Genomic DNA, 56,507 nt, shown 5'->3' on the forward strand with positions numbered 1-56,507 from the left:
AGGCCGAGCGTGTCGGTGACGACGGCGTAGCCGGCGGCGGTGGTGAAGCCGGACATGCCGATGGCGACTCCGGCCAGGACCACAGGTCGTCGGATGGACGCCGCGCCGAACAGAACGGCCAACCCGACTCGGACTCCCCGGTCCGGTTGCGCGACCGGCGGCGGCGTGCGGGTCAGGCGCAGCGCCGCGAAGCCGGCTGCGGCGAGGGCCGGCAGGCCGGCGGCGAGCAGGGCGACCAGGTGGCCGCCCTGCCAGGTGTACAGGCCGGCACCGGCCAACGGGGCCACCAGCTTGACGCCTTCCTGGGCACTGGAGCGCCATCCGTTCACCCGTCCGAGCTGGACCGGCGACAGAGCCGCCGGCAGCAGCGCGCTCTCGCCTGCGTCGACCAGGACGTACGCGATGCCGTAGACCGTGGCCACGCAGAACAGCAGCCACACCTGGCCGGGGCCACGGACCGCCAGCAGGCTGGGCAGGGTGGCGGCGAGGGTCAGGTTGGCCGCGATGACGAGCGGGCGCCGGGGCAGCCGGTCGACGAGCACGCCGAGCCACGGGCCGCCGAGGGTGGGGGCGTACCCGCAGAGGCCGGCGAGCGCGGCCAGGCCGGGGGAGCCGGTGAGGTCGAGGATCCAGATGCCGGTGACCAGGGCCATCGCGCTGCCGCCGAGGCCGGACAGCAGGGATACCGCCACGAACAGGATCGCGTTGCGCCGCACGAGCCCTCCGGAATTGAGTCAGAGTGGCTCACAGCGTCCTGTCTTGAGTCGCACGAAGGCAATAGTTGGGCTCGACGTCAACGTTGCATTGACAGCGCCTCGGCGAGGCGGCGGGTGATGGCGTGTACCGGGGTGGGCAGTCCGGAATCGGCGGCCGGCAGGTCGGCACGGATCCGGGCGGCCAGGTCGTACAGGGCACCCGGCTCGGCCTCCAGCGCGAGCACGGTGGTGCGGCGGGTCAGCGCGGCCCGGGGAAAGCGGCTGTCCCAGCGACGGTCGGCGTCGATCCAGCGCCGCAGGTCGGTGAGGAGGCCGCGCAGTGCTGCCACCTCGGCCGGCCAGCGCCTGTCGGAGTCGGTCCGGCGGGCCGTACGCGCGGCGGCCAGGCGCTGGCGGCGCTGTTCGGCGGCCTGGCGACTGCCCAGCCCGAGGGCTTCGGCGACCTGGTTCCAGGTGGCGCCGGCCTGCCGGGCCCGGTCGATGAGATCGAGTTCGGTTTCGTCGAGCCGGTCCCGGGCGGACGGGATGTCGGCGAGTTGATCGAGCGGGTCGAGCACCCGTCAACGCTACATTGACACCTCGGTCCGGCCTGGCTCGCTCAAGCGGCGGCGGACTGGCGGCGGGAGTGGTCCGTCGACCAGGTCGGCCGGGCGGTCGGGTCCGCCCAGGTGTCGTCCCGGCTGGCAGCAGGAGCTGTCGTCTCGTCGGCCGTACCGCCCTGGGCGAGGTTGAGCGCCCGCTGGGCCTGCTGCCACGGTTCGCACGGCCAGTTCTGACCGGCGCACAGCAGGTGGGTGCAGCCACCGTCCTCGCCCGGCGCGTGCGCGTCGGCGACGTCCAGGGCGAGCCGCCACAACAACGGGTCGGTGACCCCGGCGGGGCGGTCGGTTGTGTGGTGGTGCCGGTCGATGGCGTTCTCGGACACGCGTGATCCCCCTCGTTGTCGAGCCTCACGCTCTTGATCTCCAGTCTGCACGCAGGTCAAACACGAGTTCCGGGACCGTCGGGCGGGGTGGGCGCGGTCACCGGGGGCGGGGCCGCCGATGATTGACAGATCCCTATCTGCGGGCGAAGGATGTCGGCATCTCGATCACTCCTACGACCCGGATGCGCGACGCTGCGTAATCGGCGATGCGGGCAGCGTCGACCGCCGAGCGCGTCGCCGTGACTGCCCCGCAGGCTGGGGCGGCCCGGCCGGTCCGCGCTGAACCCGCTGCCTCCGTGCCGCGCGCCGAGAAGAGGGGCGACCGCCTCATGTCCAAGGTCCGTACGGGCTTGCGCTGGCGACCCCAGCTGCCCGCCGCCACCGCGCTGGCCGCCTTCGCGGCCGTGCTGCTGTTGGTCAATCCCGCTGCGGCGATCGTGCCGCAGGCCGCCGCGCCGGTGACCGCGCCCGCCGACCTCGGCCGGCTCGCCGACGAGCGGGCCAGCGTGGTCGAGGTGATCCTGGCCGACAACGCCGAACTGGACGCTCTGGTGGCCACCGGCGTCGACCTCGACCATCACATCACCCACACCGGTGACGGCATCGTCGTGCACGCCGTGGTGACCGGCAACGAGGTCGCCACGCTGACCCGGGCCGGCTACACCTTCGGCAAGGTGCTGCACACTCCGGAGGACGCGGCGCAGCGGGTGGCCGAGCGGGAGGCCACCATCGCCGCCCACCTGGCCGAGAACCGGGAGTACGCGGCAGCGGCCGACTTCTCGGCCCGGTCCACGGTCTCCGACGTCAAAATCATCCGGGCGGACTACTACACCTCCGGTGACACGCAGGTGCTCTCGGTCGAGGCGAAGTGGGCGCAGGGGCAGACCGACGCCAGCCCGTTGACCGTCGAGCGGGACAGCGGGCCGGGCACCGAGATCGGCTCCGGCGGCACCCAGACCATCTCCCGGTTCGTCGACGCCGGTGTCTACCTCTACCACCGGGGCGCGGCGCAGGTGACCAGTCGCCCGGCGTACGTGCGGATCACCAGTCCGAGCGGTGACATGGCGGTGGCCAAGGTCAACGAGTGGCTGCCCATTCCGCCGAAGGACCCCGAGGGACCGGGCTACATGAAGGACTTCGTGGCCAGCTACCTGACCCCCACCGAGCTGTACGACCGGATCAAGGCCCTGTCCGCGCAGTACCCGAAGATCTCGGAGATCGTCGAGTTGCCGTACCGGACCAACGGCTACCGGCGTAAGGCGCAGGCCGTGCTCGGCACCGCCAACGACAGCCGGGTCGCGGTCGACTCGCTGGCCTGGGGCCACCAGGGCGGCAACGACATCTCCGTCGAGCTCGCCGATCCCGGCGTCGCCGACGCACCCTTGGCGGTGACCGTCACCGGCACCCAGGTCAGCGTCGACCTCGCCACCGACGGCAGCGGCACCGTCACCAGCACCGCCGAGCAGGTCGTCGCCGCGCTCAATGCGCAGGCGGGGACGCTGCTGACCGCGTACACCTATCGGGGCAGCCCGGGCACCGGCGTGGTCGCGCCGGTCGCGCGCACCGCGCTCTCCGACGGCCTCGCCGCGCCGGCGTCGGTCTCCCGCGACCCGCACCCGGTGTACGCCATCCGCATCGGCAAGCACCGCGACGGCTCCCGGCTCGGGGTGCTCGCGTACGCCCAGGAACACGCCCGGGAGTGGGTGCCGCCGCTGGTCACCATCGAGACCGCCGAGCGGCTGCTGCGCAACTACGCGCACGACCGCAAGACCCGCGACCTGGTGGACAACCTCGACATCTGGATCGCTCCGTCGATCAACCCGGACGGCGGGCACTACTCCTTCTACGACTTCAACTCCCAGCGCAAGAACATGACAAACCACTGCGCCGCGGAGGCGCCGGCGGACTTCCTCGGCCGCAACTCGTGGGGCGTGGACAACAACCGCAACTACACCGAGTACAGCCTGTTCGACGGCTACGCGGGCGCGTCGACCAGCTGCACCAGCGGCACGTACGCCGGGCCGAGCGAACTGTCGGAGCCGGAGAACCGCAACGTCGACTGGCTGGCGTCCCGGCCGAACATCACGTTCTCGATGAACCTGCACTCGTCGGGTAACTACTTCATGTGGTCGCCCGGCTCGTACGCGGTCCCCGGCCGGGTCTCCGCGCCGCGACCGACGCTGGCCGAGGAGTCGCTGTTCTGGGGCGCATCGTCGCGGATCCTGACCGCCATCAAGCGGCACCGCAACCTGGCGGTCACCCCGGCGCGGACCGGCCCGATCGCCGACGTGCTGTACTCGGCGGCCGGCAACTCCGGTGACATGCTCTGGTACAAGTACGGCATCTACGCCTGGAACTTCGAGGTCGGCACCTCGTTCCAGCCAGCTTGGCAGGAGGCGCACGCCGAGACGATGGAGTTCGCCAACGGCCTGACCGAGATGCTGCGGGTGGCCCGGGACTTCGACACGGACCGGAAGCGGCCGAGAAGCTCGCTGTCGGTGAGCGCGAGCGCCACCCCGGGCATGGTGGACGTGACCTTCTCCACCAGCGAACCGGCGGCGGTGTTCTACACCCTGGACCGGAGCCGGCCCACCTACGCCTCCACGCTCTACGGCTCGGCCGGCATCCGGGAGGGCGGTGAGACGCTGACCATCCCCGTCGGTACGACAGTGCACTGGTTCTCCGTCGACGCGGCCGGCAACGTGGAGCGCAACTACAAGCCCGACGGTCGGGGCAACAACCACAACAAGCAGAAGGTCAAGGCGCCGAAGCGCTGACCGGACGCCTCGGCGAGCCGTGGGTGCCGCGGAGATCTGCCGGCACCCACGGCTTGACCTTGACAGAGTGACAAGGTCTTCACTGTGTCGAGGAGGTGATCCGGATGAGCAGGCCCCGGGAGGCCACGGACACGGTGCGGATTCTGCGCGGACTGTCGAGCGACAGCTCGTCGGTGCGGCTGCGGGCGGCGATGGCGGCCGGTACGGCTCCCGACCCCGGCTTCGTCGACACGCTCGTGGAGCGCTGCGCGGTCGAGCCCGAGTTCTCCGTACGCGAGATGCTCACCTGGGCTCTCATCCGGCACCCGGCCGAACTGACCGTGCCCCGCCTCGTCGCGGAACTTCGCTCGGAAACCGCCCAGGCCCGCAGCCAGGCGCTGCACACGCTGTCCAAGATCGGAGACCGGCGGGCGTGGCCGGCGATCACCCGGGCGTTGCTGACCGACGCCGACGACGAGGTGGCCCGCAGCGCCTGGCGGGCGGCGGTGGTGCTGGTACCTCAAGGTGGCGAGCCAGCCCTGGCCGAGGTGCTGGCGACCCAGCTCGGGCGCGGCGGGCGGGAGACGCAGTTGAGCCTCAGCCGGGCGCTGATCGCGCTCGGGGAGGTGATCATGCCGATCCTGCGGGCCGCCGCACGCGATGCCGACCCAGGGGTACGTCAGCACGCGATCGCCACGGAACGTCTGCTCGACGACCCGGACGCCGGCTTCGCATTCGCGATCGAGGAGGCGAAGCGCGTGGTGGCCCTCGGCGAGAACGATCGGAAGCGGTGACCGGCGGTGTTGATCGGTGAGGTGGCGCGACGGTCCGGCGTCAGTGCCCGCATGCTCCGGCATTACGAGTCGCTCGGTCTGGTCGAGCCGACGGGCCGCAGCGGGGCCGGCTACCGGGAGTACTCCAGCGACGACATCCGCCGGATCTTCCACATCGAGAGCCTGCGGTCGTTGGGGCTGTCGCTGCGGGAGGCCCGGCGGGCGCTTGACGAGCCCGGCTTCACCCCGGCACAGCTCGTCGAGGATCTGATCCAGCAGACCCGGGAGCGGATCGCGGCGCAGACGGAGCTGCTCACCCGCCTGCGTCGGATCGGGGCCGCGCAACCCGCCGACTGGGCGGACGTGCTCCAGGTCGTCGCCCTGCTCCAGGCCCTCGGCTCGGAGAACGCCGGGCGACGCCAACGCGCGGCCCTGTCCTCGACCGGCGAGGCGGCGGTGCCGGTGGAGGCACTGGTCGAGGCGGTACTGAGCGAGTCGGACCCGAACGTCGCCGGTGCCCTTCGCTGGGCGCTGGCGCAGTCGGCCGACGGCGCCGCCGCGCTGCTGGCAGCGGGGCTCGACGAACCCGACCCAGAGGTACGCAAACGCGCCGTCAAGTCCCTCGCCGAGATCCCGGACGACGACGCGACCGCGCTGCTGCGGGACGCCCTCGCCAACCCCGACCTCGTCGTCCGCAGGTATGCGGCACTCGCGCTCGGGGCACGGGGCGTGGCCGAGGCGATCCCGACCCTGATCGAGATGGTCGTCGAGGAGACGAACGAGGCCGACGCAGCCGACGCACTGACTGCGCTGGCCGGTGAGCCCGCGCTCGCGGAACAGATCGCCGGCCGCCTGGTCGCGCGCCTCGGCAGCGACGGCGTCGCCTCACCCGTACGTAGTCGGCTGACGCAGGCGCTCGCCGACATTCCCGGGAGCGCTGCCGCCCGCGCCCTCGGCGAGCTGTCCCAGGACGCGGACCGCACCGTCGCGCTCACCGCCAGTTACGTGCTCAGGCTGCGCGCCGGGCGATAGCCGGGCCCGGTCCCATCGGGGGCCGCCGACCGCCATGATGAGACGGTGAAAATCCTGTCCATCCAGTCCTCGGTCGCCTATGGTCACGTCGGCAACTCGGCGGCGGTGTTCCCGTTGCAGCGGCTCGGCCACGAGGTCTGGCCGGTGCTGACCGTGCACTTCTCCAACCACACCGGCTACGGCGCGTGGCGCGGCCCGCTGCTGGCCCCCGCCGACGTCGCCGAGGTGATCGCCGGCATCGCCGACCGTGGTGTGCTCGGCGACGCCGACGCGGTGCTCTCGGGCTACCAGGGGGATCCGGCGATGGGCGCGGTGATCCTCGACGCGGTGACCCTGGTGAAGACCGCCAACCCGGACGCCCTCTACTGCTGCGACCCGGTGATGGGCGACGTCGGCCGGGGCATGTTCGTCCGGCCCGGCATCCCGGAGTACCTGCGCGACGTGGTGGTGCCGCGCGCGGACATCGTCACCCCCAACCAGTTCGAGCTGGAGTTCCTCGCCGGCCGACCGACGAACACGGTCGACGACCTGCTGGCCGCCGTCGACGCGGTACGCGCCACCGGGCCCCGGCACGTCCTGGTGACCAGCGTGCTGCACGGCGACCTGCCGGCGGACACGCTGGAGGTGGTGGCCGTCTCGGACGCCGGTGCCTGGGCGGTGACCACCCCGCTGCTGCCCATCAACCCCAACGGTGGTGGCGACGTCACCGCCGCCCTGTACCTGGCGCACCTGTCCACGACGGGTTCGCCGGCCACGGCGCTGGAACGCACCACCGCATCGATCTTCGCGGTGCTGGAGGCCACCCTGGCAGCCGGCACCCGGGAACTTCAGCTGATCGCCGCCCAGTCGGCGATCGCCGATCCGCCGGCCCGATTTCCCGCCCGCCGGCTGCGGTAGCCAACCGCGGCGGCGCTCGGGCGCGGCCGGAGACGAGTCGCTGCTGCCCCCTGCGGGCGTCCCGGGCCGAGGGGAATCGGGCAGGTTGAGCAGGCGGCGGCACCCCAATTGACCATCTAAACTGCGTCAGCTCCTCCCACCGGGGCAGACGAACCGCGTCCCCCGGGTCCGGATGGACACAGTGGATGGAGAGCGAGCCCCTGGGTGCCAGGGTCGTAGCGCAGTCGAAGAGGAGGCCGAATGGCCGTGATGTCGGTCGAGTCGGAGTTGTTGCTGCTGCTTGGCAGGCAACATGTCGCGGACCCGCAGCTGGCTCGCGTGCGCGAGATCCTTGCCCAGGACGCGCCGGGGCTGGACTGGGGGCAGTTCGCCGCTCAGGCGGCGCGCCACCGCGTCGCCGCTCTCGTAGGTTGGCACGGGTGGCGCTTCCTGACCGACAAGACGGTGACCGGTCTCGACCCCGCCGTCATGATGCTGCTGTACGCCACCTACCGCGACACCCGGCGGACCAACGAGGTCATGTTGCGCGAGATCCAGGCGATCAGCGACGCCGCCGTCACGCAGGGCGTCACCGTCCTGCTGCGCAAGGGCGGCCATCTGGCCTTCTCGGCATACCAGGAGCCGGGCCTGCGGCCGATGGGCGACCTGGACGTCCTCGTCGTCCGAGAGCAGGCGCCGGCACTTGTCGAGGTGCTTGAGCAGCTGGGCTATGTGGAGGGCCACCCGTCGGTGAACGGGATCGTCCCGCTCAGCAAGCGGGAGCGTGCCTTCTGGCGTCTTTACGGCAGCGACCTGCCCAAGTTGAACAAGCTGACCGGTGAGATCGACTGCCCGATCGTCAGCGTCGACGTCAACGTGTCGCTGGCCCTGCCGGGCAAGGGCTACGACGTCCCGGTCAGCGCCGTCGTGGCACACGCCCAGCACCACCGGTACGGTGCTGCCTCGTTCCTCGTGCCGTCCGCCGAGGACGCGGTCGTCGATCTGGCCGCCCACATCTACAAGACGTCGACGACCCTCAGGTTCATGACCCGTGGCGGCAAGCATCGCCGGCTGATCAAGTATGTGGACATCGCCGAGTTGGTGCGTTCGGCCGGTCCGGACTTCTCGTGGGACCTGCTGCTCGCACGCGTCGACGAGTACCGCGTCGCTGAGCCCGTGTACTACGGGCTCGCCCACCTCAACATGCTCTTTCCGGACACCGTCGCGGCGGACACCCTCGCGGCGCTCCGGCAGCGATGCAGCGCGCCGGACCAACTGCTCACCCAGTACGGCCAGTGGGATCTGGCCGAGCCTCGGGTGTGGCAGCAGGACTTCCTCAGCCGGTTCTTCGACCCGGCCACCGACCGTGAACTGCCCGCCTCGAAGTCGCTCGTCTGAAAGCGGGACGGAGGCGCCTGAGCACACCGGCTCAGGCGCCTCCTACCGACTAGTCGTCACTGGCAGGCGTTGGGGCCGCCGACGATGTCGTCCAGCTCCTCGTCAGCCATCTCGCGGATGTCGACGGCCTCGAACTCGACCTCGGTCATGTGGTTTCACCCCCTTCCAGGGTCGCCGATTGGCGTGTTCCTCCACCACGGCGGTCGATCCAGGAGTAGGAGGTGGAAGTGGTCGATTTCCACCGGTAGCTCCAGAGCGGATCGATGACACCGATGGAGCGTGGAGGCCACAGGATATCTCCGAAATGTCGGCAAAGACGCCGTCCGATGGTGTTCAACCAACAGCCGGTGGCGGTCGTCATCGTGACTCCAGGTCGGCCTTGACCGCCCGTAGGAATGCCGCCGCCGACCGGCCGTTGATAAACCGATGGTCGTATGCGAGACCGAGATGGAAATACTCGCTTGTCGTGACGGATCCGTCGCCCTGAAGTGTCAACTCACGCTGCATCGAGGCAAGCGACAACGCGCAGGTGTGCTCCGGGAAGATGAGCGGCTGCGCGTGGACGATGTCGGCGTCCGTGTGGATCGTGAGCGCGATGTTGGATCCGGTTAGATCCGCTTCGGCGAACCCGCCACGTACCGCGGCATGCCGGAACCGCAGCAGATCGGCCGCGATGTCCCGCAGCGGTCGGGTGTCGGCGTCGGCGACGACCGGCAGGTAGAGGCCCGTCCCGACGTCGATCGTGACACCGACGTGGGCACCGGGCTGTACGGTCGCCGCCTCGTCGTCCACCGGACGTGCGAAACACAGGGGGAACTCGGCCCGCCGCGCCGCGATCGCTTCGACGACAAGCTCCGCAACGCCGAGGTAGCCGATGGACGCCGCCTGCTCACGCAGGCGTCGTCCGAGCCGGTCGGCGACAACCTTCGCCACGGTGTAGGCGGCGGGGATCTCCCGGTGTGCGGCGGACACGGTGCGGGCGATCCGTCGCTGGGCGGGTGTGATGGTCACCCGGTCGGCCGCGTCCGGCGCCGGCTGCCCGGCGACGAGCCGTTCGATGTCCGACCGGGAGACGACCTGCTTACCGATCGAACGTATCGCCGCGTCGGTGAGGCCATGTCGGGCCATGAGCTGCCGAGCCGGTTCGGTGACGGTGAACGCGACCGGATCGGTGCCGGCGGCCACCGATCGGGCACCGGGAGCATCGGTGTCCGCCCGCGACCGCTGCGGATGGTCGCCTCCGGCGACGGTGGCGACCAACTGCCCGGGGCGGCAGGTGGCGGGTGCGTCCAACCGGTGCCACAGCATTCCGGCGACGTCCGTGACCAGTTCGTGTGCTGCCTTGGACGTCTCCACGAGAGCCACCGCGGTCCCCACGCCGACCGGTGCGCCGTCCCCGACCAGCCATTCGAGGAGCGTGTACTCGTCGTCGGTCGCATTGAGCCGGGGCAGGCGGAGGTCACCCACGGGCCACCGCCGTCACCGTGGCGCGGATATCGTCGGCCTGCACCAGCACCGCACGCTCCAGATGAGCGGCGGCAGGGATGGTGCCCGACGGCGCGTGGAGCAGTCGGACGGGCCCGGACAGCAGGTGCCACATCCGCTGGTGGATGGCTTGGGCGACCTCGGCTCCCCAAACCCCGCCGGCCACCGCGTCCTCGACGACCACCACCCGCCGCGCCCGGCCGACGAGCGGGGCCAGCGGTGCCGGGTCGAACGGGTAGAGCCGGGACGGCACCACCGCCCGCACCGCTGTCTCGTCACCGAGATAGGCGTCGCGCATCGCACCGAGGACCCGGTCGGTGAGGCCGCCCGGCGCGATCACGACGACGTCGACCGGATCCACGTCGCGAATGCCCAGCACCGCGAAGTCGCAGGAGCCACCGATCAACTCACGGTGGAACATCTCGTCGCCGGTGGCTGCGCCGAACCGCCGCCGGCCGTAGAGCACCTTGTCCTCGAAGTACAGCGCGGGAGCGGCGGAGTCGAGGATCTGGGCGAGTGTCGCGTACCCGTCGTGCACCGGGCTCATCTCGTACAGGGCGAGATTGGGGATCCCCAGGAAATGCTTCTGGAGGCTCTGGCTGTGGGTGGGACCGTAGCCTCGGTTGCCGCCGGTCGGGCAGCGGATCACCAGTGGCATCCGCACCTGCTCGCCGTACATGCTGACCACCTTGCCGGCGAGATTCGCGATCTGGTCGAAGCACAGGGTGGCGAAGTCGGAGAACATGATCTCCACCACCGCTTCCCGGCCCCGCAGGGCCAGGCCCACCGCGAAACCGACGATCGCCTGCTCGCTGATCGGCGTGGTGAGTACCCGGTCGGGATGCTCGGTGGAGAGCCGCCGGGTGACACCGAAGGCTCCGCCGTACGGGTCGGCCACGTCCGCACCGATCAGGTAGAGATCCGGCCGCCTCGTGAGCAGGGCGGCCAGCGCACGGTTGAGGTGCGCACCGACCCGCTCCGTGCGCCGGTCATCCATGACCGGCACCGATCAGCGGCCGGGCCAGTACCTCGTCGACCACGTCGCGGATCCTGGCGGTCGCGACGGCGTCGAGCCGGTCGACCTGCTCGGGAAAGGCCGCGCGGCACCGTGCGTACCAGTCGCGTCCGGCGACGGCGTCGAGCTGCGCCGGGGTACGGGTGTCGTCGCCCTTGCTGTGCGGTCCCAGCCGTACCGTCTCGAACTCGACCACCAGCGGGGCGCCGTCGTGGCGGACCTCGGCGACGAGCGGCGCGAGGGTGGTCCGTATGCGGTGAACGTCGACATCGACCAGCTTGACGTGCCGGATGCCGAACCCGGCGCAGCGCCCGGCGACGGTCCCGGCCATCTGGGCGTGGGTCGGAGTGGACTGGGCGATCCCGTTGTGCTCCACGATGACGACCAGCGGTGCCCGCCAGAGCGCGGCGAGGTTGAGCGCCTCGTACACCACGCCCTGCCCCCAGGTGCCGTCGCCGATGTAGGCGACCGAGACCGCCCCTGCGCCGGTGCGACGCAGGTCGAAGGCGGCACCCGCCGCGACGGGTACCAGCTGCCCCTGGATCCCCGTGGAGATGAAACCGGCCCGGCGGATGTGCTGCGAGCCGCCCATCCCGCCGCACACCGCACCTACCCGGCCGGCCAGCTCGGCGAGCAGGCCGGCCGGGTCGTCGTACCTGGCCAGGTAGTGCCCGTGTCCGCGATGGTTGCTGAACACCTCGTCGTCCGGCCGGAGCAGGGACTCGACGGCCACCGGGATGTACTCCTGCCCCAGACAGGTGTGGGTGGTGCCGCTGATGAGTCCGCGGCCGAGCAGGTCGAGTACCGCGTACTCGAAGCGGCGGATCGACAGCATCGCCCCGAGGTCGGCGTCGGCGGGCGGGCACATCGGCGGGCACTCAGGCATGGGCGACGCGCTCCCCGCCGGTGAGGTCCCGGGCGCGCGCGGCGAGGCCCGCGCGATCGATCTTGCCGTTCGCGTTGTGGGGCAGCGCCTCGACGTGCTGGCACAGCCTCGGCACCAGGTAGCCCGGCACGAGCGAGGCCATCGGGCCGCGGACGTCCAGGCCGGGCGCACCGACGTAGAACACCGCCAGTTCGGTTCGCCCGGCGGCCTCGTACGCCACCGCGACGGCCCGCTGCACACCGGGCAACTGCTCGACGTGCCACTCGACCTCGTCCAACTCGACCCGATAGCCGCGCAGCTTCACCTGGCGGTCCATCCGGCCGAGGTAGGCGAGTTCGGCACCGGCGAGCTGCCGGACCCGGTCGCCGGTGCGGTACCAGCGCCGGCCGTCGCCGGTGTGGAAGCGGCCCTGATCGTCGGCGGGGTCGAGGTAGCCGGGGAACATCTGCGTTCCGGTCACGCACAGCTCACCTTCGACGCCGTCGACCCCGTCCTCGATGATCCGGTACCGCAGATGCGGGTACAGCGGGCCGATCGGGACGACACCGTGCACGGCGAGGTCGGCGGAGTCGGCGCTGAGCCGATGCGCCGAACAGGCGATGGTCAGCTCGGTCGGGCCGTAAAGGTTCTCCACGGTGGACCCGGGTGCCGCCCGCTGCCAGTCCAGGGCGTCGGTCAGGCGCAATGCCTCACCGCAGAACAGGCTCCACCGCAGCGTCGGCATCGCACCGGGGGCCAGCCCGCCCCGGCGCCGTACCACGGCGATGGCACTCGGCACGGAGAACCAGAGCGACACCCGCTCGGCGGCCAGGAAGTCCGGTAGCGCGGCGAACACCTGTGGTGGAGTGGACACCACCGTCGCGCCCGCGCCCCAGGCCATGAACAGGTCGAACATCGCCAGGTCGAAGGTCTGGTCGAAGGTCTGCGAGCAAACGTCGTCCGGGCCGATGTCGTACCGCTTGAGGTTGTACCGCAGGAAGCTGTCCATGTTCGCGTGCGTGATCGGGGCGCCCTTGGGCTGGCCGGTGGAACCCGAGGTGAACAGCACATAGGCCGCGTCGTCGTACGCCGCTTCGGGCAGGGTGGGCAGTGGCGTCGCGGCCGGCGCCGCCACCCGAAGGCCGGGCAGGGCGTCGACGAGGTGCGGCAGGGCCGCCACCGACCGGTCGGCGATCACGGTGTCGACACCGGCGATCGCCGCCATCCGGCAGGTCCGGGCCACCGGGAAGGCCGGGCTGAGCGGCACCGCCGTGGCACCGGCGTAGAGCGTGGCGAGAAGCCCCGCGTACGACTCGATGCTGCGCGCCGCGAGGATGCCGACGGTCCGGGCACCGTTGGCGGTCAGGTCACCGGCCCAGCGTCGGGCCACGTCGTCCAGCTGGGTGTAGGTCCACTCCTGACTGCCGATCCGCAGCGCGACGCGGTCGGGTGCCGTCGCCAGGCCGGCGGTGAACCACTCGTGCAGGAGCCGTCGCGGTAGCTGGCCGGTCACCAGGCGACCGCTTCCTCGGTGAACAGGCCCATCCGACCGAAGAACCGGGTGGTCTTGCGCATCACAGCCCGGTGGAACTCCTGACGGTAGGGGTCGCCGATCACCTCGGACCGGATGCGCCTGGCACCGTCGAGGCCCGCGTCGGCGTACACCGCCGGGTTGTAGAAGGCCCGCAGGCACGAGGTGATGTAGCGCGACAGATACGTCGCGGCTCTCTCGACCTCCTCCGGTGTCGCGTTCCGGGTGGCTTCGTCGTACAGCGCCCACATCATCTGCCGGCCGAACGCGATGTGTCTCGACTCGTCCTGGTGATGGACGGCGTTGATCCGCTGCGCGATCTCCGGAAGCCGGGTGTCCGTCGCCATCTTCGCGTTGAAGTAGTCGCACAGTTCCTCGGCGATGAGAATGCGACCGAAGACCATGACGTCGCGGATCGCGTCGTTGCCCTCGGCGGCCTGTCCGACGACACGTTTGGTGCCGTAGACCCTGCCCCCGTACCGGTTGCAGAACTGGGCGAAGAACCACATGTGCTCGTTCTCTTCATGAATGAAGTCGTGGAAGAACTCCGACAGCCCCGGGTAGCGCGTGTCGTAGATCCGTCCGGCCACCTCACCGATCAGGTCCCGGATGAGGTGAACGTTGAGGCTGAAGAAGTTGACCGCCTCGGCCTGGGTCAGGCGCAGCCGATCGGTCTCCGACAGGCGGTCCCACACCGGGGTGCCGTAACACGTGGTCAGCTCCGGGCTCATCCAGTGTTGGTCGGTCGGCAGTTCGCTCGGCCAGTCGAAGACGTCGAAGACGTGGTAACGCTGGTCGCGCGACTGGTCACTCAACTTGGCGGCGACGGTGGCGAGCCGGGCCCAGGTTGGCCCCAGCTGTCCCTCCTCGGCAGGGCCGCTGATGGCATTACCTTCGTTCATCAGAGGTCCCCTTCCGGGAACGCTTTGGCCGCTTGTCCCTTGAGGACTGATATGAGACGGCGTCCCGGGAGGGTGGCCTTGGAGGCCCGACGCCCACAAGGGTGTCGTCCCGCGAGGACTGGTCCATCAGCACGGCGCCGCGCCTTCGGTCTGTACGCACAGTCACGATGTGAAGGGGTGGTGCGATGCTGGGGGTCGGTATCGACTGGGCGGAGGAGTTCCATCTGGTCGCGGTGGGCCGTCCGGGTGAGGGTGTGGTCGAGGTGGCCCGGGTGGAACACACTCCGGCTGCGGTGGCGGCGCTGGTGGCGCGGATCGCCGGGTTGGAGCCGGACCCGGCCGAGGTGCGGGTGGTCATCGAGACCCGGCATGGGCTGCTGGTCGAGGCCCTGGTCGACGCCGGGTACACGGTGTTGCCGGTCAACCCGGACCTGGTGGCCCGCCGGCGTGGGCCGGCGCGTAAGAAGGACGACGCCGAGGATGCGCGGATCGCCTGCCTGCTCGCGTTGGACCAGTACAGCGATCTGCGGGCCTTGATCCCGCACGGGGAACTGGCCGGAGAACTGCGCGCTATCGCCCGCGACGACATCCGGGCCTGCCGTGACGAACGCAGGTTGCTCAACCGGCTGCGCGCCGACCTGGCCGCGGTGTTTCCGGCCGCGCTGGCCATCGCCGGTGACGATCTGGGGAGCCCGGTGGTGCTCAAGCTGCTGCAACGCTGGCCCACCGCCGACGAGTTGGCCGCCGCCAGCCACGACGAGGTCGAGGCCCTCGCCCGGGCGGCCAAGCATGGTTGGCCGCACCGGCTCGCCGACCGGGTCACCCAGGCCCTGACCGGTGATCACTTCCAGCCCCGCGACTACCTCATCCGCGCCAAGGCCGACACCATCCGGCTGGCCTGCGCCCAGTTGTTGCTGCTGCGCGAGCAACGCCGCAGCTGGCACCGACGCATGGGCGAACTGCTGCTGGGCGACCGGCGTCGAGGACGCGCCAAACAGCCCGGTGATAACCGGGGGCCGGCGGTTCCTGGCGGCGAGATCTACCTCAGCTTTCCAGGGCTCGGAGATCGACTCGCCACCAGGATCGCCGGTGAAATCGGCGACGCGATCGGACAGTTCGACACACCGAACGCGCTGCAATGCTACGCCGGCAAGGCCCCGGTCACCCGCCGCTCCGGCAAGAGCGAGCTCGTCGTCGCGTCCCGGCTGGCCTGCAACCGCTACCTCGCCGACGCCGTACAGCAGTGGGCCTTCACCAGCCTGCGCACCTCCGGCTGGGCCCGGGAGTTCTACGACACGCAACGTAGTCGAGGAAGAAAGCACCACGCCGCACTGCGAGCGCTGGGCAACCGCTGGCTGGAGGTCCTGTGGCACTGCCTGACCAAGAACACCCCCTACGACGAGAACGTCCACGTCGCCAACCGCAACCGCGCACTCGGCCGGGTCAACCAGCCCTCGAAACTCGCTGCTTGACCCGGAGGTTGACAAAGGGTGTCTCATACCAGACCCCTGACCGCGGCCCAGATGGTGCCCGGCGTCGCGAACACCTCTGGCCGCAGCAGCCCGGGCGGGAGTTCGATGTCGAACTCGGTCTCCAGATTGACGATCAGCTCGACCACCTCCAGCGAGTCGACCCCCAGGTCGGACAGGCCGCGGTCGGGGTCGAGTGGCGTGTCGGCGCCGAGCAGCCGACTACGCTGCCGGATGAGCGATTCGAAGGCGGGTGGCCAGTCCACCATGTCAATCTCCTGTCTCGACGTAGGTGGGAAACTTCGCGGCAACCGGCTGACCGGCATGGGTCACGAGGTCACGTCGTCGGGCGCCGACGCGGCCGAGGACGGTGCCGAGCGACGAGGTCCGCTGCCATCCCGGTCCGGCGATGCCCCAGTGCCGCAGCGCGTCCACGAGCACCGGGTCGACGGGAACCCAGACCCCGTCCAGGTGGAACTCGGCCCACGAGTGTGACGCGGAGATGGGCGGGGTCAGTGACCTGCCGTGGGAGAACCGCGCCGCCAGCCCGCGACGGCGGGCCTCCTCGACCAGCAAGTGGGCCACGCCGACGCAGTCCCCGACGCCGGTGGCCCGGACGAAACTGGCATCGGCGCGCAGCGTCTCGGGGAGCCAGAGAAACCGGATGTGCCGGGTCTCGTCCAGCAGGCCGAGCAGCGCGGCCGGCAGCTCGGGCCACCGGCGTGGCCGGTCGAACGTCACCGAGTGCAGGACGGCGCCGTCCTGCGGCACCGCGCCTGTCTCGTGCCAGTCGTCCTCCGGCACCGCGAGGCGGTACCGGCACGGCCCGGCATGGCCGGGCTCCGGGCACCGTGCCACGTAGTCCATCCGGTAACGGGTGACGGCGGCGGGGCGCTCCAGCTCCCGGATCCACCAGGCCAGCACCCTACGCTCGCGGGACCGCGCGAACAGGTGAACCGCGACGTTGCGCAGGTCGGTGGCGTCGAACCGGCTGCCGTCCGGACCGGACGTCGAGGGTAGGCCAGCGGCGGCGAGGAAGGCGGTCGTGGGCTCGTCGATCTCGTACCTGGCGGCGGCGGTGGCGGCGTCGACCTCGAACCGCCGGTGTCTGTCCGGCACGCGCAGGATCAGCGCCAGCAGGTCGTCGAGCGCCCCGGCGTCGAGGCCCTGCGGCGCGGTCACGGCGCAACCCCTACGAGCCGTCGGTACGGGCCGTCCTCGGCGAGGAGGCTCTCGTGCCGGCCGCGTTGGACGATCCTGCCGTCGCTCATCACCAGGATCTGGTCGGCGGCTTCCGGGTGGGACAGCCGGTGCGCGACGACCACCAGGGTGCGGCCCGTTCCGCGCAGGTTGGTCACGATCCGGTCCTCCGTGAGCCGGTCGAGGGCGCTTGTCGCCTCGTCGAGGATGAGCAGGTCACAACCGCGGACCAGGGCCCGGGCCAGCGAGATGCGTTGGATCTGACCACCCGACAGGCCTGCCCCGGCGGCGCCGAGCAGCGTCTCGTACCGCATCGGCATCGCGTCGATGTCGTCGTGGACCTCGGCCAGCCGCGCCGCCGCGATGACGTCGTCGAGAGTGCACTCCGGCCGGCCCAACGCGATGTTCTCCCGGATGGTGCCGGCGAACAGCCGGGCGTCCTGGCGTACGTAGGCCATCGACCGCCGCACGGCAGGTCGGTCGAGCTGCTCGAACGGCCTCCCGTCGAGCTGGACCGTGCCGGCGCTGGGCAGGTAGAGCCCGGCCAGCAGCATGGCCAGCGTCGACTTGCCGGAGCCGGACGCACCGACGACGAGGGTGAACTGACCGGGCACGATCTCGAAGTCGATGTCGGCCACCGCCGGTGTCCTGGTGCCGGGGTAGGCGAACCGGACCGCGTCGAGTCGGACCGCGCCGGTGACCCGGGCCGGCACCACCGCGTCCGGACCGGCCTCGGGGCGAGCGTCGAGGATGTCGGCCAGCCGGGTCAACGTCGCCCGTAGCCCGGCGACCTGCAGGCCGGTCTGGGTGAGACTGGCCAGCGGCACGAACATGCCCATGGCCAGGGCGGAGAAGCCCACCACCCGGGACAGTGAGATCTCGCCCCGATCGAGCAGGACCAGACCGGCGGCGAGCACCGTGAGGGGCGCCAGGAACTGGATCGCCGTGCTGGCGGCCTCGCAGACGGCGAGGAACCGCCGGCTGCTGGTCCTGGCATTCACCTCGGCGGCGAAGGTGTGGCTCCAGTTCTCGGCCGCCGCACCCTCCAGCCCGGACGCCTTGAGCGTCGGCACGCCGTCGAGCAGCTGGAACAGCTCAGTCTGTGCCCTCGCCTGCGCCTCCAGCAGGGCGGCGGTGAGGTACTCCTGCCGGCGCCAGCTGACGGCGAGCACACCGACCTGGACGACGGCGAGAGCGAGCACCAGCGTGCCGAGGCGCGGGTCGGCGATGACGACGAGCCAGCCGTACACCAGCACCAGCACGCCGTCGAGCACGGCCGACAGCGCACTCCCGGTCAGCACCTGACGGACCGCGTTGCTGGTACGGACCCGGATCGCGAGGTCGCCGGTGTGGCGGCGGGCGAAGTAGTCGAAGGGCAGGGACACGAGATGCTGGACCGTTCCCAGGGTCACCGACTTGTCGGCGAGAGTCTGGATGGACAGCAACGCCATCCGCCGGGCGGTCTGCATCCAGAAGTACATCGCGAACAGCACCAGCGGCGCGGCGACGAAAAGCCAGACGCTGGCCGGTTCGCCGGGCCGGCTGGCCCAGTCCACGACATAGGAGGAGGCGATCGGCACGACCAGGCTGCACAGGGTCAAAGCGACCGAGGTCAGGACCAGGGGCAACCAGGCGCTGGTGCGGGGGAAGAACCTGGTCGCGTAGGGCATGCGAGCGGCGCCGAGGGCGTGGCGGCCGGCTGCGCGCCTCGGATCCGCGCCGCCGATCGGCGGGTGGAACTCCAACGCCACCCCGGTGAACGCCTTGCCGGCCTCCGCCAGGCTGACCTTGCGCCGCCCGAAGGACGGATCGACGACGTATATGTGGCTGTCGGTCACCCGCTCCAGCACGACGAAGTGGACGAAGTTCCAGAACAGGATGGTGGCCGGGGGAAGGTTACGTAGCCCGCCGATGGAGACGCGGACACCGCGGGCGACGAGGCCGCGACGCCGGGCGGCGGCCAGCATCGAACGGGCCGCGACCCCGTCCCGGCCGGTGTTGGTCTCCGTCCGGAGGGCATCGAGCGGCACCGGCTGACCGAAGTAGGCGAGGACCATCGCCAGGGCGGCGGCCCCGCAGTCGCTCATCTGGGACTGGAGCACGACTGGTACGCGGTTGCGCCGATGCGCCAGCGCCGCCCGCAGGTGTCGCCACCGCAGGTCGCGCAGGAAGCCCAGCCCTGGTCGGGCCCGCCAGCGCAGGTCCACCGGCTCTCCGGTCTCCCGGGTGAGGCCGTAGTTGCGTACCGCCTCGCGCCGGAAGCGTTGGCGCCGGTTGGTGAATTCGGTTGGCGGTGGGGTGGGCTGCTCCACCTGCCCACGCTCGTCCAGCGTGCTCATCCGCCGCTGCCCGAGTCGACCCGGACCACCTGCGCGGTGATGGCCGCCGCAGCGGGGGAGAGCAGGAACTCCACCGAGCGCGCCACGTCGCCGGGGGTGGCGTCTCGGTCGAGCATGTTGCGACGGTGGATCGCGGCTCGCACGTCGTCCGCGATCGCGGTGGTCATCGCGGTGTCGATGAAGCCGGGAGCGACACAGTTCACCGTGATGCCCCGGCGGCCGACCTCGGCGGCGAGCACCCTGGAGAACCCTTCGAGAGCACACTTGGTGGCGGTGTAGGCGCCGAGTCCGCGGAAGGTCCGGTGGGCCGCGATCGACGAGATGTTGACGATGCGTCCACCACTGCCGTACATCGCCTTGACCGCGGCCTGGCACAGGGACATGGGCACCTCGACGTTCAGCTGCCACATCCGGCTCACGTCGGCGCTGGCGGTGGCCACGTGCAGCGCCCCGGTCGCCACCCCCGCGTTGTTGACGAGGCCGTGCAGGTCGGCGCAGCCCCGGATCCGGGTGGCCACCGCGACCCGGTCGTCGCCGCGGGTGAGGTCGGCGGGGAGGAAGGTCAGGGCAGCACCGACGGTGTCCCGCAGGCTCGCGAGTTCGCCGGACAGGGTGCGCGACACGGCGACGACCCGGTATCCGGCGGTGAGCAGCTGGCGGGTGACCGCCAGGCCGATGCCGCGCGACCCGCCGGTGACGAACACCGTCCCGCTCGTCTCATCCACCACGGGCCGCCTTGCCGGAGGTGGCCACCGCGAGCTGGTCGACCACGGCGAACCGTCGCGGCTGTTCCGGCGGGGAGAGCACCCGGCGGGCGTACGCCCTGACCCGCTGGACGACCACGTCGGGGTCGTTTTCGGACCGGGTGACGATGTCCACGCCGACAACGGCGCCGAGCACGCTGCTGCGGACCGCGTACACCCGGGCCGCGGCGACGTCCGGGTGCTCCTGCAACAGCCGGGCCACGTGACCCGGCAGGACCTTCGTGCCGCCCACGTTTATGACATCGCCCTGCCGGCCGAGGATGTGGACCCGCTCGTCGTGGACGGCAGCAAGGTCGCCGGTCGGCAGGTACGGCGCACCCGGCCCGGACGACACCAGGAGTTCGCCGTCGCGGATCGCCAACGCCTTACCCTCCGGCCCGTACCCGTCGAGGACCGAGCAGGGCAGGCCGGGAAGCCCGTCGGTGACGGTGGCGATGCGGCCGAGTTCGGTGCTGGCGTAGATCTGCAGCACGCGGCGTGGGGTGAAGGCGGCCCGGATCAGGCGCAGCAAGCTCGCGTCCACCGGTTCGCCGCCCATCGAGACGGTGTCTATCCGGGGTCGGGCGCTCTCGGTGCCCAGGTGCAGCGCTGCCATCCGCCAGAACGAGGGGGTGCCGGCGACGACGTCATAGTGCGCGGATGCGCGGGTGGCGAACTCGGTGGGGGTGAGGAAGTCGACGTGGGCGGCCCGGCCGAGCGCCTGGCTCACGGCGGCCACCGCGGCGTACGTGGACGGGTTGTAGCCGACTCCCCACCGCTCGCCGCCAGCCGCGTCGAGCCAGTCGGCACCGCGGCTCAGCTCGTGCCAGCTCCAGTGGGTCGGGGTGGGGGTGCCGGTGGTCCCCGACGAGAATATCCACACTCCGGCCGGCCGGCCGCCGGGCTCGCCGTCGGCCTCGGTGGTGCGCCGGATCCGCTCCTCGCCGACGTCGAGCAGGGCCTGCGGCCGGAGGTGAGCCAACGCCGGCGCGGCAGTGGTCGGGCCCACCAGGACGACGGACACGTCGAGCGGGCGCAGCGCGCGCAGCGCCACCACGAGGTCGGCTCCGGCGGTCACGTTTACCGCGAGGTGGCGTAGGCCGGCGGCGGCGACGGCGGCCCGCAGCCGCGCGACCCGCGAGCTGATCTGGTCATCACACAGCGACACGGGCACGGATCAGCCCGCCGCCGGTCGTAGGGCCTGGCAGAGGTCACCGAGCGTATCCATGCGGTCGACGGCCACGACGTCGAGCAGGATGCCCAGTTCCTGCTCGAACTCGATGATGAGTTCCGCCATCACGAGGCTGTCGATCCCCAGGTCGGCCAGGCGCATGGCGGCGGTATAGCGTGCCGCGGCATCGGTCGGTGGCACGGTGAGGACCCGGGTGGCCACCACGTCGAGGACCTTCTCGTCGATCGTCGTGTCCGAGTGGACGTTCTCCACCGGTCAACCAACTCCATCCCTGAGTAGCGCCTCGGGCCGGTCGCCGGAGGCGGAGTCGTGTCCGACCGAGATCCGTCCGGGCACCGCCAGGTATGGCCGGTGCGCGAGCGTGGCGCGGACCCGGTCGGCGAGATCGTCCGCCGTGACCGGGACGCCGCCGGCCCTGACCTCGGCGGCGACCCGCGATCCACCGTCGTCCGCGATCTCCACGGCGGCCGTGGCGCTGGTGACCTCGGGCTGCCTTTCGAGAGCCGCGGTGACCTCGGCCAGGTCGACGACCAGCAGCACCGCGCCGTCGGGTGCCCGCAGTGGCGCGAGAGCCGGTGCGCCGGCCGGGGCCGCGGCGACCCGGCCGGAGTCATCTCCGTCCAGTCGCGCCCGGAAGGCGGTGACGAACCTGGTGAAGCTCTCCTGCGACATGGTGCCGCCGTCGACGGTCAGCCGGATCCGCAGCCCGTCGGGACGCTCGTTGACGGCGATCCGCAGGCCGTCGGCGATCCGCTGGAAACCGGGGGTGTACGCGCCGCGTTCGATGGTGACCGGGGCACGACCTGACGGGTCGAGGCCGGCGGTGTCCTCAAGGTATGTCATCAGCAGCGTGCGGTGGACGGGATGCCCCAGCCGCCGTGCCGTTGCCGCCCACATCTCGTCCAGGACCTGCGGCGACACGTCCCGACGCGAGGTCGCCGCCAGTTGCTCCCGTCTGACCTGTACCAGCAGGTCGGCGGGCCGTGCCGGTCGGTCGAGCACGACCGGCACGGTGACGTCGAACATGCCGACGACGCCGCGCTCGGCGTGACGCCTGCCGTTCAGCCGCATCGAGACGGCGATCCGGTCCTGCGGCGTGACCAGGAAGACGGTGGCGGCGAACACGGCGAGCAGCCACTGGGCCGTGGTGAAGCCGGACTCCTGCCAGCGGTGGCGCAGCGCCTCCCATTCGGGGCCGACGACGGGCAGCAGTTCGGTCCGGGCGGTGGGCGTGGCCGGTCCACCGATGCCGGGAAGGAACTGGCAGCGAGGCGGGAGCCAGGGTGCGCGCCGTCGCCAGTACGCGGACACCGCCCGCGAGCGTCCGGTGGTGGCGGCAACTGCCCGGGAGGTCACCGCGGCGAGATAGTCGGCGTCCTTCGGCTCGGTGCCGGGCGGGCGACCGAAGTACGTGTCCCAAATCTCGCGCACGACGGTCATCCGGGCGGTGGCGTCGACGGCGAGGGCGGAGAACACCCCGATCGCCGCGTGCAGCGTCGGTGAGAAACGCAGGAGTCGGATGATGAACGGGTACTCGACCGCCAGATCGAAGGTGTGCCTGAGATCGGTCGCCAGCACGGCGCGTACGTACCGGGTGAACTGTTCGGTGTCGTTCGCGGTGACCTGGGTCAGCGTGACGATCGGGTGCTGGTCCGGCATCGGGCGAACCCACTGGACCGGGGCGCCGTCCTGCGTCGTGACGCCGATCCGCAGCCCCGCGTGCCTGGCCACCGTCGACCGCACCGCATCGACGAATGCGGAAACGTCCAGCGGACCGTCGACCCGATAGGACATCCAGAGGGATGTCATGACCTCCGGCATTTCCTGGAGTGTGCGGTGAAGCGTGAGCTGACCCGGCAGCAATGGATAGAGCGCGCGGGTTTCTGAATGGACCGTGTCGGTTTCGGTATCGGCCGCAGTGGGGCGGGCTTGTCGAGACGACATCCGGTTCTCATCCCAACAATGGTCATCGACGGGGGCTGGCTGAAGATCGGCAGACTAACAATCACCCCGATATCGTCAAGGTGTCCGCACTTGAACGGGGGTCGGCGATCGGAGTGAGTCCACGATCGCGCGGATCCGTCGACGGTCGACTTTGCCGTGTGGGGTGAGCGGCAACGCGTCGAGCGTCACGCAGTGGACCGGCACCTTCGCCGGTTCGAGCCGGCCGGCCAACTCTCTCAGCACGTCGCTGGCTGGCCGGCCGGTGACCACCACGACGGTGAACGGGCCCCGCTCGTCCGGCGGAAGGGTGACGGCGCCGCCGACACCGGCGACGTCCATCGCCGCCGCCTCGATCTCGGCGGTACTCGACCGCACCCCGCGATGCGTGAAGACATCGTCGCGCCGGCCGTGCAGATACAGGTAGCCGTCCGCATCGAGGTGGCCGCGGTCGCCGGTGCGCAGTCGCCGTACCCCCGCGGTCAGCTGGAAGGCGGCGGCGCTCAGCCGCCGGTCGCGCCAGTAGCCGGACATGACGTTGCCACCCTCGACGACGACGTCACCGACGCTGCCCGGAGGCAGCGGACGCCCGCGACGGTCGACGACCCGTACCACGGTGCCGGGAATCGCGCGTCCGACCGAGCCGGGGCGCACCAGGTCGCCGTCCGGCTCCAGGATGGTGGCCCGTTTGCACTCGGTCAGCCCGTACATGTGCGTCAACGCGGCGCCGGGGAACGCGGCGCGCAGGCCGTCGGCGAGCTGCGCCGACATCCGGGCGCCGGTGCTCGTGAACAGCCGGACCGGCTGCGTTACCGGCGGCGGCTTTCGGGCCGCCAGCCGGAGCAGCGCGGTGGCGATCTCGGGCACCACGGGTACGACGGTGGCCTGGGAACTGGCTATCCGGTCCAGCAGAGCGATGCCCTCTCCCGCCCCGAGGATCTCCAACCGCGCGCCCGCAGCCGTGCTGAGCAGGATCTGGTAGAGCCCGTAGTCGAACGACGGCGGCACGCAGGAGAGCACCACGTCGTCCGGCCGATATGCCAGGACCTGCCCGATCGCCTCGGTCGCGAAGAGGATCCGTTCGTGCGGGCAGACCACACCCTTGGGCTGCGAACTGCTACCCGAGGTGTACATCAGGAGTGCCGGCGCCGCCGGCGCATCGTCGGCGACGCCTGGACGCGGATCGGCGACGGGCTGGTCGAGGGTGGTCAGGATCTGCCCGAACCGCTCCGCCGACCAGGTCGGGGCGGGGACGTCGACACTCGCCGGGTCGACCCCGATCACCAGGCCCGGGGCAATGTCCGCGAGGACCGCGCGAAGCTGGAACGGGCGCATCCCGGTCGACAGCGGCGCCAGCGTCAGGTCCGCGTACGCGGCGGCGAACAGGATCGCCGCGAAGCCGGCGCCGCCGGTTCGCACGGCGATCCGGTCACCCGGCCGCAGGCCCGCTGCCCGGAACAGGCTCGCGAGGTTGATGCTGCGTCGCCGGAGCTGTTGGTAGCTCCACCGGTGGAGCCGGTCGCCGACCGCGACGCGGTGTGGATGCCGTCGCGCGGCGGTGTCCAGCAGGGAGTTGATCCGCATGTCACCTGGTATCGGAGCAGGGTGCGACGAGACACGACGCTCGTGGCGTGGGGGACCGGGGCAGCTATTCGGCAAGCATCTCGCTGAACTGGTGCCACCCACCGGCACAGGCCTGGGCGACCGCGCGCAGCGGTTCGTGGCAGTGCGCGGGAACGGTCCCGGCGGCATCCGCGGACTGCGCGATGAACGTGAGCGTTGCCGTGAGCAGCCGGAGCAGGGCCTTGCCGTGGTCGGTGTACCGCAGCGAGGGGTCCTGGACGAGCCGCTCCAACCTCGGCCGGATGACGGCTTTGAGGTCCGCGGCTGTCGCCGGCAGCCGATCGGTGGATGTGGGTGCGGATGCCGGCGACTCGGGTGCCGTCTCGGCGGCGGTCACCTCGACCGCCGGGGCGGAAGCCTCGCCGAGCGCCTTACGCCGGACGTCGAACGCCGTGCCCACGGAGATGCCCGCCCGGCGCGCTATCTCGCGCAGGCTGACACCCGGCTCACGACGCACGATCTGCTCGGCCAACCGCCGGCCCGCCTCCGCCGACACCGGATGCCGGCGGCCGTCCCGGCCGATCCGGACGTTCAGCTGGTGACTGTTGTCGGTTGAACGTCGCCGCAGCGCGGCCACGGTCTTCGGGGCGACCCCGCACACGGACGCGATCCGGCGGTCGGACCACTGGGAGTGCGAGGCGAGGATCCGTTCGGCCGCGGTCAGTCGATCCCGAGTGCTCAGCGGCAGGCCGTGCGCGATGTTCAACTGCACCGCCGCGACGAAGGCGTCCGCGTCGGAGCCGTCGAAGTAGACCACCGGCACTCGCCTGTCGCCGCGCGCACGTGCCGCCCGCAGTCGATGCATGCCGTCCACCACCCGCAGCGAGGACCGCTGGACAACGATCGGCGGCACCACGTCGGTCAACTCCCCGAGCAGCCTGGTGTGGCTCGCGCTGATCCCGTCCAACCTCGGTGAGAAGCCCCCCCGAAGTGAACTGACATCGACCATTTCGACTTGCGAAACTGTATTCGATGCCTCACTCGACGTGTTGTCGAGCTCGGCGACCTGGCCGCTATCCGGTTGCCTCTTCATTTACACCCCGGTACCTGTTCTCCCCCGCATTGCACTTTGTCGAAGGTGCATCCGCGGCGCACATGGTACGACCGGGCGTGCATATTCAGCGCACATGACGTGTACATGCGAGACCTGCGAAGTGGTGGGGTCGACGGGGTGGCGGTGTGTGCGTTCAAGTCGCTCGTTGATCGGGGCTTGTGGATCACGGTAGTGCCGGGTAGGGTCCGAATCCCGAAGCCTCCAGCGTGTTATCGGGCCAGAAAAAGAGGCGGCGACAAGGCTGTGTGGTCCGTCTTCCCGTACGAGGTGGGCGGGATATCTGATGGCCCGAAAATCAGAACTGTCGACCGCGGATAAGGGCGATCTCCTAGATAGGTCATGGTGGTAGCAGCGATGACGACAGAGCAGGCGAACCTGCGAATACCCGGACCGGCTGAGCCGTTGTCGGTGATCCTGAAGCTCGTCGGCGACGCCTGCAACATCAACTGCTACTACTGCTACGAGAAGCGCAAGCCCTACGCCGGCTACGACAAGCTTCCCCTCGACGCCCTCGCGCGCCTGCTCGACATGGCCGGCGGCCGGCCACTGAGCCTGGAGTTGCACGGCGGCGAGCCGCTGCTGTACGGGATGGAGGCGACCTCCGACCTCCTGCGGCTTCTGCGGGGCTACCCGGGGAACATCTCCCTGAGCGTCCAGACGAACGCGACGATGCTGACGCCCGAGTGGTTCGATCTGTTTGCCGAGGAATGGCCCGAGATAGACATCGGCGTGTCCCTCGACGGTGATCCAGAGGCCAACCGCAACCGGGTCGACTATCGCGACCGGAGCACCTCCGAGCGCGTCCATGTGGCATTGGAAATGGCCGCCGCGCGTGGTCTCGCCGTGGGCCTGATATCGACCGTGACGAAGGACGTGTCCCGGCGCCCGGAGGAGACGCTCGACTTCGTTGCCGGGTTCGACGCGGTGAAGGCGCTGAAATTCTCTCCCTGCTTCGACTTCAACGTCATGCCGAAACGCATTCCGGTCGGTAACCGCGAGACGATGCTCCCCCTGCTGCCCAAGGGGGAGGAGCATGCCGGTTGGGCGATCACGCCACTCGAATTCTCCGCGTTCCTGGTCCGGGCGTACGACCACTGGCGCGGTTCCGGTCTGTTCCGGCGGTTCCTGCTGGAGCCTTTCACCAGCGTGATACGCGTACTCGCCGGCCGCGACACCCGTTTCTGTCACTTCGCCGAACAGAAATGCGCTTTCGTGCTGACCCTCTATCCGGACGGCCGCCTCGGCAGCTGTGACGAGTTGGGCGTACCCGACGGGCTGCTCGGCACCATTCACGACCTGCCGTCCCTCGACGTGGCCACCTCCCTCGTCACCAACCCGACGCTGCGCGACGGCCTCGACGAACTGCTCGACAAATGCGTGGGCTGTGGCTATCGGAGTACCTGCGGCGGCGGTTGCCTCGCCACGCGCATGCGCTACCGCAACAGCGCCTTCTACGAGGACTACTGCACCCATCGGATCGAGATCATTGACCACATCGCGGCGGATATCGCCAGAGAGCGAGTAGCCAGTGAGCACTGACCTCGCACTGCCAGAAGTCTGGCCGGGACTCGCCCACGAGTTGGCGACGCTACGCGAGCATCGCGTGGCACAGGTACGCACCGCCGCGGCCCGCCTCGACGGGCGGTTCGTCGTGCCACCGGCCCTCGATGCCCGGCAGTACGCCCTGATGCACCACTTCACGTACGCCATCACGGCGGCCGTGCGCGAGCGGCGCCTCGACGACGCACGTGACCTGGTCCAGCGTTGGGCAGCTGTGGATGCCGCGAGCGGCGTGCCGCTGCTGCCGGGCCATGACGTGCGGATCGTGGCGGCCGACAGTTGTGCGCGGTCCGACGACGACCGCTACGAGTCGCCGCTCTTCCTCGACCTGGAGTCGGACCGGCAGGCGGTGCCGTCGGCGCCGTGGTCGGCTGCCGGGGAGGCGATCAAACTCGCCGGCTTCGACCACTTCATCACGTCGGTGACCGGCGTCGTGGTCACCATGCAGCTACGCGCCGACCGCGACACCACCCAGAGCTACGCCCTGAAGGCACTGCCCGGCACGATCTTCATCGACGTCGTGCAGGACCCAGTCCGCCTTGGTGAACTGATCCTGCACGAGTCGGCACACACGTTGCTGAACGAGATCTTCGCGGCCTGCGGGGTCGAGCTGGATCCCGAGGCGCGCTGGTTCTCGCCGTGGAAACAGGCATACCGCCCGGCGTACGGCTTGCTGCACGCCGGCTTCGCCTTCGGGGTCCTCCAGAAGTACTTCGAGTACCACGCGGCAGCCGACGAACGGCCGTCCGCGTACGCCCGGATCCGAGCCGAGATTGGCTCGGAACAGTGGGACCTCGCGCGCGGATCAGTACGAGACGCCCTGACCGAGGTCCGCGATGAGCGGGTGGCGTCACTGCTGTGGAGCTTCGTCGCCTGAGGGCGTGCTCCCCAGCGCCGGACGCCGGCCGGTCCAGGTAAACCACGAGCCACAGGAAGGAGCAGCATGAAGTCAGACCAGGAGTTCGAAGAGTTCGTGGACGCGATCCAGTCCGCCAACTTCGACCCTCGCGACACCCGCGCCACCGCGCACACGGCAGCGGTCTTCGCGAGCGACTGGGATCGCGTCGAGAAGGCGATCCAAGCCGACAAGACCGACAACTGATCCGGTGCGGCCAGTGGCTCCCGAGCCTCGGTGGCCACTGGCCGCTCCCGGTCGACAGCCTCGGAAGAGTAGCAAGTGATCATGCCGTCGAGTCCCACCGAGGACGCCGTGCTGGCGATGGCCCGTACCTGGTCAGCCGATGTGGGAGTGACCCGCAGCAGCAGCATCACCCGGCTCGACCGGGTGGGGGTGCCCGTCGCCATGGCCGTGCGCCCGGGAGCACTCGTCGGATCCCTTGTCGTCACGGGGGGCAAGGGGACGACGGAGGCGGCAGCCGAGATCGGGGCGCGGCTGGAGGCGATGGAACTCGCGGCCGCCGAGCACACTCGCTGTCAGGTGCCGCTCGTACGGACCACGTACCGGGCGATCGCCGCCCAGCTCGGCGGCGCCGCCGCGCTCCTGCGGCTCTGTCCCCGCCTGGGCGTCCGGATCCCGTTGGACGAGGAGGTGACCGCGGCGCAGGGGACGGACCTGCGCAGCGCGACGCCCGTCCTGCTGCCGAGCGAACTGGTTCTGCTGCCGCCACCGCCGGACGCTGCCGCCCGGGCGTACTTCGGCGCGAACTCCTTCGGACTGGGCTGTGGCCTGACGCTGGAGCAGGCCACGATGCACGCCATGCTCGAGGTGCTGGAGCGCGACGCCCTGTCGTTTCCGGCCGCCGCCGGTCAGGAATGGGCCATCGACGAGCACTCGCTGCCCGACCGGCTCACGAGCCTGACCGCGCGGATCCGTCGCGCGAACGTGGCGATCCGCCTGCTGGCCGTCAAGCAGGACCTGGGCCTGCCGGTCGCACACGTCGTGCTCTGGGACCGCGACGAGACGGACCGGCGGTTCGTCAACGGCGGGCATGCCTGCGCGCTCGACCTCGACCTGGCGATCGAACGTGCCCTGCTGGAGGCGCTGCAGAGCCGCGCTGCCTTCATGCACGGCGGTCGTGAGGATCTGCCGAGCCTGGTCGACGTCGCGACGGAGCAGGCCACGGTCGGTGAGCGCAGCGCGCTGTCCGACGTCCGGCAGCAGTTCAGCCAACCGGTACCCGCAGACGCCGTCGGGCTGGCCGACTGGCTGGCCGAACGCGGCATCGGTCCGGTGATCCGCTTCGTCCTGCGGGACGGGAGCACCGACGGGGCCTGGGTGGTACGCACCGTCATCGTCGGCTGCGAGTCGTATGTCGCCGGGCTCTCGCCCCGGGTGGGGCCACGGCTTGCGGCGTGGTCCCATGGCTGACCGGGATCTGATCTTCGTCGGGCCGACCGGCTACCAGTCGAACCTGCTCGGCGTCTCCGCGCGATATTCGGTGCTTCCGCCGCTGACCCGGGGAATGCTGGCACCGGCGCTACGCGACCACCCGTCCGGACGGGTGATCATCGTGGACGGTGGGTTCTACCACGAGTTCGCCGTCGACCACCGGGAGATATGCGCCGCGCTGCGCGACGGACGTGACGTGATCGGGCTGGGCTCCATGGGCGCGCTGCGCGCCGTCGAGCTGCGTACCCACGGCATGCGCGGCTACGGCGCGGTGGTGGAACTCATCGAACGCCACGGACTCCACGACGACGAGGTGATGCTCCTGCACGCGGCCGAGCCGCCGTACCGGCCGGTGACGGTTCCGCTGGTGGAGGTGCGTGCGGCGCTCGGGCAGCTGCTGCTCGCCGGGCTGGTGGACGGCGACGAGGTGGCGGGAGTCATCGCCGAGATCGGCGACCTGTGGTTCGGCGACCGCAGCCTGCCCAGGATCCTGCAGGCGCAGCAGCGGCGAACTCCGGACCGTCCGCACGTGGCAGCGGCACTACGCGGCAAGTTGCAGGGTCCGGCGCTGTTGAAGCGGATCGACCTGGAGTGCCTGCTCACCGGCGCACCGCCACCCGTGGTCCGCATGCTGCCCTGCGGCGCGGTCATCCCGAACCCGTCGCAGCCACCCGGACCGGCCTGATGGTCACCATGCCGGACACCACAGTGGACTGGGCCCACATCTGCGCGAACGGTATCCCGTACCGCGATCCGGTGATCGGATCCTGCCTCGCCGACGTGCAGTGCCGCGACGACAGCGAGGTCGCCGGCCGCAGCGCTGCGGCGGCGCGCCGGGAGCTCGACTGGCTCACCCTCACCGGCGACGAGCGGATCTACCACCCCTGGTGCGGCCCGGGCACCTACGCCCGCGAGATCGCGAACGGCACCGGGTGCCGCAGTTACCTCGGCGTCGATGTCAACCCGGCGGCGATCGTCGCGGCGCGCCGCCGATGCCCGGATCGACGGTGCCACTTCCAGGTCGGTTCCTTCGACACGGGCTCCGTGGTGCCGGCGCACGACCTCTGTCTGCTCACCTATGAGCTGGTCAACCAGTTCGACCCGTCGACGCTCGGCCCGGCACTCGGCCGGATCGCCGCGGCCCTGCGGCCCGGCGGGCGGGTGTTCGTAGACGTGCGGACCCGCACCGGCTCGGGGATGCACCCGGTCGACCGTGAGTCCACCCACTATCCCGCCGGCACCGGCATCTTCCTGCGGGCCGAGCACGTCGTCGAGTATCAGGCGCGGTTCGCGGCGGAAGGTCGCCTCTACCTGCAACGTTTCCGGATCACCCGGGACGACGGCCCGAGGCGGGAGTTCTACTCCTGGCTGTGGCTGTACGACCAGGACGAGATCGAGCGAGCCGCCGCGTGCGCCGGGCTTGCCCTGACCGCCGCCGCGCACGTCCACGCCGGCAGTGACATGCGGCCACCTTCGGCGGCCGGCTCGATCCAACTGGTATTGGCCAAGAAGGGGAAAGGCACGGAATCATGTTGACGACCTCGGAATCCCTCCTGGTGCACAGTATCGAGCAGTTCCTGACCCCGATGGAGTGCCAGGCGATCTGCGATGCGGTGGACCGGCAGATCACCGCCGACGGCCGCGCCGCCTTCGAGGGCGAGCGCGCCGTGTCGGTGCACGCCGTCGACGGGATGAGTACCCGCGACGTGATGGAGCTCTACGAACCGGCCGGGCGGTTGGAGCTCTTTCCGCTGCCGGTGGGGGCGACGACGGTACTGGACGAGGCGGCGCGGCGGGCCCTGCCGCACCTGCGCAGCCTGTTTCCCAGCGGCCGTCGCCTGACCTCGTGGATCTATCTCGAGTACGGCGTGGGCCAGTACATCACACCGCACATCGATATGCCGTTCGACGAGACCGACCCGGATCACGTGAAGGTCGCCGGGGTGAGCATCACCCTCAACGACGGCTTCTCCGGCGGCGATTTCGTGGTCGAGACCTGCGGCAGCCCAGACCTGTGGGAGGAGCCCACGGACGGGCTGCGCAGAGTCCGCGAGGGCGCGGACCACACCACGCAGTGGTACAAGGCGCTGCCCCGGACCCGCTGGCGCACCCGGATGGCCGCCGGGGGCCTGGTCATGTTCGGCAGCCAGCTCAGCCACAGCACGGAGCCGGTCACCCACGGACGGATCAAGAAAGTCATCGGCTTCTTCACCAACTGACGGAGAGTGCAATGGACGCACGTCTTGCCTACGAGCTAGCTGAGCTCAATGCCAACATGTCCGATGTCGAACGTCTCGTCACGCTGCACTGGGGCCTGTCCTCGGTGCTCCGGGCGAACGTCGCGGGCGACGTCGTGGAGGTCGGTTGCAACGCCGGCTACACCAGCGTCTGGCTCGCGACGACCATGCGGGCGCTCGCCCCGGAACGCGAACTCGTGCTGTTCGACAGCTTCGCCGGGATGCCGCCACCGGGGGAGTTGGACACCCACCTGCCGGAGGGCGAATGCCTGGCCTCGGCGGAGCAAGTGGAGCAGAACTTCCGCAGCAGGGACCTGCCGATGCCGCGCGTCGTCGCCGGCTGGTTCGACGAAACGCTCGCCGAACTGCCCCAGCGGATATGTTTCGGTTACCTCGACGGGGACCACTACCGCTCCATCCAGCTGAGCCTGGAACAGGTGTGGCCCCGCCTGGAGCCGGGCGGACTGCTCGTCATCGACGACTACTGCGACCTGAGTCGCAACGAGCGGGCCTGGGACGGGCTGCCCGGGGTGAAGAAGGCCTGTGATGAGTTCTTCGCCGGCACCGACCATGTGGTGGAGGTCGTTCCGGGCACCTCGGACCTGACCCTCGGTTACGTCTACAAGCCCACGTCGGACGGCGGACCCCGATGACGGTCGACACCACCGCGGCGGTGAACCTCGATTCCCTGGCCGGCATCTCGCCGACGCGCGTGTTCCGCCAGGTGCTTGAGACGAGCACGCCCTACACGTGCAGTTCGGTCGTCTCGTTCACCGGATGGAGCACCCTCCTGCTGGTCGAGCGGGCCGACCGGCCCGGCGTGAAGTTCGTCGCCAAGGGGCTGTTCGGCTACCACAGCGTCATCGCCGCCGCGCCGCCGCACCTACGGGCCGAGCTGCACGGCTACTACTGGTACCGCCAGTTGCCGGAGCGGGCACACCAGCAGGCGAGGGACCAGTTCGGCCAGGAGGCCGACCTCCTCTCCCGCCTGAGCGGCTCGCCGTACTTCCCCGACCTGGTCGAGATGGACCTCGGTGCCCCGGTGCCGTACTACGTGATGGAGCACCTGCCGCTCGGCTCGGTCCGCCACTGGCTCGGCACGCACGGGGCACCGGCCGCCGAGACCGCCATCGCCTTCGCGCGCCGGCTGTTGACCGGGATGACCGTCCTGCACGACATCGGCTACGTCCACCGGGACATCAACGCCGAGAACGTCCTGATGGCCGACGGCGGACCGGTCATCGCCGACCTCGGCTGCGCCCGCGCCCGCACCGCCACCGAGCCCCGATCGCCGAAGTCGGCGCTGATCTCGTGGCCACCGGAGTACGACGTGGGCTACCACGAGGCGGACATCACCAGCGATATCTACTGTTTCGGCATGGTCATGTACGAGCTGCTGACCGGCACCATGCCCCGCTACGGCGCACCGCCGCTGCCCAGCGTGGTGACCGGACACGACCCGCGCCTGATCGAGCTGGTCGAACGGTGCGTGCGATGGGAGCCGGAACGCCGGCCACCCAACGCCACCGCCGCATTGGAGGTGCTCTCGTGACGACCCGGACGCTTGCCCCCCGACCGCAGACGACCGCCCCTGCCCACCCCGACGACCTGATGCGGCACATGTTCCTCGGCCGGTTGATCAGCCAACACACGATGATCTTCGAGCCGCTGGTGTACGCCGAACACCTGCGCGTCCTGGCCAAACTGGTGGACGACTACGTATTGACCCCGACCGGAGCCGGACAACTCGCCACGTACACGCCGGCGAACGTGGCTACCGTCTGCGTGGCCGCCGCCACCGGGGTGCCGGACGGTGGCTGGCCGGAGTTCGCCGCGAGTTTGCGAACCCACGAGGTCGCAGTGGGCATCCGCCGCCACCAGTTCGTGGTCGGCTCGTCCGGCCCCGCGGACCTGCGATACGTCCGGGAGGCGGTGGAGATCCTGGTCGACGGTGACCTGGGTGCGCTGGTGGAGCTGGGCACGGGCGGGCTGTTTCCCGCCGCTTCGCTGCCGCGCCCGCCGGGCCTGGGCGCCGGGCTGCTGCTGGCACCGGACCGAGCGTTCACGTCGGAGGCCTCCGCGCTGGAGCGCCTGCTGTACGAGATGATCGCCGCACCTGCCCGGATCTGGGCGGCGGTCGAGCCCTCCGTGTACGAGTGCCTTCGTCGCAGTCTCGGCGACGTCGGCGTCGACGATGTCTTCGTCGCCGGCTGTGTGGCCCAACTGCTCACCAGCGCCGACGAGCGGGGGCAGGACCTGGCCGCGCGGCTACCCGCGCTGGCCGCGCTGGTGGAGACGGTCCGTTCGCCGCGGACCAGCGCCGCCCGAACCGTGGCCCTGGGGTTGAAGGAGGCGTCCCTCTTCGCCGAGCTGCTGTGCTGCTGGTGGCCGGGGACCGAGCGGTCGGTGCATCTGTTCACCTCCCGGCTCGACTACCTGACCCGGCACCCGGCCGGGCGTGCACCGCAGGAGCGTCAGCCGTGATCCCGGCGGGCCGGCAGGACCGGCGATTTCCGTTCATCGCGTTGGAGGGCACCGACGGCAGCGGGAAGTCGACGCTACGGATCAGCCTCGCGCAGGCCCTCCGGCAGGTCGCGTCGACGGTGACGGAGTTCGGCCAGCACAGCTGGCTCGACACCGACGCCGCTCGGCTCATCGTGGGCAACCGGATGGCCCGCAGCAACGGGAACGCCGACGCCGTCGTGGAGGCGTACCTGCGCGACAAGCGGCTGCACTTCGAGTTCAACATCAAGCCCGCCCTCGCCGTCGGTCCGGTCCTCACCGACCGGTACGTGCTCAGCGACATCGTCTACCACCACGTCCTGCACGGCGTACCGATGGAACGCATCAGCGCCGCCATGACGGCGCTGCGGATGCCGACGCCCGACGTCATCGTCTTCGTGGACACCCCACCCGCGCTGGCCTGGACGCGCATCGGCACCCGCAACAAGGAGCTGCGGCCGTACGAGCGCCCGGACACCCTGGTCCAGCTGTACGACGCCTACGACCGCGCCATCCAGGCGAACCTCGTACCGACGCGCGTGCTGCGTTTCCGCAACCACGAGGAGTTGTCCGACAGCGCGACGCAGCGCCTGGTCGCCTCGCTGCTGTCACAGTTTCCGCAGTTGTCCCACGACCGAGAGGTGCCCACAGATGTCTGAGGTCCGAGTCCGCGTCGCCGTCTATGTCGTGCGTGACACGCTCACCGGGCCGGAGCTGCTGGTGTTCGACCACCGAGACCAGCCCGAGGCGGGCACGCAGGTGCCCGCCGGGGGCATCGAGGCCGGTGAACCACTTGAGGATGCGGTGCTGCGCGAGGTGGCCGAGGAGACCGGCGTCACCGCCGTCACGGTGCGGAAGAGTCTCGGCGTGCAGCAACGACCGCATCCGCACACCGGTCAGCCGCGGGTCACCGTCTTCTACCACGCGAGCACGACGGAGCGTCGGGACCGCTGGTCCCACCAGGTCGCCGGCAGCAGCGGCACCGATGACGGCATGGTGTTCGAGTGCTTCTTCATCCCGGTGGCGAAGGCGTTGGACCTGCTGCCCGACCGACAGGACGAGTTCGTTGCGGCGCTGCTCCAACTCCTGCCCGAGAATGCGTAGCGCGGCCACGGGCCTGCGGAAGGCGCCCCGTCCGATGTCGCGGTCGGGCGACCTCTCGTCGGGCAACCCGGATCCGGACCTGCTCCTCTGGCGTCACGACCGCTGGCCCACCGCCGTCGCGGCCAACCTGCTGCTCTACGGCACCCCCAGGATCGTCGACGCCCTGCTTGTCCCGGCCCAGGCGTACCTGGCCGGCCAGGGCGTCGCCAACGACCACCTGACGGCGCTGCCCGGTGGGCTTGAGGCTGTCGATCGGGCGTTGGCCACGCTGCTGCGTCCCGGGGACCGCGTGATCGTGGAGAGCCCCACCTACAACGGAGACCTTCCGCTGATCGCCGCGCTCGGTCTGGTGCCGGTGCCGGTGCCCGTCGACGAGGAGGGGCTGCGACCAGAACCGTTCGTCGCGGCGCTCCGGGACGCCGCCGGTGTGCTGTACCGCCCGCGCGCACAGAACCCCACCGGGGCAGCACTCACGTCCGGGCGCGGCAACACGCTGCGCGCCATCATCGAACGCTTCCCGAGCCTGCTCGTGATCGAAGAGGACCATGCGGGCGGGATCGCGGGCACCGAATACCACTCCGTGATACCAGCCGGCCATCCACGATGGCTGCACGTCGCGTCGGTGTCCAAGTGGCTGGCCCCCGATCTCCGGTTCGCGTTGGTCTGTGGTGACCGCGAGTCGATCCGGCAGGTGGACCAGCGCAGGCTCCTGGGCGGTGGGTGGATCAGCCGGATGACCCAGCTCGCCGTGGCCGCCCACCTGGCCGACCCGGACCTCGCGGCAGACCTCGCCCGGGTGCGGGACGAGTACGGCAGACGCCGCCGACACGTGCTCGATCTGTTGGCCGAGCGGGGTCTGCGCGGATACGGGCGCACCGGACTGAACGTGTGGATCGAGGTGCCCGACGAGGCGGAGACCGTGTCCCGGCTGGCCAGGCGCGGCTGGCAGGTCGCCCCTGGGTCGCGATTCGCCGCACCGACACCGGCGATCCGGGTGACCGTGGCCGCGCTCGCTGTGGCACAGGCGCAGCGGTTCGCCGACGATCTGTTGTCGGCCACCCGGGGGCCCGGCCGTGTCGCTGATTGAGACCGCGATCCGCCGCGAGTTGCGCACGCGTCCGGATCAGGGCCAGCGGTCGGTCGACGAGATCCTGACGGGCAGGTCCTTCGCAGCCGTCGTCCTCGATGACGGCAGCGTCGGCACCGCCATGGACTACCAGGGTTACCACGGCGGCGGGTCACCGGGCGCGGTCGTGTGCCGGCGTGGCAGCCAGGTCACCGACTACCTCGGTACCTCGCCCGGCAGGTCGCTGCTGGACTGTGACCTCGTGCGTACGCCCCCGGCCGGGTTGGACCTGACCCGGCAGGCCGTCAAGATCGCGCTCCTCAGTGCGCTGTCCCGGCCCTGGCTTCGGCCGACCGCACTGGCGGAAGCGGGCCTTGGTCACGTGGTCGCGCCCTTTGACGAGGTGCACGCCCACCAGGCGGGGTCGGCGGTGACGGAGGCGCTGACCCGGGCGGTGGGGAGCGCGGGCACGGTCGGGGTCATTGGCTTCGGCGGGCTGATGGAGCACCTGGCCGAGGTGGACGGGGTGGGTCGCGTGCTGGTGGCCGATCTGCACGACGCGCCACGAGCCGAGCGTGTCCGGTCCACTCTCGCCCGGTTCAACGCGAGGTTCGGCGAGGCGCGCATCCAGCTGGTCGGCGATGACCTGCACCGGCTGGCCGACGAGTGCGAGGTCGTCCAGATCACCCCATCGTCGCTCTGCAACGCGACGATGGACGAAGTCCTTCGTACGCTGCGGGGGTTGCGGCTGATCGTCGTCGGGCCCAGCGGCGCGGTGCCACCGCCGGTGTGGCAGGCACACGGAGCCGTCCTGGTCTGCACCGAGCTGAGGGACAGCCGTTTCGTCCGGGCGTACCACCACGACGATCATCTGTACGAATGGTACGTGGAATACGATCGGCGGCTCGCCTACTGGCCGCAGGAACGGCGACCGACCGAGTGACCGGGCGCTTCCGGCCGAGTCGCGCCGGGTTCCGCCCCGGGTAGTCGGGGCACCACCTCGACCGTGGCCGACGTGGTGCCCCGACTACCGCAGAGCGATCGTCAGTACCGCAGGTTCCGCAGGTAGCGGTAGCCGATCTCGGCGGTGAGCTGAGGCGTCACGTCCGGAGTGTCGTTCTCCACGATGTACTCAAGCACCGGGTGCTTCCGGAAGATCCGCCTGAAGTCGATCATCCCAGTGCCCAGGTCGGCCATGTCGCCGTCGGCGGCGTGCCGGTCCTTGACGTGGTACTGAAGCACCCGCTGCGGCGCGGCGCGGATGACGTCCAGGGTAAAGCCCTCAGGGTCGGTCACCCCGGCACCGGACTCGATGCCGCCGGTGACCGCCCAGTAGATGTCGATCTCCAGGTGGACGAGCCGGGGGTCCAGTTCCTCGGTCAGCACGTCCCACGGGGTGCGACCGCCGCCGAGGTCGATGGTGAACTCGTGGGCATGGTTGTGGTAGCCGTAACGCAGACCGGCGCGGGCCGCCGCGGCGGCCTCGACGTTCATCTGCTCCGCCCACCGCTTCCAGTCGTCGGCGCTCTCCGAGTAGAGGTACGGCACCACCATGAACTTCTGACCCAGCGTCACCGCGTTGCGGATCTTCTCCTGTAGCGCGGCGGGAGTTTCGCTGATCCCGTCGTGGCTGGACGTGGCCTTGATGCAGATGCTGTCCAGGAAGCGACGCAGCTGGGCGGCGTTGCGGCCGAAGTAGCCCAGCGCCAGCTCCACCTTCGGGTAGCCGATCCGGGCCAGGTGCCGCAGCGTGGCGTCGTACCCCGGCTCGCCGTTCAGCGCGTCACGGACCGTCCACAACTGAATGCTGATCAGCCCCGGCGGCACCCGCCGCCGACCGGCATGCCCGTGCCCGGGACCGTGCCCCGGACCGTGCTTGGGACCGGCGGAGGCGGCCGTTGCGCCCGCCGTGGCGAGGCCGACACCGGCCATCGCGGCCACCGAGCCGCGTAGCAGGCCCCGCCGGTCGAGGACGGAACGCCGCAGTGCGGCCATCCCGTCGTAGCCGTAACACATGATGACTCCTCTCGTGGGTGTCTACACGCCCGGTACGAGCACGACCTGGTCGGTCCCGGTCAGCGGCGGCAGCCCGTCGTCACCCGGGTCGGTGTAGGAGGCGACGAACACGGCGGACAGGTTGTCCGTCTCCGGGTCGTGCCCCGAGGGGACGGTGGTCAGGATCGACCCGGTGCAGCCGTTGGCGGTGGTCTGCGGGTGGCCGTGGTCGTCGTGGCCGAGGATGTAGGTCACGCTGACCCGGGCACAGTCCACCGCCTGGTCGTCGGTCACCCGTACCTCGTACTGAATGGTGTCGCCGAAGGCGAAGGGTTGGCCCTCGACCGGCGCGACCAGCTCGACCACCGGCACCGCGTTGCCGACCACGACCCGCACCGACGCCGACGCCGAGCGTCCCTTCCGGTCGGTCACCCTGAGCGTCGCGTCGTAGCTGCCGTTCTCGCGGTAGGTGAAGGTCGGGTTCGCCGACCGCGAGTCGACCCGGTCGTCGTCGTCCAGGTACCACTCGTAGCGCAGTCGGTCGCCGTCCGGATCGGTGGTGCCCTCGCTTGAGAACTCCACCGTCAGCGGGGCCAGACCTGCGGTCTGGCTGGCCGAGACCGCCGGGATCGGGCTGCGGTTGCCGTCCCGACCGATGAAGTCGATCCGGGCCACCTGCGCCTCCGGGTTCTCGCTGAAGAAACCGTCACCGTACTCGAGGACGTAGAGCGCGCCGTCGGGGCCGAACTCCAGATCCATCGGGTTGTCGAAGACGACCGAGGGCAGCACCGGCTCGATTCCGTCGAGCCTGCCGCGCCGGTCCAGCTGGAACGCCTTCACGTAGTCGCGGGTCCACTCGTAGAACAGCGGCTTGCCGTCGTAGTACGCCGGCCACGCCACCGGGTTGCGGCCCCGGGTGGTCGCCCGGTCGAAGCGGTACGCGGGACCGGCCATCGGGCCGATGCCGCCGGTGCCCAGCTCCGGGAACTCGGAGGAGAGGTCGTAGCTGTACCACACGTCCGGCTGCTGCGGCGCGGGCAACTTCCGCAGCCCGGTGTTGTTCGGCGACTCGTTTACCGGCGCCGAGCAGTCGAACTCCGCACCGGACTCCTCGGTGGCGAAGTCGTAGTCCCGGTAGGGCAGTTGCGGAGTGATGCAGTAGGGCCAGCCGTGGTTGCCGGCCTTGCGGGCCACGAACCACTTACCGTGCCCCGCCGGTCCGCGCAGCGGGTCGGGTTGACCGGCGTCCGGCGAGTAGTCGGCGACATAGAGGTCGTTGGTCTTGCGGTCCAGTTCGATCCGGAACGGGTTACGCAGACCCATCAGGTAGATCTCGGGGCGGGTGTCCCGGGTGCCGGGCTTGAACAGGTTGCCCTTGGGGATGGTGTACCTGCCATCGGCACCGACCTTGATCCGCAGGATCTTGCCGCGCAGGTCGTTGGTGTTGGCGCTGGTGCGCTGCGCGTCGTACGCGGGATTACGGCCGGGCCGCTCGTCGATCGGGGCGTACCCGCCGGACTCGAACGGGTTCGTGTCGTCCCCGGTGGAGAGGTACAGGTTGCCCTTGGCGTCGAAGACGATGTCCCCGCCGACGTGGCAGCAGATGCCCCGGTCCACCGGCACATCGATGATCCGCTGCTCGGTGCGCAGGTCCAGGGTGTCCTTGACCAGCCGGAACCGGGACAGGCGGATGACGCCCTGGAACGGTGCGAGTTCCTCCTCGGAGCCCCAGGCCGGCGCGTCACCCTCGTTGACGTCCGGGGTGGACGGGTCGTCGACCGGGGTGTCCATCGGCGGCGAGTAGTACAGGTAGACCCAGTTGTTGCCGCGTCGGCCGAAGTTGGGGTCGACGGCGACGTTCTGCAGGCCCTCCTCGTCGTGCTGGTAGACGTCGAGAGTGGCGGCGATCGTGTTGCGGCCGGTGTCGGGGTTGTGCAGCCACACCACGCCGGCCCGGGTCACGTGCAGCACCCGGCCGTCGGGCAGCACGGCGAGGTCCATCGGCTCGCCGGGGCGGTCGTTGAGGGTGACCTTCTGGAAGGCCGTGTCCGGTGGGGGACTGGTGGTGCCGGGCGCGGCCGTGGGGGTGGTCGGCGCGGCCATCGAGCTGGCGGGCGGGGCGACGAGCGTGATGGTCGTCAGGCCCGCCACGGCGAGCGCGAGTCGTCTCTTCAACTGCCTCTCCTAGGTGTGAGGACGGGTCGGGCAGGTCGGGACGTACGGGTGCTGGGCTTCTCCTCCGGGTGTCGGGCAGCACCGGATGGCCCGTTGAATCGCCGGTGGGCGACGCGGGCGCGGGAACTGGGAGTTGGGGGTAGGTGTCCGAGGGGCCGTCGGAGGTCACGATCGAGGCGCTGGCCCCGGCGGCGGTTCACCTCGTCGTAACATCCGGGCTGAAGTTAACAAAAGCGATGTCGATATGTCCATGGCTTCTGCCAGGTTTAATCGAACTTTTGGCTATGGTGGCGAAAGGATCGTCCACACACGAAAAACCACCCTCGGTCCCTGAGGTGGCTCCCCAGGACCCGAGGGCGGTGCAGGTCGGATCGATGGCTCAGCGTGGCCCTTCAGGCCGCCGGGCCAGGGCTGCGGACGCCTCGGACCGCGTACCGGTGCATCGTCACACCCTGATCGAACGACGCCTGCTCGATCAGATCCAGCTCGACCGGCTCGTCGTGCGTGTCGAACAACGGCCGACCGGTGCCGAGCACCACCGGATGGGTGAAGAGCAGAAGCTCGTCGAGCAGCCCCGCCCGCAGCAGACCGGTCGCCAAGGTGGCGCCGCCGACCCCGATGTCACCGTCGGACTGCGCCCGCAGGCGCGCGAGTTGCTCGATCGCGTCGTCCCCGCCGATGACCCGGGTGTTGTGCCCGGCGCTGTCCCGGGTACGCGAGACCAGCACCTTGGGCATCGAGGTCCAGATCTCGCCGTACTCACGCATGAAGTCCGGCAGGGATTCGTCGTCACGGGCGCCCGGCCAGAACGCCTCCATAGTCTCGTAGATCGTGCGACCCTCGATCATCAGCGACATCGCCCGAGCCCGCGCGTTGAACTCCCGGTGCAACGACTCCCCGATGCGCATCCAGTCGCCGCCGCCCTGCTCACCCGGGGCGCGCTCGATCCGCAGATCGACCGACACGTTCATCCAGTACACGAACCGACCCGACACGCCGCCTCCCCAAGGTGATCAGGATCTTGCTTCCGTGCAGACGCTACCTCTCCGTTCTCCACCAACGGAGCCCGCCGCCACCACGTCAGGCACCGCCACGCCCACTCCGCCGGCCCGTAGCGGAACGATCGCAGCCACAGCGTGCTCCACACCGCCTGCACGATCAGGATGCCGATGCTCAGGCCCACGATCCGGGGTAGGTCGCCGGTGCTGTCGATGCCGAGCGGCCCTGCGGCGAGCAGGAACAATACGGTGGCGCTCAGGTAGTTCGTCAGCGCCATCCGACCCATCGGAGCCAGCACGGCGGTCAGCGCCGGTCCCAGCGGCGTACGCAGCAGCAGAAGCAACCCACAGCAGTACGCCAGACCGGTGGCGATACCGGCGAGCGGGGGAAGCAGGCTCACTCCGCCACCGGGCCCTCCTATGAGATTGACGAACGGCACCTCCGTTCCGCGTAGCCGCAGCACGATCCACCCCACGGACAGGGCGGTGAGGCCGACGAACGCCACCGCCACCCGCCCGGTACGACGTTCGAGCGCGGCCGGCACCTCCAGCATCGCCAGGGCGTAGCCGAGCGCGAGCAGGCCGGGAATCGGCCCGAAACCGTTTACGACCTGCGCACCGGCGAGCAGGAGCAGGACCGCCACGACCAGCGCCGCCCGCCCGCCCAGATAGCTCAACGGGAGCAGAAAGAGCAGACCCGCCAACGCGTACGCGGTCAGCGCCTCACCGGGATGGACGACGAAATGAACGACGCCGATGAGTAGCAGCACACCCAGCCGGCGGGCCAGGACCAACCTGGGTCGGTCGGTCCGGGTGGCCGCACGGCGCAGGAAGATGCCGAAACCGATGCCGAACAGAATCGAGAAGATCGGATAGAACCGCTGATGGAAGAGGAGCTGAACCGCCTCCGGCAGCTGCGACGCCGTGCCTGCGGCCGCGCCGCGGAAGACGACCTGCTGGTAGATGTTGATGATCAGGATGCCGCAGAGCGCGAAGCCGCGCAGCGTGTCCAGGGCGTGGATACGCCGCCCGCCGGTGGACACGTCTGCCGCCGCCAGGTCGGAGGCCGGTCTCGATGGCGTCATGAGTCCATCAGATCGAGACAACGGGCCGTCAGGTCAGCGGTGAAGGTCGGGACCGTAACCTACTTTCGTCGTACGGTCCGGGTCGTTTCGTCGTGACCACGGGCGTCCGGCGGGCGTTCTCCGGGCGCGCGGTTACCCTGGTGCCATGGCTCGTTGCCGAGTCCTTCCGGTCGCCGTCGACATGTTCCTGGTGGTCGTGGCGGCGGTCGTCGGGGCCGGCCTGGAGCTGGCCGACCCGGATGTCGGCACCAAGCTGATCCCGGCACCGACGCAGGCGTACGTGGCCGCACAGGTGCTCGCGGCGGCCATGCTGCTGCTCCGCCGCCGACATCCCTACACCGCCGCGTCGATCATTGCGGTGATCAGCCTGTTCGCACCGGCCTGGGCCGCCGTCCTCGTGTCGTACGCCGTCACGGCCCACGGCGACGGCCGACGGCGGCGGCAGTGGTCGGTGATCGCGCTGCTCACCGTGGCATTCCTGGTGGGGGCCCGCGCCTGGGACATCGACGACCCGTTCACCGCACCCATCGTCATCGTCTTCGGCGCGGTGCTGGGCCTGTACGTACGGGCCCGGCGTGGCCTGCTGGCGGAGCTGACCGACCGGGCGGAGCGGGCCGAACGGGAACGGCTGCTCCTGGCCGAACAGGCCCGCGCCGACGAGCGGATCCGGCTGGCCGGCGAAATGCACGACGTGGTCACCCACCGCATCAACCTGATGGTGCTACAGGCCGGCGCCCTGCGGGTCAGCACCACCGACCCGACGGCCCGGGCGGCGGCAGAGGAACTGCGGGTGACCGGCTGCCAGGCACTGGCGGAGCTGCGTGATCTGGTCGGTGTGCTGCGCAGCGAAGGCGGGACGCCGGACGCAGGCGAGGAACCGAGCGCGGTGCCGGCTCTGGCGGAGCTGGTCGACCAGTCCCGCACGGTCGGCCTGCCGGTGCGGCTGGCCGAGGAGGGTGACCCCGGCGCGGTCGCACCCACCGTGCGGCGCACCCTCTTTCGGGTGGTGCAGGAATCCCTTACCAACGTGCACAAGCACGCATCGGGCGCCGCTGCCACCGTCACCGTCAACTACGGCAGACATGACGTACGGGTGCGCGTGTCGAACAGCCGCCCGAACCGGCCACCCGACGCAGACCTGTCCGCCGCCGGTGGTGGCAGCGGCCTGGCCGGACTACGACACCGGGTGGAGGTGCTCGGCGGCACGATGACCGTTGGGGCCACGGAGGACGGCGGCTTCACCGTCGACGCCGACCTGCCGGCGAACGTGCCGACGGCGGTGCGCCGATGATCAAGGTCCTGGTCGTCGATGACGAACGGATGGTCTGCGCACACCTGCGCACCATCCTCAGCTCAGCCCCGGACCTGGAGGTGGTCGGCGAGGCATACGACGGTGCCGACGCGGTGGAGGCCACCGTACGCTCGCGCCCCGACGTGATCCTGATGGACCTGCGGATGCCCGGAGTCGACGGGATCCGCGCCATCGAGCGGATCCGGCGGCTACCCGCACCGCCACGGGTGCTGGCGCTCACCACCTTCGACCTGGACGAGTACGTGCTCGGAGCGCTCCACGCCGGGGCGGTCGGGTTCCTGCTCAAGTCCACCCCGCCCGAGGACCTGCTGGACCTGGTCCGGGTGGCCGCGGCGGGACACACGGTGCTGTCGCCGGCGGCCGCCGGCCGTCTCCTCGCTCAGGCCGGAAACGTCCCGCAGGCCCGTGACCTGATCGGCTCGCTCACCGATCGCGAGGTGGAGGTGTTGGAGGGCCTGGGCGCTGGTCGGTCGAACCAGCAGATCGCCCGCCGGCTGCACCTGTCCGAGGCCACCGTGAAGGGCTACGTGTCGAGGCTACTGGTCAAGCTCGGCAGCGCGAACCGCACCCAGGCTGCTCTGCTGGCTCGCGAGGCCGGCCTGGGGCCGGACCGCTGAGGCGCGTTCGGATGACCTACCCGTCGAGCCGGGCGAGCAGGGTCCGGGGCGCCACCGCCCGGTAGCCGTCCTCAATGATCTCGGCCAGCTCGGCCTCGCCGATGCCCGTGTCGAGGCGTACGCCGAGCCAGCCGCGATGCCCCACGTAGGGCGGGCGGAAGTACGTCCGCGGGTTTTCCGCGATCAACTCGACGGCCGCACCCGGCGGCGCGGCACACCACAGGTGCGGGAAGTCCTCCTGGTGATGGCCGTCCGGCCAGACGGTGGCGAACGACCGCTTGCCCCGGACGAACCAGGTCGGGGTGCCGTGACTGAGCCGCTCGCTGACCTCGGGAAGCCGCAGGCAGGCCCGCCGGACGATCGCCACCATGTCGGTCATCGCCCCACGCTAGGACACCGGTCTGACAGAACTCGGGACCGCCGGAGGTCGGATCGGGACGCCGGGCAGGGCGGCACTCACCGGCCTGGCCGAAGTCGGCTGGTGAGCTGGCGGCGGTAGGGTTCGGCCCCGTGGAACACGAACCGAATGACCCCGGGCTGGCCGACCTCGTGCACCGGTTGCGCCGGTTCGCCGAGGAGCGGGACTGGCAGCGGTTCCATACGCCGAAGAACCTGGCGATGGCCCTCGCTGGCGAGGTGGGCGAGCTGCTGGCCGAGTTGCAGTGGCTCACCCCGGAGGAATCCGCGCAGGTGATGACCGATCCCGAGCACGGCGCACGGGTACGCGCCGAGATCGGCGACGTAATGATCTACCTTGCCCGCCTGAGCGACATCCTGGGTATCGACCCGCTGGCTGCCGCAACCGACAAGTTGACGGAGGCGGCGCGGCGTTACCCGGTCGAGCGCTCGTACGGATCTGCGGCCAAGGCTCCTTCGGCCGACCGCACCGACTAGCCACCAAGACCCTGATCCGACTCGGTAAGGTGCTCAGAGCCAAGCGGTCCGACGGGCTTCCGGTGCACGGATATGCCCCCCATCCGCACGATCACATCGTGCTGCCTGGGGGCATGTGCCAATGTCGGCGTTTCGGACGTCCGCCGCCAATCTGTTGCGTCTGGCCACTGACGGCACCCTCGCCGACCGGGTCGCCGAGCATCTGTGGTCGATCCGCCACGGAGTGAGCCCGGCTGAGCGGCGGTCCTGGATGAACAGCCTGCCGGTCCTGGCGCAGGACCTCGCCGACGCTGGCCTCGATCAGGTGGAGGTGCTGGTCGAGTACCAACTGCCGTTGACCAGCCGACGTATCGACGCGGTGCTCGCCGGCGTTGATCCTCGTAGCGGGGATGACTCCTATCTGGTCGTCGAGCTGAAGCAATGGTCCTACGCGACCGCGTACGAGGAATCCGACACCCTGGTCGCGGTCGAGCACGCACGTGCACCACGACTGCATCCCGGCGTGCAGGTCGCCGACTACTGCCAGTACCTCACCGATTTCCTCGGCATCCTGGGCCGCCGCCGCTACCCGCTCGATGGTGCCGCCTACCTGCACAACGCCGTCGACCGGGACATCGTCGACCTGCTCGATCGACCAGTCACCGAGCAGAGCCGACTCTTCACCAGGCAGCGTCGCGGCCAGTGGCTCGCCTATCTCCAGTCGCGGTTCGCGCCGAAATCCGGCGCGGCCGCCGCCGATCGCTTCCTGACCAGCACCGTCCGGCCCAGTCGACATCTGCTGCGGTACGCCGCGCAGGAACTCAAGGACCGGTCACAGTTCACCCTGCTCGACGAGCAGCATGTGGCGTACGAATTGGTGCTGCACGCGGTCGAGCGGGCCCGGAAGGCGAACCGAAAGCGGGCAGTGGTGGTGGCCGGCGGACCAGGCAGCGGCAAGAGCGTCATCGCCCTGTCGGTGATGGGTGAACTGGCCCGTCAGGGTCGGACCGTGCTGCACGCCACCGGCTCCCGCGCGTTCACCCAAACCCTGCGTCGCTACGCCGGACACCGTTCGACCCGGCTCCAAGGGATGTTCAAGTACTTCAACAGCTTTATGGACGCCGGGGCCAACGACATCGAGGTGCTGCTCTGCGATGAGGCACACCGGATCCGGGAAACCTCCGTCAACCGGTACACACCCAAGGCTCGGCGGGACCGGGCGAGGCCGCAGCTGGACGAACTGATCTCGACTGCGCGCGTGCCGGTCTTCCTGCTCGATGAGCATCAGGTGGTCAAACCGGGGGAGCTGGGCAGCGTCGAGGTCATCTCGGCGTACGCCGGGAAGCTGGGCCTGGAGGTCGAAGTCGTCGCCCTGCACGACCAGTTCCGGTGCGGCGGCAGCGCGGCGTACGAGGACTGGGTGCTCACTCTGCTCGGCCTCGACGGCGATGGACCGACCGTGTGGGCCGGCGACGGACGGTTCGATCTGCGGCTGGCGGAGTCCCCGACGCAGCTGGAGGCGTTCCTGCGGGCGCGCCAACGCCCGCCGGGCGCTGCCGGTGAGCCGGGACAGACGGCGCGGATGTCGGCCGGCTACTGCTGGCCGTGGAGCGACCCTCGACCCGACGGCACCCTAGTGCCGGACGTAGTGGTCGGCGAGTGGGCCCGACCCTGGAACGTCAAGAGCGATCGCAGCGTGGGTGATGCTCCCGGTAGTGCCTTCTGGGCCACCGATCCGAACGGCTTCGACCAGGTGGGCTGCGTCTACACCGCCCAAGGCTTCGAGTACGACTGGTCCGGTGTCATCATCGGCCCCGACCTGGTGGCGCGCGACGGCCGACTGGTGACCCGGCGGGGCGAGTCGAAGGATCCGGCATTGCGGAGCCGCAAAGCCGTGAGCGACGACGAAGCCGACCGGCTGATCCGCAACACCTACAAGGTGCTGCTGACCCGCGGCATGCGCGGGACGATCATCCACTCGGTCGACCCCGAAACGCGCGAGTTTCTGGCCGGTCTGGTGAGACCGACCCGCAAGATCGAAGTCCATTATGAGCCGAGTGACGATGATCCGGGGTGCGGGGTAGCCGACTCCATACCGCGTTACTAGAGTGTTCCCGGATCAGCGGATCGACGGGCTTCCGTGACGGACATGCCCCCACCGCACGAGATTCTCGTGCCCTGGGGGAAGGTCGTTGCGGGCGTTCCATACCACTCCAAACTTGATCTTAGACCTACACGATGCGGGACGACTGGTTTCCCTGGTGGGCACCCATCTCGTTGAGACCGGTTACCTGATTGATTCGCGTGAGCAGGTGGCATGGCTGAACAGTCTTCCTGCTCTAGCCAGACACCTGCGGCAGCTTGGATATGGTGATCTCGACGCGTTGGTCGAGTTTCAGTTGCCGCGCAGCAGTAGACGAGTGGATGTGATTCTGGCCGGCGCAGCACCCGAATCAGGTGCCGACACCTATCTTGTGCTGGAACTGAAGCAGTGGAGCGCCGCGACGCGTTACGACGATGCCGAGAACCTGGTAGCCGTCAATGGGATGGCACAGCCGCAGCTTCATCCGGGCGTTCAGGTGCAGGCGTACTGCAACTACCTCGTGGACTTCCTTGTCAAACTGCACGAGTGGCCAGCCACTGTGCACGGCATGGCCTACCTGCACAACGCCACCCGCCAGCGTGTGTCCCATCTGGTGGATGCGGATCGGAAGCGGACTTACCAGAACATGGTCTTCACGCTGGGAGAAGAGGAGAAGTTCGAGCGCTATCTGCGCATGAAGTTCGCTGCGGGAAGGGAGAGTAGGGCGGTACATCGTCTGCTTACCAGCCAGGTGCGGCCCAGCCGTCAACTGCTCGCCTTGGCAGCCCAGGAAATCGGCAGGCGCCAGCACTTCATTCTGCTTGATGAGCAGCGAGAGGCGTACGAGCTGGTCATGCGCGCCCTGCGATGGGCCACGGCCGGACGGCGGAAGCGGGTTGTGGTGATCTCCGGCGGACCGGGCAGCGGCAAGAGCGCAATCGCTCTCTCACTGCTGGCCGCCCTGGCCGATCGGGGGCATGCGGTGGCTCATGCCACCGGCTCCAAAGCGTTCACTCTCAGCCTCCAGCGGTACGCCCGTGCCAGGGACGCAGGGCCGCATCAGCGGACCCGTCCGCTGTTCAGCTTCTTTCGTGACTTTATGAACGTCGCTCCGGACAGCGTTGACGTCCTGATCTGCGACGAGGCGCATCGCATGCGGGAGCGTTCAGACCGTAACGGTGTCTCTGGCGTGATACCGCAGGTCGAGGAACTGATTCAGGCCGCCAAGGTGCCCGTCTTTCTGCTTGACGACTACCAGGTTGTGCGTCCGAACGAGGTGGGCACAGTCGGGATGATAGTTGAGGCTGCTGGTCGTCTCGATCTGGATGTCGACGTGGTGACCCTTGGCGCGCAGTTCAGGTGTGGCGGAAGTCCTCGCTACGAGCGCTGGGTACTACATCTACTCGGTCTGGCATCGTCTAACCCCTACCGGTGGTTGGGCGACGACGACTTCTACCTGGGAGTGGTCGACTCTCCGGAAACCATGGAAGCGGTACTTCGACAACGCAACGCCGAGGGCATGACCGCCCGGATCTCGGCAGGCTTCTGTTGGGAGTGGACAAAACAGCCGCAGCGGGGCAGGCTCGCGACAGATGTCCGGATCGGCACCTGGCACCGACCATGGAACGCTTACGGCAACCATCCGCCTAAGGGCGTCCCGGCGGGCTCGTATTGGGCGACCGATCCACGCGGATTCCAACAGATCGGCTGCATCTACACCGCTCAGGGCTTCGAATACGACTGGTCGGGGGTCATCCTCGGCGGAGACCTGGTCGTGCGGAATGGGCGCTTCGTCAGCCAACCAAACCAGTCCAAGGATGTCGCCATCATCGGCACGGGAGAGCGGCCCCGCATCGCTCGCAACGCTGACCGGTTGATCCGCAACGCATATAAGGTGTTGCTCACCCGTGGGCTGCGGGGGTGCCTTGTCTACTCAGTCGACGATGAGACGCAGGAGTTCCTGCAGCACCTCATTCCCTCCATCCTCGACGAAAAGGCGCAGGAGGCGCCTGGCGTCTACCCGGTTGGTGAAGGTCTAGGGCGGCGGGGACCCGCGCAAGCTCGTGAAGAGTTGACCGGCCAGGACCGCTGAAACGTCCGCGCTCAGACCCGATCGCTGAGTCGGCAGAGTCCATCAGCCAGTTTGGCTCGGCGACCGCGCCGCGCGGACGAAGTCGGCCCAGGCCGCAGGGGAGAAGGTGAGGGCGGGCCCGGTCGGGTCTTTGGAGTCGCGTACGGCGACGAGGCCGGGGAGGTTGGTGGCGACCTCGACGCAGTTGCCGCCGTTGTCGCCGCTGCGGGTGCTCTTGCGCCAGACGGCGCCGGTCAGGTCAGTCATGCCGGATCTCCCCGATCAGCCTTTTGATCATGTCCTTCGATTCTGCCTCGCCAAGGGCGAGCGCATCCAGTCCCCGCCAGACCCGTTCGTATGCAGCCAGTTCATCGGGCTTGTCGAGGTAGAGCGCCCCGGTCAACGACTCGCTGTAGACGACCGACGGCTCCGGTGCGGTCCGACCGCCCTTGGTGGGAGGGAAGTCGAGGATGACGAAGGATCCGGCGACTGCGCCGGGCTGAGGTCCGGCTGCCAGTGGCAGTACCCGGACCGACACGTTCGGCAGGTCGGAGAGCTTGAGAAGCTGGTCGAGCTGACCGCCCATGACCGCCGGGCCACCGACACCGCGTCGCAGCACCGCCTCGGACAGCACAGCGTCAAGCCGGGGAGCCGCCGGCAACCGTCGGACGAGCAGGCCCTGCCGCTGAAGCCGAACCTGGACGGCTCGCTCTCGGTCCTCGTCGCTCAGCCGCCCGCCGAGGCGGTAGAGCGCGTGTGCGTACTCCTTGGTCTGGAGCTGTCCGGGGATGAGGGTTTCGGCGTACTCGCGCAGATGGGCGGCGGCGGATTCCAGGCCGACGTACAGCTCGAACCAGCTCGGCACCGCGTCCCCGTAGGCGTGCCACCAGCCCTTCGACTTCGTCTCGACGGCCAGGCCGCGCATCGCCTCCGTCATCTCCGGGGACACCCCGTACAGCTCGCACATCGCCTTGACGTCGAGCACCCGGACGGAGCCCATGCCGCATTCGAGCCGCCAGATCTTCTGTCGGCTGTATTCCAGGGCTTCGGCGGCGGTGTCCAGTGTCACCCCGGCCTCATTGCGGAACTGGCGCAGCAGCCGGCCAAGCTGCCGGCGCGGCACTGTCGATCCGATGTCTTCGGCCATTCGCACACTCCCTGGTTCCAGCTCGCAACACTGCGTCACCTGCTGCTGTAACGCTTATCGGTTCCGGCAAAGAAAGTCAATGCACAAGAACGAAATTTGGCTGTGGAACGTTGCTAATCCACTGCGGAGCGTTCCAGGATGGTCACAGCGCGGCGGCTGGCCGATTCCCCCCGGACGGCCGCCGCGTTCCGATCGCACCTCCCTGCCCACTGTGGAAAGGCAGCGACATGTCGACCTACCGCTCCGCCGCGTACCCAGGTCTGTTGCCCTGGCAGGTGCGCGGGCGTCGGTTCCGCCGCGTCTGGCTCGGACGTCGCGGCCTGGCCCCCGACGACGTGTACGCGTTCCTCGATCGGGTGGCCGGTGAGTTGGCCACCGTCCAGCAGGCGCTCGCCGAGAGTCACCGAGAGACCGCCCGTGTCAAGGCCGCGCTGCGTGACTGGCAGTCCGCGCGAGCTCGCGCCCGAGGCGGTGACCGATGACCCGCCGCTATGTCAGCAGAGCGACGGTCGACCTGTCCGGCCACGGGACAGGGGCGGGGCATGGGTAGGCGGTGGAAGTGGTTCGTGCGGCCGGGGCCGGTCGCGCTCGACCTGACCGGGCAGGCTGTGCCGGACGGGGACGTGCCGGGGCGGTTCCGGCGGGTGTCGGTCGAGCATGTCGTATCGGAGCTGCGGGTGACCTCGCGGTGCGACGGTGCGCTCGTCTACGAGCGGCCCGAGGAACGGCCGGCGGCGTCTTCGGCGCGGAATCAGCGCGCGGGTCGCTACGAACCGGGCCGGCGAGGCGAGCGGAACCGTGGGAGGTTCCGAGGGCCAACCGACGGCGAGCCGGCGCGGTCCGATCGGCCGGATGCGGACAACGACCTCTTCGTTACGCCTGCTCAGCTCGCCAGGGCGAACCGGCTGTTCGAGGTGCACTGGCGGAGCCCCGGCGAGGATCCGCGTACCAGGAAGTGCCCGGACTGCCGCGCCGACGGCACCTGCCCCCGGGCGGACTGGGCCGATTCGATCATCGTGCGCTGCCTGTGGACGTACTGGCGATGAACGTCTTCGACCTGTCGCCCGCGCAGATCCGCAACCGGCTGATCCTGCGGGCGCGGCGGGCAGCGCTGGCCGCTGGGACCGGACGGCAGCCGCCGGCCTGGCCGCATGGCCACGCCGGTGCGGCGGCGGTAGCGCGGGTGCCGGTCGTCCCGTGTGTGTCCGTCACCGCCGGGGACGTGGTCCGGCTCGCCGAGTCCGACTACCGGTACGCCGACGGTCCGCTCCTGCTCCGGATCGTCCGGGTCCGGCCGGACCTCAGCGAGTGGTACGACGGAGAGTGGGTGTGGCTCGAAGGTGTCGAGATCGGCCCGGACGGTCAGGATGCTGCGTTCCGGCCGGTGCTGGCCCGGTCGTCGCGCTGCGGCCATGCCGACGAACCGGCTGTGGATGAGTGAGTCCGCGCCCATGTGGTGCCACAGCGACGTTGGGTGAGCCTCGTTCAGCCGGCGAATCCGTTTGCCGGCGAACTCGGCAAACCGGGTCGAACAGCCGGCTCGAGGAAAGCGGGCACCGCGACGATCACCGCGACCTGCCCGCCACTTCGGCCCTGGTAGCCGACTGCACCCCTGGGCCGATCTCCTCGATCGGGATCACTGCGTCGACCAGCGCCCGGAGTGCGAACTCCGTCGGCTGCTCGGAAAACAACACCACCTTGCCCTGCGCCACGGCGTAGCCGACCTCGATGCACACGCTGACGCCGGCATATCCGCCGTTCGCCACCACGAAGATCGCGTCCGACTTCGCGATCTTCGCCAGGAAATCACGCGTGAGCTGGATCTTGTCCGATTCGTAGACCTGCACATGCTGTTCGTTGAAGTCGTAGCGCGGCGTGTAGACGGTCATGCCCAGGCGGCGGAACGCTGCCTCGGCACGTTGGGCTGTGTCGTAGAACTTGGAGCTGCTGCATATCGTGACTGCCTCGATCTCCGGCATCGATCCTCCAAGCGTGTGGGCGGTATTCGTGCTCAGATGAGCGGTACCAGATGTCGGGGTTCGTCAAGGTACCCGACACCTTCGTTCCCCCGCAGAGGAAGCCCTGGGTTCGTACGCAAGGAACGAACATTGGTGAACTCCGATGCATTCTGGACCTTCCTCCGTCACGTCCCGGTAACACTGCACTACCGTCGCAGACATGGTCTCGCGTCGATCGATTCTCGGAGCGGTGCCACTCGCGGCCGTCGCTCTCACCGCCACCCCTGGTCATCCCCGCTGGCTCACCGGAGCGTCCGCGTCCAGCGATCCGGTACGCGTACCGCCCGACCCGGCCACTATGCAGGCCGCCGCGACAGCGGTACGTGGGTTCACCGCCGACCTCTACCGCACGATCGCGTCGAGCCACACCGGTGGCAACGTGGTGTGCGCGCCGTACTCGGTCCAAATGGCCCTCGCCATGGCCAGGGCGGGTGCCGGCTCGACCACCGCGGACGAGATGGACGCCGTGCTGCACGCGCCGCATCCGCGACCCGGTGCGCTCGACAGCGGTCTGAACACCGTCGACCAGTCGCTCGCCGGGCGGTTCCAGGATGGCGACGGAGTGCGGCAGCCCCGGATGACCACGGCCAACGCGGTGTGGACCCGGCTCGATCTGGGCCTGCGATCCGGGTTCCGGGACACCCTGGCGGGCTACTACGGCGCCCTCCCGCACCCGGTCGACTTCCGCGACGCGCCGGAAGCGGCCCGCCAGGAGATCAACACCTGGGTGTCCGATCGCACCAACGCGAAGATCCCGGAGTTGTTGGCCCCGGACTCGGTGCGCTCCGACACCAGCCTGATGCTCACCAACACCGCCTACCTGAAGGCGGCCTGGTACTACCCCTTCCGGGCGTCGGCCACCATGGATGAACCGTTCACCCGGGATGACGGCACGGTCGTTCAGGTGCCGATGATGCGCGGCCCGTTCGACCGGATGGGGCACCTCCTGGGCGACGGTTGGCGGGCGGTCGACGTGCCGCTCGCGGGTGACGGGCTGGCCATGGCGATCGTGATGCCGACCCGCGACAACCTCGCCGCGGTCGAGGCGAACGTCGACGGGGCGTGGCTGGGCGCGTTGTTCGCCGGCTTCCAGTTCACCGACATCGAGCTGCGGATGCCCCGGTGGACGTTCCGCCTGCCGGCCCAGTTGGGCGCGGCGCTGAGTGGCCTCGGCATGCCCACGGCCTTCACGCCGTACGCCGACTTCACCGGCATGAGCACCACCGACCCGTCGCTGTGCATCGACGACGTGGTGCACGAGACGTTCATCGGGGTGGACGAGAAGGGCGTCGAGGCGGCGGCCGCGTCGGCAGTCATCATCCGGCCACCGTCGATTCCGCAGGGGCCGCAGTTCTTCGTGAACCGGCCGTTCCTGTACGTCATCCACGACCGGGTCACCGGCGTGCCGCTGTTCCTCGGCCGGGTCCACGACCCGCTGGTCACCGGCTGACCGACCCGGCAGCACGGCCACGTCCAAGCCGGTCGGGTCAGGTGGGCGGGGTGCGGTCCCGACGGGCGTCGGCCAGCACCTCCGCCCACCAGCGCAGTTCGGCCAGGCTCGCGGTCAGGCCACGGGAAAGCTCCGCGTCCGGCGTGTAGCGGCCTTGGCCGTCCAGCGACGTCCACGGCGCCGGTAGGCCGAGGGTCCGGCGGGCGGTCACCACGCTGAGTTCGGCAAGTACGCCGCGCAGGTGTTCGATCGCCGCGTACCCGCCGTGGACGCCGTAGGCCACGATGGTCGCCGGCTTGAGCCGCCACTCGCCGTAGTGCCAGTCGATCAGGCGCTTCAGTGAGGCGGGGTAGCTGTGGTTGTACTCTGGCGTGACGAACACGAACGCGTCGGCGGCGGCGATCCGGTCGGCGACCTCGCTCTTCGGCCCGCCGCCGGGGTAGAGGAGGCTGTCGTCGGGCAGCTCCACGTCGGCCACGTCGATCAGGTCGACCGGAGCAGGGTCGACGGCGGCAGCAGGGTCCAGCGCGGCAGCGGGGTTCAGGGCGGCGGCGACCCAGCGGGCGATCGTCGGCCCCATGCGGTCCTTGCGGACGCTGCCTGAGATCACGGCCACCCGTAGGCCGGCGGCGGGGGACAAGCTGCTGTGCTGGTCGGTCGAAACACTCATGTCTCAGACCGTGCAGGTTCAACATATGTTGAAGTCAAGTCGCCCGCGTGCCTATCCTGCCGCCATGACAGTGCTCGCGGGTTCCCCTCAAACGTTCAGCGTCGGTGAGGTCGCCGTCGACAGCGGCGTCGCGCCGTCCGCCGTGCGGTTCTACGAGACCCACGGGGTCATCAACGCGGTACGCACGGCCGGCAACCAGCGTCGTTTCGACGGATCCGCCGCGTGCCGGATCCAAGTGGCCAAACTCGCCCAGCGGGCCGGTCTGAGTGTCCGCGAGATCGCCGCCCTTTTCGCCGCCCTCTCGGCCGACCCGACGCCCGACGAGTGGGCGGGCGTCGCCCACCGGCTGGTGGCCGAGGTCGAGGAGCGGGTACGCAACCTCAAGGCGCAGCTCGCGGCGATGGAGTCGGGCACCAGGTTGTGCGAGATCGGGCGGGCTGATCCCGCACGATGACCAACCCGCGAACGTGACCGCCTCGCGGACTTGACTTCAACATATGTTGAACCCCGATCGTCGGGGGCATGAGTGATCTCCCTTCGTCCGCCCGGACGCTTGCTTCCCTCGTCGAATCGGCCAGCATCGTCGGCCTCGGCACCAGCACCCGGGAGGCCACCGAGACCTTCCGGCTGGTCGAGGAGACCACCCACGAGTTGATCCGGCGCGGATTCCGGGTCGTCGCGCTGCTGGACAACCAGCGGGTCGGCGACCTGTACGACGGGTACGTCCGGGGCGAGGACGTCGACCTGGACGCGGCGCTCGGCCAGGCGTGGGGTCCGTGGCGGACGATCGAGATGCGCGACGCGCTCGTCCGGTTGCGCCGGCACAACGAGCATCACCCCGACGATCCGGTACGCGTCATCGCGGTCAACGGGCGGCGTACGCTGCCGGCCGACTATGACCGGGTCGTGGCGCTGCTCGACCCGGTGGAACCGGCGACCGCGGCGCGGATCGGCGAGATCTTCGCCGTCATCCGTACCGCCCACGACAACGGTGAGCATGTCCAACGCCTGCGCGGCACCCACCCGGGCGTACCCTTCGTCGAACTCGCCCGCACCGCCCGCGACCTGGCCGCCAAGCTGCCCGACAGCCCGGGGCGCGACGAGGCGCTACCGCTGATCGACGCGATCGTCGACTTCCACGCGCACGCCCTCGGCGGCGGCTACGACGCGGCTTCGGAGGAGCGTGCGGCCGCCGAGCGACTCCTCGATCACCAGCGGCGCACCGGCGACCGGGTGGTGTTCTGGGAGGGCAGCGCCCACGTCGCGGCGCACGGCGACACGATGATGGGCGCACACCTCCGGGCGGCCCTCAGCCAGGAGTACGCGGCCGTCCACCTCACCTTCGGTCACGGCCGGCTC

The 56,507-nt window shown here is 69.9% G+C and carries 57 protein-coding genes (2 of these 57 running past the window's edge); 31 read left to right on the forward strand and 26 right to left on the reverse strand.

Translation table 11 applies throughout. The features are described from left to right. The 3 genes from O7624_RS30190 to O7624_RS30200 all read right to left on the reverse strand — a co-directional run. Window positions 1-716 carry the 5' portion of an MFS transporter gene (locus O7624_RS30190; RefSeq protein WP_282238308.1) on the reverse strand. 553 nt of this gene lie to the left of the window's left edge, so only the first 716 of its 1,269 coding nucleotides appear in the window; the start codon lies at window positions 714-716; its stop codon lies beyond the left edge, outside the window. 77 nt (window positions 717-793) lie between these two features. After that, window positions 794-1,273 (reverse strand): hypothetical protein, encoded by a 480-nt coding sequence (locus O7624_RS30195; protein WP_282238309.1) that lies wholly within the window; start codon window positions 1,271-1,273, stop codon window positions 794-796. A gap of 41 nt (window positions 1,274-1,314) precedes the next feature. After that, entirely contained in the window at window positions 1,315-1,641 is a 327-nt protein-coding gene (locus tag O7624_RS30200) for a hypothetical protein (protein WP_282238310.1), read from the reverse strand. A gap of 329 nt (window positions 1,642-1,970) precedes the next feature. Here O7624_RS30200 and O7624_RS30205 point away from each other — a divergent pair, with 329 nt between their 5' ends. The 5 genes from O7624_RS30205 (at window position 1,971) to O7624_RS30225 (ending at window position 8,476) form a co-directional block, all read left to right on the forward strand. Continuing rightward, a complete protein-coding gene (locus O7624_RS30205) occupies window positions 1,971-4,418 on the forward strand; it encodes a M14 family metallopeptidase (RefSeq protein WP_282238311.1) in 2,448 nt (815 codons plus the stop codon). 104 nt (window positions 4,419-4,522) lie between these two features. Beyond that, a complete protein-coding gene (locus O7624_RS30210; RefSeq protein ID WP_282238312.1) occupies window positions 4,523-5,191 on the forward strand; it encodes a HEAT repeat domain-containing protein in 669 nt (222 codons plus the stop codon). Window positions 5,192-5,197: 6 nt separating this feature from the next. Further along, entirely contained in the window at window positions 5,198-6,202 is a 1,005-nt protein-coding gene (locus tag O7624_RS30215; RefSeq protein WP_282238313.1) for a MerR family transcriptional regulator, read from the forward strand. A 45-nt stretch (window positions 6,203-6,247) separates the two neighbouring features. After that, entirely contained in the window at window positions 6,248-7,099 is an 852-nt protein-coding gene (gene pdxY / locus O7624_RS30220) for a pyridoxal kinase PdxY (RefSeq protein ID WP_093406123.1), read from the forward strand. Between the two features lie 240 nt (window positions 7,100-7,339). Next, window positions 7,340-8,476 carry a nucleotidyltransferase family protein gene (locus tag O7624_RS30225; protein WP_282238314.1) on the forward strand — a complete coding sequence of 379 codons (1,137 nt, stop codon included), beginning with the start codon at window positions 7,340-7,342 and terminating at the stop codon, window positions 8,474-8,476. 357 nt (window positions 8,477-8,833) lie between these two features. On the opposite strand, the gene O7624_RS30230 is transcribed toward O7624_RS30225, so the two are convergent. The 5 genes from O7624_RS30230 to O7624_RS30250 are packed head-to-tail and all read right to left on the reverse strand — an operon-like array spanning window position 8,834 to window position 14,274. Then, window positions 8,834-9,943, reverse strand: a complete 1,110-nt coding sequence (locus O7624_RS30230; RefSeq protein ID WP_282238315.1) for a 2-oxo acid dehydrogenase subunit E2 — start codon at window positions 9,941-9,943, stop codon at window positions 8,834-8,836. Continuing rightward, window positions 9,936-10,958: a transketolase C-terminal domain-containing protein gene (locus tag O7624_RS30235; protein ID WP_282238316.1), complete on the reverse strand. Its 1,023-nt coding sequence runs from the start codon at window positions 10,956-10,958 to the stop codon at window positions 9,936-9,938. Before O7624_RS30235 ends, O7624_RS30230 begins: the two co-directional genes overlap by 8 nt. Then, window positions 10,951-11,862 carry a thiamine pyrophosphate-dependent dehydrogenase E1 component subunit alpha gene (locus O7624_RS30240; protein ID WP_282238317.1) on the reverse strand — a complete coding sequence of 304 codons (912 nt, stop codon included), beginning with the start codon at window positions 11,860-11,862 and terminating at the stop codon, window positions 10,951-10,953. Before O7624_RS30240 ends, O7624_RS30235 begins: the two co-directional genes overlap by 8 nt. After that, window positions 11,855-13,354, reverse strand: coding sequence for an AMP-binding protein (locus tag O7624_RS30245; RefSeq protein WP_282238318.1), 1,500 nt, complete (start codon window positions 13,352-13,354; stop codon window positions 11,855-11,857). The genes O7624_RS30240 and O7624_RS30245 overlap by 8 nt, the downstream gene beginning before the upstream one ends. Continuing rightward, window positions 13,351-14,274 (reverse strand): diiron oxygenase, encoded by a 924-nt coding sequence (locus O7624_RS30250; protein WP_282238319.1) that lies wholly within the window; start codon window positions 14,272-14,274, stop codon window positions 13,351-13,353. The genes O7624_RS30245 and O7624_RS30250 overlap by 4 nt, the downstream gene beginning before the upstream one ends. A 185-nt stretch (window positions 14,275-14,459) precedes the next feature. On the opposite strand from O7624_RS30250, the gene O7624_RS30255 reads away from it, so the two are divergent. Then, window positions 14,460-15,746 carry a transposase gene (locus O7624_RS30255; RefSeq protein WP_282237774.1) on the forward strand — a complete coding sequence of 429 codons (1,287 nt, stop codon included), beginning with the start codon at window positions 14,460-14,462 and terminating at the stop codon, window positions 15,744-15,746. A gap of 23 nt (window positions 15,747-15,769) precedes the next feature. Here the strand turns inward: O7624_RS30255 and O7624_RS30260 are convergent, their stop codons facing one another. The 9 genes from O7624_RS30260 to O7624_RS30300 form a co-directional block, all read right to left on the reverse strand. Beyond that, entirely contained in the window at window positions 15,770-16,012 is a 243-nt protein-coding gene (locus tag O7624_RS30260) for a phosphopantetheine-binding protein (protein ID WP_093405757.1), read from the reverse strand. A gap of 1 nt (window position 16,013) precedes the next feature. Then, window positions 16,014-16,925: a transglutaminase domain-containing protein gene (locus tag O7624_RS30265; RefSeq protein ID WP_282238320.1), complete on the reverse strand. Its 912-nt coding sequence runs from the start codon at window positions 16,923-16,925 to the stop codon at window positions 16,014-16,016. Beyond that, window positions 16,922-19,282: a peptidase domain-containing ABC transporter gene (locus O7624_RS30270; protein ID WP_282238321.1), complete on the reverse strand. Its 2,361-nt coding sequence runs from the start codon at window positions 19,280-19,282 to the stop codon at window positions 16,922-16,924. The genes O7624_RS30265 and O7624_RS30270 overlap by 4 nt, the downstream gene beginning before the upstream one ends. After that, window positions 19,279-20,007 (reverse strand): SDR family oxidoreductase, encoded by a 729-nt coding sequence (locus O7624_RS30275; protein ID WP_282238322.1) that lies wholly within the window; start codon window positions 20,005-20,007, stop codon window positions 19,279-19,281. Before O7624_RS30275 ends, O7624_RS30270 begins: the two co-directional genes overlap by 4 nt. Beyond that, on the reverse strand, window positions 20,000-21,199 hold the full coding sequence (locus tag O7624_RS30280) for a class I adenylate-forming enzyme family protein (RefSeq protein WP_282238323.1): 1,200 nt from the start codon (window positions 21,197-21,199) through the stop codon (window positions 20,000-20,002). Before O7624_RS30280 ends, O7624_RS30275 begins: the two co-directional genes overlap by 8 nt. Before the next feature lie 3 nt (window positions 21,200-21,202). Next, complete coding sequence (locus O7624_RS30285) at window positions 21,203-21,469, reverse strand: acyl carrier protein (protein WP_093405745.1); 267 nt, start codon at window positions 21,467-21,469, stop codon at window positions 21,203-21,205. A 3-nt stretch (window positions 21,470-21,472) separates the two neighbouring features. Then, a complete protein-coding gene (locus tag O7624_RS30290; RefSeq protein ID WP_282238324.1) occupies window positions 21,473-23,161 on the reverse strand; it encodes a condensation domain-containing protein in 1,689 nt (562 codons plus the stop codon). A gap of 75 nt (window positions 23,162-23,236) precedes the next feature. Beyond that, window positions 23,237-24,742 (reverse strand): AMP-binding protein, encoded by a 1,506-nt coding sequence (locus O7624_RS30295; protein ID WP_282238325.1) that lies wholly within the window; start codon window positions 24,740-24,742, stop codon window positions 23,237-23,239. 64 nt (window positions 24,743-24,806) lie between these two features. Next, entirely contained in the window at window positions 24,807-25,688 is an 882-nt protein-coding gene (locus O7624_RS30300) for a ParB N-terminal domain-containing protein (RefSeq protein WP_282238326.1), read from the reverse strand. 501 nt (window positions 25,689-26,189) lie between these two features. On the opposite strand from O7624_RS30300, the gene O7624_RS30305 reads away from it, so the two are divergent. The 14 genes from O7624_RS30305 to O7624_RS30370 all read left to right on the forward strand — a co-directional run bounded on the left by O7624_RS30305 (window position 26,190) and on the right by O7624_RS30370 (window position 37,597). Then, complete coding sequence (locus tag O7624_RS30305; protein ID WP_282238327.1) at window positions 26,190-27,374, forward strand: radical SAM protein; 1,185 nt, start codon at window positions 26,190-26,192, stop codon at window positions 27,372-27,374. After that, window positions 27,364-28,272 carry an HEXXH motif-containing putative peptide modification protein gene (locus tag O7624_RS30310; RefSeq protein ID WP_282238328.1) on the forward strand — a complete coding sequence of 303 codons (909 nt, stop codon included), beginning with the start codon at window positions 27,364-27,366 and terminating at the stop codon, window positions 28,270-28,272. The genes O7624_RS30305 and O7624_RS30310 overlap by 11 nt, the downstream gene beginning before the upstream one ends. Before the next feature lie 66 nt (window positions 28,273-28,338). Then, window positions 28,339-28,497, forward strand: a complete 159-nt coding sequence (locus O7624_RS30315) for a hypothetical protein (protein WP_170863464.1) — start codon at window positions 28,339-28,341, stop codon at window positions 28,495-28,497. A gap of 81 nt (window positions 28,498-28,578) precedes the next feature. Further along, window positions 28,579-29,724 carry a YcaO-like family protein gene (locus O7624_RS30320; RefSeq protein WP_282238329.1) on the forward strand — a complete coding sequence of 382 codons (1,146 nt, stop codon included), beginning with the start codon at window positions 28,579-28,581 and terminating at the stop codon, window positions 29,722-29,724. Beyond that, window positions 29,717-30,430, forward strand: a complete 714-nt coding sequence (locus O7624_RS30325) for a TfuA-like protein (protein ID WP_170863463.1) — start codon at window positions 29,717-29,719, stop codon at window positions 30,428-30,430. Before O7624_RS30320 ends, O7624_RS30325 begins: the two co-directional genes overlap by 8 nt. Beyond that, entirely contained in the window at window positions 30,430-31,281 is an 852-nt protein-coding gene (locus O7624_RS30330) for a class I SAM-dependent methyltransferase (RefSeq protein WP_282238330.1), read from the forward strand. Before O7624_RS30325 ends, O7624_RS30330 begins: the two co-directional genes overlap by 1 nt. After that, window positions 31,275-31,964, forward strand: coding sequence for a hypothetical protein (locus tag O7624_RS30335; RefSeq protein ID WP_093405722.1), 690 nt, complete (start codon window positions 31,275-31,277; stop codon window positions 31,962-31,964). Before O7624_RS30330 ends, O7624_RS30335 begins: the two co-directional genes overlap by 7 nt. Window positions 31,965-31,975: 11 nt before the next feature. Beyond that, window positions 31,976-32,635, forward strand: coding sequence for a TylF/MycF/NovP-related O-methyltransferase (locus tag O7624_RS30340; protein WP_093405719.1), 660 nt, complete (start codon window positions 31,976-31,978; stop codon window positions 32,633-32,635). Then, on the forward strand, window positions 32,632-33,534 hold the full coding sequence (locus tag O7624_RS30345) for a protein kinase (protein WP_282238331.1): 903 nt from the start codon (window positions 32,632-32,634) through the stop codon (window positions 33,532-33,534). Before O7624_RS30340 ends, O7624_RS30345 begins: the two co-directional genes overlap by 4 nt. Further along, window positions 33,531-34,466, forward strand: coding sequence for a hypothetical protein (locus O7624_RS30350; protein WP_282238332.1), 936 nt, complete (start codon window positions 33,531-33,533; stop codon window positions 34,464-34,466). Before O7624_RS30345 ends, O7624_RS30350 begins: the two co-directional genes overlap by 4 nt. Beyond that, entirely contained in the window at window positions 34,463-35,143 is a 681-nt protein-coding gene (locus tag O7624_RS30355) for an AAA family ATPase (RefSeq protein WP_170863461.1), read from the forward strand. The genes O7624_RS30350 and O7624_RS30355 overlap by 4 nt, the downstream gene beginning before the upstream one ends. Next, window positions 35,136-35,588: an NUDIX domain-containing protein gene (locus O7624_RS30360; RefSeq protein WP_093405712.1), complete on the forward strand. Its 453-nt coding sequence runs from the start codon at window positions 35,136-35,138 to the stop codon at window positions 35,586-35,588. The genes O7624_RS30355 and O7624_RS30360 overlap by 8 nt, the downstream gene beginning before the upstream one ends. A gap of 34 nt (window positions 35,589-35,622) precedes the next feature. Then, window positions 35,623-36,675 (forward strand): aminotransferase class I/II-fold pyridoxal phosphate-dependent enzyme, encoded by a 1,053-nt coding sequence (locus O7624_RS30365; RefSeq protein ID WP_282238333.1) that lies wholly within the window; start codon window positions 35,623-35,625, stop codon window positions 36,673-36,675. Then, window positions 36,662-37,597 carry a DUF364 domain-containing protein gene (locus O7624_RS30370; protein ID WP_282238334.1) on the forward strand — a complete coding sequence of 312 codons (936 nt, stop codon included), beginning with the start codon at window positions 36,662-36,664 and terminating at the stop codon, window positions 37,595-37,597. Before O7624_RS30365 ends, O7624_RS30370 begins: the two co-directional genes overlap by 14 nt. 101 nt (window positions 37,598-37,698) lie before the next feature. Here the strand turns inward: O7624_RS30370 and O7624_RS30375 are convergent, their stop codons facing one another. From O7624_RS30375 to O7624_RS30390, 4 genes are all read right to left on the reverse strand, one after another. Further along, complete coding sequence (locus O7624_RS30375; RefSeq protein ID WP_282238335.1) at window positions 37,699-38,670, reverse strand: sugar phosphate isomerase/epimerase; 972 nt, start codon at window positions 38,668-38,670, stop codon at window positions 37,699-37,701. 21 nt (window positions 38,671-38,691) lie between these two features. Continuing rightward, a complete protein-coding gene (locus O7624_RS30380) occupies window positions 38,692-40,824 on the reverse strand; it encodes a PQQ-dependent sugar dehydrogenase (protein WP_282238336.1) in 2,133 nt (710 codons plus the stop codon). Window positions 40,825-41,216: 392 nt separating this feature from the next. Next, window positions 41,217-41,819, reverse strand: a complete 603-nt coding sequence (locus tag O7624_RS30385; RefSeq protein ID WP_282238337.1) for a dihydrofolate reductase family protein — start codon at window positions 41,817-41,819, stop codon at window positions 41,217-41,219. Continuing rightward, window positions 41,792-42,907, reverse strand: coding sequence for a DUF418 domain-containing protein (locus tag O7624_RS30390; RefSeq protein ID WP_282238338.1), 1,116 nt, complete (start codon window positions 42,905-42,907; stop codon window positions 41,792-41,794). The genes O7624_RS30385 and O7624_RS30390 overlap by 28 nt, the downstream gene beginning before the upstream one ends. A gap of 145 nt (window positions 42,908-43,052) precedes the next feature. On the opposite strand from O7624_RS30390, the gene O7624_RS30395 reads away from it, so the two are divergent. Next, window positions 43,053-44,198, forward strand: a complete 1,146-nt coding sequence (locus tag O7624_RS30395) for a histidine kinase (RefSeq protein ID WP_282238339.1) — start codon at window positions 43,053-43,055, stop codon at window positions 44,196-44,198. Then, on the forward strand, window positions 44,195-44,836 hold the full coding sequence (locus tag O7624_RS30400; RefSeq protein ID WP_282238340.1) for a response regulator transcription factor: 642 nt from the start codon (window positions 44,195-44,197) through the stop codon (window positions 44,834-44,836). The genes O7624_RS30395 and O7624_RS30400 overlap by 4 nt, the downstream gene beginning before the upstream one ends. A gap of 16 nt (window positions 44,837-44,852) precedes the next feature. Here O7624_RS30400 and O7624_RS30405 read toward each other — a convergent pair whose 3' ends face one another. After that, window positions 44,853-45,215 (reverse strand): MmcQ/YjbR family DNA-binding protein, encoded by a 363-nt coding sequence (locus O7624_RS30405; protein ID WP_282238341.1) that lies wholly within the window; start codon window positions 45,213-45,215, stop codon window positions 44,853-44,855. A 131-nt stretch (window positions 45,216-45,346) separates the two neighbouring features. Between O7624_RS30405 and O7624_RS30410 the strand changes: the two genes are divergently transcribed. From O7624_RS30410 to O7624_RS30420, 3 genes are all read left to right on the forward strand, one after another. Next, entirely contained in the window at window positions 45,347-45,730 is a 384-nt protein-coding gene (locus O7624_RS30410; protein WP_282238342.1) for a nucleotide pyrophosphohydrolase, read from the forward strand. 121 nt (window positions 45,731-45,851) lie between these two features. Then, the gene (locus O7624_RS30415) at window positions 45,852-47,816 is read left to right on the forward strand and encodes a DUF2075 domain-containing protein (RefSeq protein ID WP_282238343.1); all 1,965 of its coding nucleotides are present in this window, start codon (window positions 45,852-45,854) and stop codon (window positions 47,814-47,816) included. A 154-nt stretch (window positions 47,817-47,970) separates the two neighbouring features. After that, window positions 47,971-49,884 (forward strand): DUF2075 domain-containing protein, encoded by a 1,914-nt coding sequence (locus O7624_RS30420; RefSeq protein ID WP_282238344.1) that lies wholly within the window; start codon window positions 47,971-47,973, stop codon window positions 49,882-49,884. A 42-nt stretch (window positions 49,885-49,926) separates the two neighbouring features. On the opposite strand, the gene O7624_RS30425 is transcribed toward O7624_RS30420, so the two are convergent. After that, window positions 49,927-50,130 (reverse strand): DUF397 domain-containing protein, encoded by a 204-nt coding sequence (locus O7624_RS30425; RefSeq protein WP_282238345.1) that lies wholly within the window; start codon window positions 50,128-50,130, stop codon window positions 49,927-49,929. Continuing rightward, the gene (locus O7624_RS30430; RefSeq protein WP_282238346.1) at window positions 50,123-51,010 is read right to left on the reverse strand and encodes a helix-turn-helix transcriptional regulator; all 888 of its coding nucleotides are present in this window, start codon (window positions 51,008-51,010) and stop codon (window positions 50,123-50,125) included. The genes O7624_RS30425 and O7624_RS30430 overlap by 8 nt, the downstream gene beginning before the upstream one ends. 227 nt (window positions 51,011-51,237) lie before the next feature. Between O7624_RS30430 and O7624_RS30435 the strand changes: the two genes are divergently transcribed. From O7624_RS30435 to O7624_RS30445, 3 genes are read left to right on the forward strand one after another with little or no spacing between them, the layout of a single operon-like run. Continuing rightward, on the forward strand, window positions 51,238-51,492 hold the full coding sequence (locus tag O7624_RS30435; protein ID WP_282238347.1) for a DivIVA domain-containing protein: 255 nt from the start codon (window positions 51,238-51,240) through the stop codon (window positions 51,490-51,492). Between the two features lie 60 nt (window positions 51,493-51,552). Continuing rightward, complete coding sequence (locus O7624_RS30440) at window positions 51,553-52,056, forward strand: hypothetical protein (RefSeq protein ID WP_282238348.1); 504 nt, start codon at window positions 51,553-51,555, stop codon at window positions 52,054-52,056. Then, a complete protein-coding gene (locus tag O7624_RS30445; protein ID WP_282238349.1) occupies window positions 52,038-52,451 on the forward strand; it encodes a hypothetical protein in 414 nt (137 codons plus the stop codon). Before O7624_RS30440 ends, O7624_RS30445 begins: the two co-directional genes overlap by 19 nt. A gap of 124 nt (window positions 52,452-52,575) precedes the next feature. Here O7624_RS30445 and O7624_RS30450 read toward each other — a convergent pair whose 3' ends face one another. Continuing rightward, window positions 52,576-52,989: a nucleoside 2-deoxyribosyltransferase gene (locus tag O7624_RS30450; protein WP_282238350.1), complete on the reverse strand. Its 414-nt coding sequence runs from the start codon at window positions 52,987-52,989 to the stop codon at window positions 52,576-52,578. 199 nt (window positions 52,990-53,188) lie between these two features. On the opposite strand from O7624_RS30450, the gene O7624_RS30455 reads away from it, so the two are divergent. Continuing rightward, window positions 53,189-54,478 carry a serpin family protein gene (locus O7624_RS30455; protein WP_282238351.1) on the forward strand — a complete coding sequence of 430 codons (1,290 nt, stop codon included), beginning with the start codon at window positions 53,189-53,191 and terminating at the stop codon, window positions 54,476-54,478. Between the two features lie 37 nt (window positions 54,479-54,515). Here the strand turns inward: O7624_RS30455 and O7624_RS30460 are convergent, their stop codons facing one another. Next, entirely contained in the window at window positions 54,516-55,148 is a 633-nt protein-coding gene (locus O7624_RS30460; protein ID WP_282238352.1) for an NAD(P)H-dependent oxidoreductase, read from the reverse strand. A gap of 64 nt (window positions 55,149-55,212) precedes the next feature. Here O7624_RS30460 and O7624_RS30465 point away from each other — a divergent pair, with 64 nt between their 5' ends. Then, the gene (locus O7624_RS30465) at window positions 55,213-55,602 is read left to right on the forward strand and encodes a MerR family transcriptional regulator (RefSeq protein WP_282238353.1); all 390 of its coding nucleotides are present in this window, start codon (window positions 55,213-55,215) and stop codon (window positions 55,600-55,602) included. Window positions 55,603-55,670: 68 nt separating this feature from the next. Further along, a protein-coding gene (locus O7624_RS30470) for an erythromycin esterase family protein (protein WP_282238354.1) crosses the window boundary here: on the forward strand, window positions 55,671-56,507 show its 5' portion. The gene runs 330 nt beyond the window's last position; only the first 837 of its 1,167 coding nucleotides appear in the window; its start codon is at window positions 55,671-55,673; its stop codon lies off the right edge, out of view.

It is taken from the genome of Verrucosispora sp. WMMD1129 (assembly GCF_029581255.1).
Classification (GTDB): Bacteria; Actinomycetota; Actinomycetes; order Mycobacteriales; family Micromonosporaceae; genus Micromonospora; species Micromonospora sediminimaris.

What these genes read in the sequence shown, in the direction of transcription:
- O7624_RS30205 (WP_282238311.1), top strand. Translation starts at nt 1,971, where the DNA reads ATGTCCAAGGTCCGTACGGGCTTGCGCTGGCGACCCCAGCTGCCCGCC.
- O7624_RS30210 (WP_282238312.1), top strand. Translation starts at nt 4,523, where the DNA reads ATGAGCAGGCCCCGGGAGGCCACGGACACGGTGCGGATTCTGCGCGGA.
- O7624_RS30225 (WP_282238314.1), top strand. Translation starts at nt 7,340, where the DNA reads ATGGCCGTGATGTCGGTCGAGTCGGAGTTGTTGCTGCTGCTTGGCAGG.
- O7624_RS30235 (WP_282238316.1), bottom strand. Translation starts at nt 10,958, where the DNA reads ATGGATGACCGGCGCACGGAGCGGGTCGGTGCGCACCTCAACCGTGCG.
- O7624_RS30240 (WP_282238317.1), bottom strand. Translation starts at nt 11,862, where the DNA reads ATGCCTGAGTGCCCGCCGATGTGCCCGCCCGCCGACGCCGACCTCGGG.
- O7624_RS30250 (WP_282238319.1), bottom strand. Translation starts at nt 14,274, where the DNA reads ATGAACGAAGGTAATGCCATCAGCGGCCCTGCCGAGGAGGGACAGCTG.
- O7624_RS30255 (WP_282237774.1), top strand. Translation starts at nt 14,460, where the DNA reads ATGCTGGGGGTCGGTATCGACTGGGCGGAGGAGTTCCATCTGGTCGCG.
- O7624_RS30260 (WP_093405757.1), bottom strand. Translation starts at nt 16,012, where the DNA reads ATGGTGGACTGGCCACCCGCCTTCGAATCGCTCATCCGGCAGCGTAGT.
- O7624_RS30270 (WP_282238321.1), bottom strand. Translation starts at nt 19,282, where the DNA reads ATGAGCACGCTGGACGAGCGTGGGCAGGTGGAGCAGCCCACCCCACCG.
- O7624_RS30290 (WP_282238324.1), bottom strand. Translation starts at nt 23,161, where the DNA reads ATGTCGTCTCGACAAGCCCGCCCCACTGCGGCCGATACCGAAACCGAC.
- O7624_RS30295 (WP_282238325.1), bottom strand. Translation starts at nt 24,742, where the DNA reads ATGCGGATCAACTCCCTGCTGGACACCGCCGCGCGACGGCATCCACAC.
- O7624_RS30305 (WP_282238327.1), top strand. Translation starts at nt 26,190, where the DNA reads ATGACGACAGAGCAGGCGAACCTGCGAATACCCGGACCGGCTGAGCCG.
- O7624_RS30315 (WP_170863464.1), top strand. Translation starts at nt 28,339, where the DNA reads ATGAAGTCAGACCAGGAGTTCGAAGAGTTCGTGGACGCGATCCAGTCC.
- O7624_RS30320 (WP_282238329.1), top strand. Translation starts at nt 28,579, where the DNA reads ATGCCGTCGAGTCCCACCGAGGACGCCGTGCTGGCGATGGCCCGTACC.
- O7624_RS30325 (WP_170863463.1), top strand. Translation starts at nt 29,717, where the DNA reads ATGGCTGACCGGGATCTGATCTTCGTCGGGCCGACCGGCTACCAGTCG.
- O7624_RS30330 (WP_282238330.1), top strand. Translation starts at nt 30,430, where the DNA reads ATGGTCACCATGCCGGACACCACAGTGGACTGGGCCCACATCTGCGCG.
- O7624_RS30335 (WP_093405722.1), top strand. Translation starts at nt 31,275, where the DNA reads ATGTTGACGACCTCGGAATCCCTCCTGGTGCACAGTATCGAGCAGTTC.
- O7624_RS30340 (WP_093405719.1), top strand. Translation starts at nt 31,976, where the DNA reads ATGGACGCACGTCTTGCCTACGAGCTAGCTGAGCTCAATGCCAACATG.
- O7624_RS30345 (WP_282238331.1), top strand. Translation starts at nt 32,632, where the DNA reads ATGACGGTCGACACCACCGCGGCGGTGAACCTCGATTCCCTGGCCGGC.
- O7624_RS30360 (WP_093405712.1), top strand. Translation starts at nt 35,136, where the DNA reads ATGTCTGAGGTCCGAGTCCGCGTCGCCGTCTATGTCGTGCGTGACACG.
- O7624_RS30365 (WP_282238333.1), top strand. Translation starts at nt 35,623, where the DNA reads ATGTCGCGGTCGGGCGACCTCTCGTCGGGCAACCCGGATCCGGACCTG.
- O7624_RS30375 (WP_282238335.1), bottom strand. Translation starts at nt 38,670, where the DNA reads ATGTGTTACGGCTACGACGGGATGGCCGCACTGCGGCGTTCCGTCCTC.
- O7624_RS30390 (WP_282238338.1), bottom strand. Translation starts at nt 42,907, where the DNA reads ATGACGCCATCGAGACCGGCCTCCGACCTGGCGGCGGCAGACGTGTCC.
- O7624_RS30395 (WP_282238339.1), top strand. Translation starts at nt 43,053, where the DNA reads ATGGCTCGTTGCCGAGTCCTTCCGGTCGCCGTCGACATGTTCCTGGTG.
- O7624_RS30400 (WP_282238340.1), top strand. Translation starts at nt 44,195, where the DNA reads ATGATCAAGGTCCTGGTCGTCGATGACGAACGGATGGTCTGCGCACAC.
- O7624_RS30405 (WP_282238341.1), bottom strand. Translation starts at nt 45,215, where the DNA reads ATGACCGACATGGTGGCGATCGTCCGGCGGGCCTGCCTGCGGCTTCCC.
- O7624_RS30415 (WP_282238343.1), top strand. Translation starts at nt 45,852, where the DNA reads ATGTCGGCGTTTCGGACGTCCGCCGCCAATCTGTTGCGTCTGGCCACT.
- O7624_RS30425 (WP_282238345.1), bottom strand. Translation starts at nt 50,130, where the DNA reads ATGACTGACCTGACCGGCGCCGTCTGGCGCAAGAGCACCCGCAGCGGC.
- O7624_RS30430 (WP_282238346.1), bottom strand. Translation starts at nt 51,010, where the DNA reads ATGGCCGAAGACATCGGATCGACAGTGCCGCGCCGGCAGCTTGGCCGG.
- O7624_RS30435 (WP_282238347.1), top strand. Translation starts at nt 51,238, where the DNA reads ATGTCGACCTACCGCTCCGCCGCGTACCCAGGTCTGTTGCCCTGGCAG.
- O7624_RS30440 (WP_282238348.1), top strand. Translation starts at nt 51,553, where the DNA reads ATGGGTAGGCGGTGGAAGTGGTTCGTGCGGCCGGGGCCGGTCGCGCTC.
- O7624_RS30450 (WP_282238350.1), bottom strand. Translation starts at nt 52,989, where the DNA reads ATGCCGGAGATCGAGGCAGTCACGATATGCAGCAGCTCCAAGTTCTAC.
- O7624_RS30455 (WP_282238351.1), top strand. Translation starts at nt 53,189, where the DNA reads ATGGTCTCGCGTCGATCGATTCTCGGAGCGGTGCCACTCGCGGCCGTC.
- O7624_RS30460 (WP_282238352.1), bottom strand. Translation starts at nt 55,148, where the DNA reads ATGAGTGTTTCGACCGACCAGCACAGCAGCTTGTCCCCCGCCGCCGGC.
- O7624_RS30465 (WP_282238353.1), top strand. Translation starts at nt 55,213, where the DNA reads ATGACAGTGCTCGCGGGTTCCCCTCAAACGTTCAGCGTCGGTGAGGTC.